The organism is Streptomyces sp. NPDC098789 (assembly GCF_044759975.1).
Lineage (GTDB): Bacteria > Actinomycetota > Actinomycetes > Streptomycetales > Streptomycetaceae > Streptomyces.
Genome location: NZ_JBIWAJ010000034.1, coordinates 1 through 57401 on the forward strand (window position 1 = coordinate 1; position 57401 = coordinate 57401).

At 71.9% G+C, this 57401-nt stretch carries 44 protein-coding genes and 2 pseudogenes; 24 read left to right on the plus strand and 22 right to left on the minus strand.

The window, feature by feature from the left end; all coding sequences use genetic code 11:
• Positions 1-354: pseudogene (locus tag ACIQWR_RS39440) on the plus strand (DNA topoisomerase IV subunit B); the annotation flags it as partial.
• An 87-nt stretch (positions 355-441) separates the two neighbouring features.
• Here ACIQWR_RS39440 and ACIQWR_RS39445 read toward each other — a convergent pair.
• Positions 442-4308 (minus strand): alpha/beta hydrolase, encoded by a 3867-nt coding sequence (locus ACIQWR_RS39445; protein ID WP_404020353.1) that lies wholly within the window; start codon positions 4306-4308, stop codon positions 442-444.
• Between the two features lie 579 nt (positions 4309-4887).
• On the opposite strand from ACIQWR_RS39445, the gene ACIQWR_RS39450 reads away from it, so the two are divergent.
• Positions 4888-12432, plus strand: a complete 7545-nt coding sequence (locus ACIQWR_RS39450) for an alpha/beta hydrolase (protein ID WP_404020356.1) — start codon at positions 4888-4890, stop codon at positions 12430-12432.
• 62 nt (positions 12433-12494) lie between these two features.
• On the opposite strand, the gene ACIQWR_RS39455 is transcribed toward ACIQWR_RS39450, so the two are convergent.
• On the minus strand, positions 12495-13508 hold the full coding sequence (locus tag ACIQWR_RS39455) for a L,D-transpeptidase (protein WP_404020357.1): 1014 nt from the start codon (positions 13506-13508) through the stop codon (positions 12495-12497).
• A gap of 299 nt (positions 13509-13807) precedes the next feature.
• On the opposite strand from ACIQWR_RS39455, the gene ACIQWR_RS39460 reads away from it, so the two are divergent.
• A complete protein-coding gene (locus ACIQWR_RS39460) occupies positions 13808-14200 on the plus strand; it encodes a hypothetical protein (RefSeq protein WP_404020360.1) in 393 nt (130 codons plus the stop codon).
• A 37-nt stretch (positions 14201-14237) separates the two neighbouring features.
• Here the strand turns inward: ACIQWR_RS39460 and ACIQWR_RS39465 are convergent, their stop codons facing one another.
• The 3 genes from ACIQWR_RS39465 to ACIQWR_RS39475 all read right to left on the minus strand — a co-directional run bounded on the left by ACIQWR_RS39465 (position 14238) and on the right by ACIQWR_RS39475 (position 15533).
• Positions 14238-14465, minus strand: a complete 228-nt coding sequence (locus ACIQWR_RS39465; protein WP_404020362.1) for a hypothetical protein — start codon at positions 14463-14465, stop codon at positions 14238-14240.
• A gap of 141 nt (positions 14466-14606) precedes the next feature.
• The gene (locus ACIQWR_RS39470; protein ID WP_404020365.1) at positions 14607-15110 is read right to left on the minus strand and encodes a hypothetical protein; all 504 of its coding nucleotides are present in this window, start codon (positions 15108-15110) and stop codon (positions 14607-14609) included.
• Between the two features lie 231 nt (positions 15111-15341).
• Entirely contained in the window at positions 15342-15533 is a 192-nt protein-coding gene (locus ACIQWR_RS39475) for a hypothetical protein (RefSeq protein ID WP_404020367.1), read from the minus strand.
• A gap of 245 nt (positions 15534-15778) precedes the next feature.
• Between ACIQWR_RS39475 and ACIQWR_RS39480 the strand changes: the two genes are divergently transcribed.
• The 3 genes from ACIQWR_RS39480 (at position 15779) to ACIQWR_RS39490 (ending at position 17929) form a co-directional block, all read left to right on the plus strand.
• Positions 15779-16741, plus strand: a complete 963-nt coding sequence (locus ACIQWR_RS39480) for a LuxR C-terminal-related transcriptional regulator (RefSeq protein WP_404020369.1) — start codon at positions 15779-15781, stop codon at positions 16739-16741.
• A gap of 172 nt (positions 16742-16913) precedes the next feature.
• Positions 16914-17402, plus strand: coding sequence for an RICIN domain-containing protein (locus ACIQWR_RS39485; RefSeq protein ID WP_404020372.1), 489 nt, complete (start codon positions 16914-16916; stop codon positions 17400-17402).
• Positions 17403-17449: 47 nt separating this feature from the next.
• The gene (locus tag ACIQWR_RS39490; RefSeq protein ID WP_404020375.1) at positions 17450-17929 is read left to right on the plus strand and encodes an RICIN domain-containing protein; all 480 of its coding nucleotides are present in this window, start codon (positions 17450-17452) and stop codon (positions 17927-17929) included.
• A 62-nt stretch (positions 17930-17991) separates the two neighbouring features.
• Here ACIQWR_RS39490 and ACIQWR_RS39495 read toward each other — a convergent pair whose 3' ends face one another.
• The 5 genes from ACIQWR_RS39495 to ACIQWR_RS39515 form a co-directional block, all read right to left on the minus strand.
• Positions 17992-18861: a DMT family transporter gene (locus ACIQWR_RS39495; RefSeq protein ID WP_404020377.1), complete on the minus strand. Its 870-nt coding sequence runs from the start codon at positions 18859-18861 to the stop codon at positions 17992-17994.
• A gap of 93 nt (positions 18862-18954) precedes the next feature.
• On the minus strand, positions 18955-21606 hold the full coding sequence (locus ACIQWR_RS39500) for a caspase family protein (protein WP_404020380.1): 2652 nt from the start codon (positions 21604-21606) through the stop codon (positions 18955-18957).
• A gap of 2 nt (positions 21607-21608) precedes the next feature.
• The gene (locus tag ACIQWR_RS39505; RefSeq protein ID WP_404020383.1) at positions 21609-22067 is read right to left on the minus strand and encodes a hypothetical protein; all 459 of its coding nucleotides are present in this window, start codon (positions 22065-22067) and stop codon (positions 21609-21611) included.
• 99 nt (positions 22068-22166) lie between these two features.
• Complete coding sequence (locus ACIQWR_RS39510) at positions 22167-22862, minus strand: response regulator (protein WP_404020479.1); 696 nt, start codon at positions 22860-22862, stop codon at positions 22167-22169.
• Positions 22850-24160, minus strand: coding sequence for a sensor histidine kinase (locus tag ACIQWR_RS39515; RefSeq protein WP_404020386.1), 1311 nt, complete (start codon positions 24158-24160; stop codon positions 22850-22852). Before ACIQWR_RS39515 ends, ACIQWR_RS39510 begins: the two co-directional genes overlap by 13 nt.
• A 190-nt stretch (positions 24161-24350) precedes the next feature.
• On the opposite strand from ACIQWR_RS39515, the gene ACIQWR_RS39520 reads away from it, so the two are divergent.
• Positions 24351-25190, plus strand: coding sequence for an ABC transporter ATP-binding protein (locus tag ACIQWR_RS39520; protein ID WP_404020389.1), 840 nt, complete (start codon positions 24351-24353; stop codon positions 25188-25190).
• Complete coding sequence (locus ACIQWR_RS39525; RefSeq protein ID WP_404020482.1) at positions 25190-26158, plus strand: ABC transporter permease subunit; 969 nt, start codon at positions 25190-25192, stop codon at positions 26156-26158. The genes ACIQWR_RS39520 and ACIQWR_RS39525 overlap by 1 nt, the downstream gene beginning before the upstream one ends.
• A 19-nt stretch (positions 26159-26177) precedes the next feature.
• Here ACIQWR_RS39525 and ACIQWR_RS39530 read toward each other — a convergent pair whose 3' ends face one another.
• Positions 26178-27842 carry a protein kinase gene (locus tag ACIQWR_RS39530; RefSeq protein WP_404020392.1) on the minus strand — a complete coding sequence of 555 codons (1665 nt, stop codon included), beginning with the start codon at positions 27840-27842 and terminating at the stop codon, positions 26178-26180.
• Between the two features lie 129 nt (positions 27843-27971).
• Here ACIQWR_RS39530 and ACIQWR_RS39535 point away from each other — a divergent pair, with 129 nt between their 5' ends.
• Complete coding sequence (locus ACIQWR_RS39535; protein WP_404020394.1) at positions 27972-28784, plus strand: DUF6042 family protein; 813 nt, start codon at positions 27972-27974, stop codon at positions 28782-28784.
• Between the two features lie 1145 nt (positions 28785-29929).
• Here ACIQWR_RS39535 and ACIQWR_RS39540 read toward each other — a convergent pair.
• A complete protein-coding gene (locus ACIQWR_RS39540; RefSeq protein ID WP_404020397.1) occupies positions 29930-30814 on the minus strand; it encodes a methyltransferase domain-containing protein in 885 nt (294 codons plus the stop codon).
• 253 nt (positions 30815-31067) lie between these two features.
• Here ACIQWR_RS39540 and ACIQWR_RS39545 point away from each other — a divergent pair, with 253 nt between their 5' ends.
• On the plus strand, positions 31068-31793 hold the full coding sequence (locus ACIQWR_RS39545; RefSeq protein ID WP_404020400.1) for a peptidylprolyl isomerase: 726 nt from the start codon (positions 31068-31070) through the stop codon (positions 31791-31793).
• Between the two features lie 4 nt (positions 31794-31797).
• On the opposite strand, the gene ACIQWR_RS39550 is transcribed toward ACIQWR_RS39545, so the two are convergent.
• Complete coding sequence (locus ACIQWR_RS39550; RefSeq protein WP_404020403.1) at positions 31798-32598, minus strand: hypothetical protein; 801 nt, start codon at positions 32596-32598, stop codon at positions 31798-31800.
• 370 nt (positions 32599-32968) lie between these two features.
• On the opposite strand from ACIQWR_RS39550, the gene ACIQWR_RS39555 reads away from it, so the two are divergent.
• Complete coding sequence (locus ACIQWR_RS39555) at positions 32969-33802, plus strand: serine hydrolase domain-containing protein (protein WP_404020406.1); 834 nt, start codon at positions 32969-32971, stop codon at positions 33800-33802.
• 29 nt (positions 33803-33831) lie between these two features.
• Here the strand turns inward: ACIQWR_RS39555 and ACIQWR_RS39560 are convergent, their stop codons facing one another.
• Positions 33832-34980: a sensor histidine kinase gene (locus ACIQWR_RS39560; RefSeq protein ID WP_404020409.1), complete on the minus strand. Its 1149-nt coding sequence runs from the start codon at positions 34978-34980 to the stop codon at positions 33832-33834.
• Positions 34977-35633 (minus strand): response regulator, encoded by a 657-nt coding sequence (locus tag ACIQWR_RS39565; RefSeq protein ID WP_404020485.1) that lies wholly within the window; start codon positions 35631-35633, stop codon positions 34977-34979. Before ACIQWR_RS39565 ends, ACIQWR_RS39560 begins: the two co-directional genes overlap by 4 nt.
• A gap of 346 nt (positions 35634-35979) precedes the next feature.
• Between ACIQWR_RS39565 and ACIQWR_RS39570 the strand changes: the two genes are divergently transcribed.
• The 3 genes and pseudogenes from ACIQWR_RS39570 to ACIQWR_RS39580 all read left to right on the plus strand — a co-directional run.
• The gene (locus ACIQWR_RS39570) at positions 35980-36285 is read left to right on the plus strand and encodes a hypothetical protein (RefSeq protein ID WP_404020412.1); all 306 of its coding nucleotides are present in this window, start codon (positions 35980-35982) and stop codon (positions 36283-36285) included.
• Positions 36286-36924: 639 nt separating this feature from the next.
• A complete protein-coding gene (locus tag ACIQWR_RS39575; RefSeq protein ID WP_404020413.1) occupies positions 36925-37953 on the plus strand; it encodes a hypothetical protein in 1029 nt (342 codons plus the stop codon).
• Between the two features lie 258 nt (positions 37954-38211).
• Positions 38212-38383: pseudogene (locus tag ACIQWR_RS39580) on the plus strand (MerR family DNA-binding transcriptional regulator); the annotation flags it as partial.
• A 125-nt stretch (positions 38384-38508) separates the two neighbouring features.
• Here the strand turns inward: ACIQWR_RS39580 and ACIQWR_RS39585 are convergent.
• Positions 38509-41349: a tetratricopeptide repeat protein gene (locus ACIQWR_RS39585; RefSeq protein ID WP_404020416.1), complete on the minus strand. Its 2841-nt coding sequence runs from the start codon at positions 41347-41349 to the stop codon at positions 38509-38511.
• A 125-nt stretch (positions 41350-41474) separates the two neighbouring features.
• Here ACIQWR_RS39585 and ACIQWR_RS39590 point away from each other — a divergent pair, with 125 nt between their 5' ends.
• Positions 41475-41675 carry a hypothetical protein gene (locus ACIQWR_RS39590; RefSeq protein WP_404020419.1) on the plus strand — a complete coding sequence of 67 codons (201 nt, stop codon included), beginning with the start codon at positions 41475-41477 and terminating at the stop codon, positions 41673-41675.
• Positions 41676-42292: 617 nt separating this feature from the next.
• Positions 42293-42820 carry a hypothetical protein gene (locus ACIQWR_RS39595; RefSeq protein WP_404020421.1) on the plus strand — a complete coding sequence of 176 codons (528 nt, stop codon included), beginning with the start codon at positions 42293-42295 and terminating at the stop codon, positions 42818-42820.
• 79 nt (positions 42821-42899) lie between these two features.
• Here ACIQWR_RS39595 and ACIQWR_RS39600 read toward each other — a convergent pair whose 3' ends face one another.
• Together ACIQWR_RS39600 and ACIQWR_RS39605 are read right to left on the minus strand one after the other, a co-directional pair.
• A complete protein-coding gene (locus tag ACIQWR_RS39600) occupies positions 42900-43787 on the minus strand; it encodes a PhzF family phenazine biosynthesis protein (RefSeq protein WP_404020423.1) in 888 nt (295 codons plus the stop codon).
• Between the two features lie 214 nt (positions 43788-44001).
• Entirely contained in the window at positions 44002-44298 is a 297-nt protein-coding gene (locus ACIQWR_RS39605; RefSeq protein ID WP_404020425.1) for a DUF1330 domain-containing protein, read from the minus strand.
• 453 nt (positions 44299-44751) lie between these two features.
• Here ACIQWR_RS39605 and ACIQWR_RS39610 point away from each other — a divergent pair, with 453 nt between their 5' ends.
• From ACIQWR_RS39610 to ACIQWR_RS39620, 3 genes are all read left to right on the plus strand, one after another.
• Positions 44752-45396: a phenylalanine--tRNA ligase beta subunit-related protein gene (locus ACIQWR_RS39610; protein WP_404020428.1), complete on the plus strand. Its 645-nt coding sequence runs from the start codon at positions 44752-44754 to the stop codon at positions 45394-45396.
• Positions 45393-46136 (plus strand): hypothetical protein, encoded by a 744-nt coding sequence (locus ACIQWR_RS39615; RefSeq protein WP_404020431.1) that lies wholly within the window; start codon positions 45393-45395, stop codon positions 46134-46136. Before ACIQWR_RS39610 ends, ACIQWR_RS39615 begins: the two co-directional genes overlap by 4 nt.
• A 119-nt stretch (positions 46137-46255) precedes the next feature.
• On the plus strand, positions 46256-47602 hold the full coding sequence (locus ACIQWR_RS39620; protein ID WP_404020434.1) for a hypothetical protein: 1347 nt from the start codon (positions 46256-46258) through the stop codon (positions 47600-47602).
• Here the strand turns inward: ACIQWR_RS39620 and ACIQWR_RS39625 are convergent.
• Complete coding sequence (locus ACIQWR_RS39625) at positions 47595-49019, minus strand: PLP-dependent aminotransferase family protein (RefSeq protein ID WP_404020437.1); 1425 nt, start codon at positions 49017-49019, stop codon at positions 47595-47597. The genes ACIQWR_RS39620 and ACIQWR_RS39625 overlap by 8 nt on opposite strands.
• Positions 49020-49174: 155 nt before the next feature.
• Between ACIQWR_RS39625 and ACIQWR_RS39630 the strand changes: the two genes are divergently transcribed.
• From ACIQWR_RS39630 to ACIQWR_RS39650, 5 genes are all read left to right on the plus strand, one after another.
• Positions 49175-50422 carry an acetyl-CoA carboxylase biotin carboxylase subunit family protein gene (locus ACIQWR_RS39630; RefSeq protein ID WP_404020440.1) on the plus strand — a complete coding sequence of 416 codons (1248 nt, stop codon included), beginning with the start codon at positions 49175-49177 and terminating at the stop codon, positions 50420-50422.
• Positions 50419-51672 carry an MFS transporter gene (locus ACIQWR_RS39635; RefSeq protein ID WP_404020443.1) on the plus strand — a complete coding sequence of 418 codons (1254 nt, stop codon included), beginning with the start codon at positions 50419-50421 and terminating at the stop codon, positions 51670-51672. Before ACIQWR_RS39630 ends, ACIQWR_RS39635 begins: the two co-directional genes overlap by 4 nt.
• 135 nt (positions 51673-51807) lie before the next feature.
• Positions 51808-52467: a hypothetical protein gene (locus tag ACIQWR_RS39640; RefSeq protein WP_404020446.1), complete on the plus strand. Its 660-nt coding sequence runs from the start codon at positions 51808-51810 to the stop codon at positions 52465-52467.
• A gap of 190 nt (positions 52468-52657) precedes the next feature.
• Entirely contained in the window at positions 52658-53542 is an 885-nt protein-coding gene (locus ACIQWR_RS39645) for a helix-turn-helix domain-containing protein (protein ID WP_404020449.1), read from the plus strand.
• Between the two features lie 67 nt (positions 53543-53609).
• Positions 53610-54575, plus strand: coding sequence for an SMP-30/gluconolactonase/LRE family protein (locus tag ACIQWR_RS39650; RefSeq protein ID WP_404020452.1), 966 nt, complete (start codon positions 53610-53612; stop codon positions 54573-54575).
• Between the two features lie 163 nt (positions 54576-54738).
• On the opposite strand, the gene ACIQWR_RS39655 is transcribed toward ACIQWR_RS39650, so the two are convergent.
• From ACIQWR_RS39655 to ACIQWR_RS39665, 3 genes are all read right to left on the minus strand, one after another.
• On the minus strand, positions 54739-54864 hold the full coding sequence (locus ACIQWR_RS39655) for a hypothetical protein (RefSeq protein ID WP_404020455.1): 126 nt from the start codon (positions 54862-54864) through the stop codon (positions 54739-54741).
• 279 nt (positions 54865-55143) lie between these two features.
• Entirely contained in the window at positions 55144-55833 is a 690-nt protein-coding gene (locus ACIQWR_RS39660) for a methyltransferase (RefSeq protein ID WP_404020458.1), read from the minus strand.
• Between the two features lie 162 nt (positions 55834-55995).
• A complete protein-coding gene (locus tag ACIQWR_RS39665; RefSeq protein WP_404020461.1) occupies positions 55996-57381 on the minus strand; it encodes an MFS transporter in 1386 nt (461 codons plus the stop codon).
• Positions 57382-57401: the final 20 nt, after the last annotated feature.

Sequence of the window (57401 nt, forward strand, 5' to 3'; positions counted from 1 at the left end):
GCCGGACACGTCTACCTCTCCCGCCCCCCGCTGTACAAGATCAAGTGGGGCCGCGACGACTTCGAGTACGCCTACTCGGACCGCGAGCGCGACGCCCTGGTCCGCCGCGGCGCCGACTCCGGCAAGCGCCTGCGCGACGACACCATCCAGCGCTTCAAGGGCCTGGGCGAGATGAACGCCGAGGAGCTGCGCGTCACCACCATGGACGTGGACCACCGCGTCCTCGGCCGGGTCACCCTGGCCGACGCCGCGATCGCCGACGAGATCTTCTCCGTCCTGATGGGCGAGGACGTCGAAGCCCGGCGCTCCTTCATCCAGCGCAACGCCAAGGACGTCCGCTTCCTCGACATCTGAGCCGCCGCGCCGCACCGCGGCGACCCACGCAGCCCGGTCCTCGCGCCGGGCGCTCGCCCGGCGTCAGGCCCGGCGTCAGGCCCGGCGTCAGGCCCGGGGGCGGGCCGGTATGCGCAGGACCTGACCGCCCAGGATGAGGTCGGGGTTGTCGCCGATCACCGCGCGGTTCGCCTGGTAGATCTCCGGCCATCGGCTGCCGTCGCCGAGTTCGGCGGCCGCGATGGACCACAGACCGTCACCGGTCCTCACCGTGTAGGTGCGCGGCTTCGGGTACACCACGGTGACCTTCAGCGGTGCTCCCGCGCGGTGGACGACGGCCAGGTCCGTCGTGATCGTGTCGACGCGTCCGTCCGCCTCGACCCGGGCTTCGACCCCGACGGGTGATCCGTCGGTCCCGCGGGGGAAGCTGAACCGGTACCTGACCTCGCTGCCCGCCTTCGCGGGCGTGATGGTGAGGGCCCGCTCCTCGGTGAGCGGGTTGTAGAGGGCGAGCGCCCCGGTGCCCCCGCCGCCCTCCGGCAGCACGCCCGTGAACACGGCCGCGTCGCCGCTCCTCATGCCGTGCTTGTGGAGCTTCGGGTGGACGTCCTGGTGCGCGAACCGGCTCGCTGCCCTGCCGTTGACGGACCAGGTGACCTCCTGGGCCGGAGCCTGCGCGTTGGGCACCAGCACCTGGGTCTCCTCGATCGCGGTGGTGGCCAGCTCGATGGTGACGCGGCGGCCCTCGCCCGCCGCCTCCTTCTCGGCCAGGTAGCGCTCGGTGTGCAGGGCGTACAGTTCGGCGAACTCGACCAGCCCGTGGTCCACGTACTCCTCCGCGAGGATGGCGGGGGTGAGGGACTTCAGGATCTCGTCCACGTCCGCGAGGTCACTCGGCGAGACGCCCGACCCGTCCTCGTCCTCCCTGATCTTCCGCGAGAAGTACTGCTTGATCGGCTCCAGGTTCTCGTCGGCCCAGACCCGGGCCGAGGAGTAGCGCAGCGCGTCCTCCACGTTCTTTACGTCGTCCTCACCGATCTCCGCGCCCTGCTGGACACGGGCGGAGAGGATGTGGCCGTAGAGGTTCGTGTTGCCCCGCACCTTCCAGAGCGACTTCTCCCACTCCGGGCGTTCCTTGGCGTAACGGCTGTTGGGGATGGCGTCGTACGCCTCGCGCGCCGCGCGGGCGCGGGCCAGGTCGGGCATGAGCGCGTCCTGGACGGTGCGCTGGGCCCGCGACCACTTGTCGTCGATCCACGAGCTGAGCGGGGCGAACACCTGCCGGAGCTCCGGGAAGATCTCGAAGAGCTTCTCGGCGATGAGGAGCGCCCCGCCCGCGGCCTTGGCGCCGGTACGGACCGATGCCGACGCGGGACGCCGATGGGCGGCCACGTCGCGCTGCCACACGGTGTACTTGTGCTTGATCCTGCTGGGCAGGTTCCTCGCCTGGACCCCCATCTGTGACCGTATCTGCGACCGCGGCTGCGAGGGCTCGACGTCGACGATCGCCTCGGGCGGCACGTAGTACATCGCCGCGACCTCGGCATTGCGCTGCACGGCCCCGTCGGCCGGCCGCCCCGTCAGCCCGCTCGACCCGTGGACGTTGAAGACGACTCCGAGCTTGTTCTTGTCGATCTTGTAGACCCACCCCGTGGGACCGGCGTAGGTGCGCGCCGTCTCCTTGCTCCAACTCATGGAGATATAAGCGGAGTTCCTCATGTCACCGCTCAAGTGCGTCCGTTCGGACACGTCGAAGCCGCGGGAGGAGAAGCCGTTGACCAGGACGCCGCTCTTCGGCGCCTGCTTGACGCCCCGGTAGAGGAACCGCTGGCCCTGCGGCCCGACGAGGTCCGGTCCGGGTGTGTAGCGCATCAGGCCGCCGGCGGCCGCCTTGGTGCCCGGCGCGGGCTTGCCGTACGGATGGGCGTTCGCCCGAGGGGCGACGCTCGGGTCGAAGCCCCGCAGCGCGGTGCCCGGGACCTTCACGTTCATCTGCGCGGGCCCGGCCACGGGAGCCCCGCGCCCCGTCGCCGGCCGGGACAACGGAGTCGCGCTCTTGATGTGGTCCGGCGGGATCCTGCCCGTGGACACCCACTCGCCCTGGGCCTGGGCGTGGTCCACGAGGCTGGGGTCGACCCCGCCCCTCGCCAACAGGCTGCTGCGCAGGTTGTAGAAGCTCCGGTTGGGGACCACCTCGTACAGGTACACCGTCTGCTGTCCCGCGAGCAGCTGCTCGCTGAACCTGAGCGCGAAGGCGCGGTTGGACGTGGTGGAGACGAAGCCGCTGGACCTCGCCTGGCTGGAGTTCCCGATGGTCGTGGCACCGCGTGCGTGCTTCTCCAGGTCCATGTCGTTGCCGTAGGCGGAGAAGCCGTCGCGGAAGCCCTCGGTCGGGGGCCGGGTGTCCACGCGGTAGAGGACCGTCGGGGGCTTCGGCGCGGCGGGCGCGTCCGCGCCCGCGATCGCCGGGGCCCGCGTGATCGGCCGCTTCACCAGGTCGGGCCGGGGCTTCTTCTTGCCCCCGGCCTGCTCCTCGATCACGGGATCCGGCACGCGCGTCTCCTGGTCGCCCAGGTCACGCTTCTTTCGCCCCTTGCCCTTGCCCTTGTCCTTCGCGCGGCCGGCCTCCGGGCCCTGGTCCGCGGCGAACGTGCCCTCCTCCGGGCCCGCGTACGCGGTGTCGGCCTCGCGGTGCCAGGTCGGTCGTCCCGGACCGTCGTCCGCCGCACCCCGGCTGATCCGGTCCTTCGGTCGGTTGGTGAAGGCACGCCCGATGGTGTTGCGGTAGCCGCCCAGGACGGGCCGGGTGCGCCGTTCCTCCCGGCTGATCTCCTCGGTCCGCCCGACGACGGCCCGGGCGATGTTGGCCAGGGATTCGGTGCCGCGGTCGTAGTAGCTCATGTGAGCCTTCGTCAGGTTGCCGACCAGGCCGGACTCCGCCGTCCACGCGTAGTCGGCGCGCATCCGGACGACCTTCTCGCCGTGGTTCTCGTGCGACGGGTCGATGCTGAACCAGTCCAGCATGCTGACGAGGTCGGTGTCGGTGGCCGCCACGAAGAGTTCGGCGTCGAGGTGCTCGGCCCGCAGCCCGCACCCCGGGCTGCCGAGCAGGACGACCCGGTCGACGAAGCGCTTGCCGGCCGTGTCCGTCCCGGCACCGATCGCGGTGTGACCCGCGACGACACTGCCGTAGCTCAGCCCGCTGATCGTCAGCGCGGGATACGCGGGCAGGTCGAGGGCCCCGCGGACCGCGCTCTTGCGCCAGTACGAGCGCCAGGTGTTGAGGTCGGCCCGCAGGAGCTCGGCGCCGGCCGCGGCGGGCTCCTCCCGGGCCGCCTCGGTGAAGCCGCGCGGCGCCTTGTAGCCGCTCCAGGCCACGACGGCGACCTTGGCCCCCGGACGCGTCCGAAGGCACTGCTTGTACAGGTCCTGCGCGTGACCGGTCAACTCGCCGAGCGACTCCAGCGAACTGCCCATGCCGGGGACGAGGACGGCGACGTACTCGGCCGTCTCCACCGCCCCCACGGCCACCGCCGCGCGGCCGAGCCCGCCCTCGAAATCCGGTTCGTAGACCAGCAGTGAGGTGTTCCGCACCCCCGCGAGCGCGGATCGGGTCACCAGGGCGGCGTTGTGCCGCGGCGTACCGGTGGCCGCCTCCAGGTCCTTCATGCAGCGCAGGTGGTTCCGGTCGGAGTCGTTCTTGAAACGGTCCTCCAGGGAGACGGTGTTCGGGAGAGAGGGGTCCAGGGCCAGCTTCTCCCGCGCGTCGCGGACGATGCCCTCGTCGATCTCCGCCACCAGTTGGTTACCGGCGTACACCAGCGCGGGAACCAGCGGCAGCCGCATGTCCGTGCGGTCCGACCACTTCTGCAGCGCACGGCGGGTCGCGGCCTCGGCCTGGTCGGCGAACAGCTGGTTCTGCCTCAACTGCTCCGGATCCAGGGTTACCTCCACTCCCTGGTTCCAGCGGTCCATGTCCGCGAAGTACGTGTCCTTGCCCGTGTTCGCCCGCCGCGGGCCACCGCCGGGAACCGGCGCCGATCCACGTGAGTGTCCTGTGGGCGCAGCCACGGGCTGGACGTCAGGCATGGTGGTCCCCAGTGATTCGGCTCGAGCGGTGGATCCTGTTTCCCGGGAAGCGCGATCGCGCACTCCCGTCTGCCACCGTAGGACCGCGGCAGAGTGGATCATGTAACGGATCGGCCAGACACCCGCGCCGAAGGTAGACGGATCGACCTCGCGGACCCGGCTCGGTGGCGGACCTGCTCACGCGGGACGGCACGTGGGAACGGCCCCGCCGGTGGACCGCCGCATCGCGGGGCCGAGGTACGGCCGAGTCGACTGTCCACCTTCGGCACGAGGGTGTCCCCGAAGGATGGGGCCGGTGCCCCGGCACCGCCCATAGCGTGGCGATGCCAGGCGGTCCGAGGTGCTGCGCCTCGTAGCGGCCCACCGGGAATCGCTTGTCGTTTCCCGGTCGGCCGAGATCCCACGCCCGAGTCTCCTCAGTCGCATGCGCACCCCCGCGTCCCGAGCACCTAGGACAGTCGCCCCATGCCCCAAGGCCAGTACGCCGATGCGCAGCCGTCCCACAGTCGGGGGCGCAGGTCCGTCCAGCAGCCCGTCGTGCCGTCCGCCCCGGACCTGTCCCTCGCGCCGGACGCCTCCCTCGAATGGGACGATCTGGTGCCGGTGGGAGCGACTGCGGCTCTGGGCGCCTGGGCAGGGCGGGGCCGGGAGCTGTCCGGGGCTCCCAGCGCACCGCCGGCCGATCTGATGCCGCAGACCGGTGGTGTGCTGTCCGGGGCTCCCAGCGCACCACCTGCCCATGTGATGCCGGGAGCGGCCGAGGACGCGGCTCCCGGGGGGTGCGGGCCCCGAACCTTCGACGCGGTGAACACGGCTCACCAGGGTGAAATGGAAGCGGACCTGGCACGGGCACGCGCTCAGGCCGACCCCACCGGAGTCCCCGCGGGGACCTCGCGGGGTCGGTTCGCGCAAGACGTGCTCGAAGTCGCCGGCGAGGTGGCATCCCTTGCCCTGGAGGCCTTCGGTGGCGAGGTCGGCCTGCCCCAGGACGCGTTCGGTGACGTGGCCTCCGTGATCAACGGGTCCTACGACGGGATCCATCCGTCCCGGTACCTTTCACGAGCCCTGCGCACGGGGACGAGCCCCATGGCTCAGAACCTGTGGCACGCTCTTGGCGACCCGGGGACCGCGGCGCTGACGAACGTCTTGCGCACCGGGGACAAAGCGGCACTCACGGACTTCCTGCGCACCAGGGGGAAGGCCGTACTCGCGGATCTCCTGCGCGTCGAGGAGAAGCCGGCGGTACAGGGGCTCCGCGAGAACAACGCGGCCAGTCTCAAGAAGGCCCTCGCCGTGGCAGAGGGGTTGCCGTGCCACGTCCTGGCCTACGAGCCCGAGTTCGAGGGTGTGGGCCGGATGGCCGTCGCCCTCGGCAACATCGAGACCGCGGCCCATGTCGCCATCCTGGTGCCCGGGATGGGCAGCTCGCCCACGGGCTTCGACGGACTCGTCGAGCGGGCCCGCGTCGTCTACGACGAATGCGGCAATGTCGGTCCCGGCGCCGATGTCGCCGTCATCGCCTGGCAGGGATACAAAGCACCTCGCGACATCCGCAAGGGCAAGTTCGAGGTCGGTGACGACGATCCGGCCAAGAGCGGCTCCAGGCTCCTCAACGCGGACCTCGCCGCCTGGCGCGGCCTCTGGAAGAGCAGCACCGCCCGCAAGGACTCCGGTCTCCCGGAGAATCCGCGGATCATCATCAACGGGTACAGCTACGGAAGCGTCGTCGCCGGCTACGCCCTCATGAGGCCCACCCTGCCCGGCGGCTTCACCGACGTCGCCAAGGGCGCCGTCAACGGCGTCGTGCGGGAGGTCGGCCGGACGGTGACCGGTGTCCTCGTCATCCCCGACATCGTGAAGTCACGCATGCAGGACGATCTCTGGAAGGACACCGTGCTGAAGTGCGTCAAGAACGTCTCGACCGTCGGCTCGGTGGCACTGGCCGCGGGGGGCGACGGCCAGTCGGCGCTGACGGCCGTGGGCAAGATCGGTAAACCGATCCTCAAACGCGCCGTCATGAAGGCTTACGACGCCTACCGGAGCGAGGCCCTCGGGGGCGGGAAGGCGGACGAAGTCGTCTTCTTCGGCAGCCCCGGCACGGGTCGTCGCGCCAAGCACCTCGACATCTCGCCCCAGCACATCTACGTCGCCGCCCACACGGACGACTGGGTCAGCAAGCTCGCCTACTTCAGCATCGACCCCGCCGCCACGAACTACGACCCCACCCACCAGGTCGTCCGCCTCAAGAGCAGCTATGTCAAGACGGCCACCAGCAGCTGGACCGACCCACACGAGAGCTACTACGACCCCGCCACGGACACCGAGCCCGCACGCGAATCCCTCACCAACCTCGCGCGCATCATCACCGGGAACAGCCACCAGGTCACCCGCCAGCCCAAGCGGCCCGGAGGATCGAAGAACCCCATCGCGCGCCTCGTGACCAATCCCCCCACCAACGCCCCGGTTCCCGGCCGCGAGCCGCAGTCCTCCGAGAAGTCGGCGGACGCGACCGGGAACGGGACGAAGAGCGGGCGCGGGCGGCGCGGGAAGCGCAGCCTGGGCGACGCGGGCGCGTCCGGCGGCACCGACGGGTTCGAGCCGGTCGCCACCACGGAGACGGACCCGTTCGCGGTGATCGATCCGCTGCTCAGGGAGATCGTCGTCTCCTCGGACGAGAAGGCGCGGTCCGTGGCGAAGATCGACCGTACGATCCGCACGGCTCTGGAGGCCGAGAGCGGCTCCGCCGATGCCCGGACCGTAAGCCTCGACACCCGGGTCACGGCCCTCTACCGGCGGACCCTGCAGATCGACAACCTGGTCGATCCGAGTGGGGGCGGGGGCCAGACCCGCACCTTCACCCTGCGCCAGGTGATGCTCGGCGAGATGGACCGGGAGAACGACCTGACCAGCAGCGGCTGGTCCCGTGTCCTCGTCACCCCGCCGAGTTCGCTGTCCGCGGGCCTCTGGCGGGCGGTGCGCAGCAAGACCACCCGCCAGCAGGTCGGCAACACGATCCTGGACGACGCGCTCGCGCTCGTCGACACCCCGGAGACCAAGGCCTCCTACCTGTCGTACGCGCGGGACCGGGTCACCGGCGCGCTCGCGAAACTGTTCACCTCGCTGGTGGACGGCAGCCGCGAGTCGGACGCGACCGGCGCGGCCATGGCGGGCGAGCACCCGCCGCAGCTCGTGATCTTCAACAAGGAGGTCGTGCCCAACCTCGTCGCCTTCCCCTGCGGCGAGGACAAGCTGATCGTCTCGGTCGCCACCGGCGAGGTGAAGGTGCTGGCGCCCATGTTCCATTCCACGGACTGGGAGCGGTTCGTCCGCGGGCACCTGTCCGCCTACGAGAGCGGCCGGGCCTCGTCCAGTGACTTCAGGCCGAAGACCGCACGACTGGGCGGCCTGGGCGGCGTGTCACGGGAGATCAGGTACGTCCCGTTCACCTTCCGCGAGTCGGGCTCGGTGTACGAGGACCTGTGGGGGGCGGGCCTGACCAAGGTCCGCAAGGAGGCGGACTCCCTCTCGTACACGCCCGAGGAACAGCGTCGGGACGAGGGCCTGCGGTTCAAGCGCGACCTGGCGACCGCCGTGAGCAACCTGGCAACGCTCGCCGCGGTCGGCCTGACGGGCGGCGCGGCGCTGGCGGTCAGCCTGCTGGCCGGTGGCGCCGGTATCGGCGCCACCGTCTTCCAGGACCAGCTGGGTGGGGTCGCCGACCGCGGGGACGTACGACGGCGGACGGAGGACGACGCCGCCCTCGGCAGGGTCTTCGCCATCGGCGGCACGCTGCTGGACCTGGCCGCCGCCGCGAAGTTCGTGCGCGCCGCGGCGCCGGGGGCGAAGACCGCTGCGACCAAGCAGCTCCGTTCGGTGATCGCCAAGGGCCAGGAGAAGATCCTGGCCCGCCGGATCGCCGGAAACATCGACGGCGGGCTGCGGGCGAAGGCGCCCATGGAGCGCACGTCCGCGTACGCCTCGGCCATCGCCGCGAACCAGGACCTGCCGACCGCCGCCTTCCGGCACGGCGACGAGTGCTGGGACGCGGCGATCCGGGTGGACGAGCTCGCCGGGGTCATCTCACCGGCGGAGGCGAAGCGGCTGCGCTCGGTGACCCGCGCGAAGGAGTTCGGCGCGTTCCTCGGCGGCAACGACATGAAGGCGGTGGCCAACCCGGAGAGCCTGGCCCGCATACCCGCCGGCGAGCGGGTGGCGATCGTCTCGGGCACGGGCCGGGACCGGACGATGCTGCACGCCATGACGTCGACCGGCAACGGCAAGGCGGCCGGTCTGAACAACGCGGGCATCAACTCGCGACTGGGCTCCGGCTACGCCGAGTTCGACCTGGCGGCCGATGCGGGCGTGACGTTCCGCGGTGACGGGGTGTGGGAGCTCGCCGACGGGCAGCGGGTGCGGGTGTACGTGCATGCGGACGCCCCGGAGTTCCGGATCGAGTCGCTGCGGCCCCGGACCGCGGTGCCGGAGCTGACGGAAGCCGACAAGCTGCTGTCCAACAGGCTGCTGAAGGCCTGCAACCGGGATGCCGGCATCAGCGAGATGATGGCCAGTCCCAAGGAGAAGTGCGCGGCGCTGATGGACAAGGCCGCGGCTCTCGCGACGCACAGGAAGTTCACCGACATCCGCTACGTGGGCATGGACATGTGGGCCAACGCCGGGCCCGAGACCTTCGCCTCCAACCACTTCGTGGTGATCGGCCGCAAGGGCGGCAAGGACTGGGTGTTCGACCTCTCGGCGGGCCAGTTCGCCGACAAGGGGATGCAGGGCATCGACGGACCGCTCGTCCTGCCCCTGGAGAACTGGCTGGAGAAGTACCGGCGGAGCACGACGACCAAGGTGATCAAGATGCGGGAGTTCAGCAACTCCCAGAGCGCCACCACGGAGTTCCATCCGGGCAAGTTCGACCTGGCGACGGACTACCGGGAGGGCTTGCAGCTGCTGACCCGCCCCGCCTGGTTCGACCGCGGCATCGCCTTGCGCGTCGCGGACCGTACCGTCCGGGTCTCGGTCACCGCTGCCAAGGTCCCGAAGGCCGCGGTGACCAGGGTGGTCGGTGGCGTCCCCACGGTGACACCGGTGGCGGACCAGCTGGCCGGGACGGTCGACGTGGTGTTCCCCGGCTTCGTGGGTGAGGTCGCAGAGCTCCTGTTGCACCCGAAGGTGCGCTTCCAGCTCAAGTACGCCGGCCGGGTCATCAAGTGCGTCCTCGCCCCGAAGCGGGACACGACGGTCGTCCTGCGCGGCTCCAACGGCACGGTCCTGGAGGTCGGCGGGGAACAGACGCGGAGCGTGGAGCTCCCGGCCAGGACCGGCATCTCCTTGGAGGTCTTCCCCACCCGCACCACGGCGATCGGGGACACCCTGCGGTCGGTCGCCCAGACCGAACTCGGTGACGGAGAGCGCTGGCGGGAGATCTACGAACTCAACAGGACCGCCATCGGCACGCTGTCTCCCGGGGGAGAAATGGCCCCGGCGACCGTGCGCCAGGTGTGGCGGATACCCGAGTCGGCCGCCGAGGCCAACCGCGCCAAGCTGCTGACGCAGATCCTGCCCCGCTTGAACGACCCGGCCTTCCACGACGAGGTGAACGAGGCCGGAGACTCCAGCTGGGCCGCCGTCGCCGGGCTCCAACACACCACCGGCATCATCGACGACACCGAGATGAACCGGCTCGTCCGCGCCACCTCCGCCCAGGACTTCACGGACTTCCTGGACGGGGAGGGGCGGGAGATCGCGACGGAGAACGACTTCGGCCGGTTGAAGAAGGGGTACCGCCTGGCCTTCATCCAGGTGGACGGCAACCGCCAGGAGATGATCCACGCCATGCTCAGTCTCGGCGGTGGTGAGCTGATCGGCGTGCACAACGGTGTGCTGAAGACCGGGCTGCCCGACCCGCTGGCGTGCGTGTACCCGATGGACGACGGAGGCGGGTCCCCGGGCGGAGCGCTGGAGTTCACCGACGAGGGAGCGCGGCTCTTCGACGGCCGCCAGGTGCTGGTCATGGCGGAGTCGGGCGCTCTGTTCGAAAGCAGGGCGGGAGGCCGGAACAGGAGGGCCGCGACGGACTCGGACAGTGCGCGGCTCGCCCGCGGCGACAGCGCGTCCCGCGGGCTCTTCACCCAGCTGACGCGGGGGGCGGACTCCCTGGAAGTGCGCAAGCTCAGGAGCCGGCAGTACTTCGACAACACCATCCGCGACGTCACCACGAAGGTGACGAAGGAGTCCGCCGCGGAGGCCATGCCGCTGGACGGCAAGTGGACGTGCAAGGTCAACGTGCCCGTGACCCACCAGACCGTGGCGACCAACGGCGGTGCCTCCTCGCACCAGTGGCAGGTGACCACGCGCGACCTGGCGCTCGGCGAGCCGCAGCGGAAGAACCCCACCATCTGGAGCCGGTCACGCATCGACCTGACCCCACCGGCCGGCCTGTCCCCGCGGATCGTCGACGCGCTCAAGGGCACCAGCGTCCGCGACGGGGTCGCCGCACGGCTCAAGGCCGATGCGACGGACGTCCTCGACGGCGATGCGTTCCAGAAGAGCTTCAAGGAGTTCACCGGTTCCCGCCTGCGCGGCACGCTCGCCCGGATCTTCGCCGCCCCCGGTACCGACCCGTCTTCGCGCATGTTCGCGCGGTCGTGGCTCGGCGGCCACCTGAAGGAGCGGCTGGTGGAGCTCAACGGCAAGGTGATACCGGGCATGGTGTCCCTCGGCGTCTTCAACGAACACCTCCTCGTCTCCCTGGAGACCGGGAAGCACCACTACTGGCGCTGGTCCGACTCGGGCGGCTCGTACGAGCCCTTCATCCGCGAGCACCTGTCGCGCTTCGAGAACGACGCGGCGAAGGCGAAGGACTTCCGACCGGGACGGACCGGAGGAGGCGAGGCGGTCGGAGCCCTCAAGATGCAGCCGACCGATGACTCGTCGACCGGCCTGTGGAGGGCGGCCCGGGACCGGATGCTGTCGGACCTCGACGGGCTCGTCTACACCTCGGGTGAGCACGCGGGAGAGGTCGCCGCACGGACCAAACGCGACCTCATGATGGCGTTGGCCCTGGTGACGCTCCCCCTCACGATCGGCACCGCCGGAGGCATCTCATCCGCCATCTCGCTCGGCACGGGGGTGGGCTTCGGCTTCGCGGAGGCGCACTACGAGGAACAGATCGCCGGGAACGCCGACCGCGGCAACGTCTACCGGGAAGCCATGGAGGACGCCGCACTGGGGCGGATCCTCGCCGGTGCGGGAGGCGTCCTCGACGCGCTCTTCATCCTGAAGGCCATGAAGGCGGCCAAGCTGAAGGTCGCCGCCCTGCGCGCCAAGCCGCGCCCGGCGGCAACCGCGGTCAACACCGCTGAGCAGGCCCTTGACGTGCGCAAGGCGGTGACCGAGCCCCGGCGCGCGAAGGTACCGCCCTCGGCCACGTCGGCGGGCGACCTGACGAAGGAGACCCAGGCACTCAACGACGTCGGCAACTTCCAGGCAGCGGCGGAGCGGGCACAGCAGCGAGCACTGGCGGGGGGCGCGGACGAACTGATGGGCAAGATGGTCTATGAAGACATGAGGTCGATGCTCCACAAGCTGTCCAACGCGGTCAAGAGCCCCCGTGCCAAGTGCTACGAAATCATGGGCCCGGTCAGGGAGTACATGTTCTCGCAGGGCTTCACGAACTTCCGGTACCGGGGTATGGGCATCTGGCAGAAGGGGGACAAGGTCCCCGCCAACAACCACTTCGTGGTCCTCGGCGATCTCGGCGACCAGACCTGGGCCGCGGACTTCACGGCACACCAGTTCCCCAATATCAGCGGACCGATCTTCAAGCCCGAGCCGGTGTGGGCCCGGACCTGGCAGGAGACCACCGATATGAAACTGATCAAGTACCGGGACTTCCAGTCCATGCCCGAAGCCGACCACATGTTCAACAGCACCGTCCCGCTCGGGCCGTTCGACACCATCGACGACGCCACCGTTCTCGTGACACCCCCGTGGGCCTCATGAGGCCCTCATGAGGGCCGGGAGCGGCTGGCTCGCCGCACTGTCGTCGACGGCCCGGGTGAGGTCTACTTCACCGCGCTCTTGGCCTTCCACTGGTCGTAGGTGATGCTCCAGTCGGCGTAGCCGTTGCCGACACCGCCGAGTTCGCCGTTGGCCTCCTCGCCCTTCACCGTGACCAGGTCGCCGAGCAGCGTGTTGTCGAAGAGCCACTTGGCGTCCTTGGGCGTCATGCCGATGCAGCCCGCGCTGTGGTTGGTGTTGCCGATGTACTGCTGGCTGTCGGGGGTGCCCTGGTGGAGGTAGCCGCCGGAGTCGCTGAAGCGCATGCCCCAGTTCACCCAGACGTCGTACGTCTTCGGACCGCCCACCGACGCGGAGGTCATGTGGACCTTCTCCTCCTGCGACTTGATGGCGAAGGTGCCGGGGCGGGAGGCGCGGCCGGACACCGGCTCGCCGCCGGACATCGGGATCGTCTTCACCTGCTGGCCGTCGCGCTTGACCACCAGGGTGTGGGTGTCCAGGTCCGCGACGAGCTGCTGGTCGCGGCCGATCTTGAAGGTGCGGTCCAGGTCCCGTTCGAAGTGGGCGCCACCGGGGTCCACGAGGGTGAGGGTTCCCTTGACGGCGACCTCGGTGTTCGCGCGCCACGGGTCCTTGGGGCGCCAGTCCAAGCGGTCCTTTCCGCCCTGGGTGGTCACCCATCCCCACGAGCCCTCGGTGGGGATCGACGCGGTGACGGTCAACGCCTTCTCCACCTCGGCCTTGTTCTGCACCGGCTTCTCGAACTCCAGCGACACGGGCTGCCCGGTGCCCACCGTCTTCCCGGCCCCCGGCGTCAGGTCGAAGTCCAGCAGCGGTCCGCCGGTCACCTTCTTCGGCGCCGGCGGTGCGGTCTGCGCCTGCTTGCCGTCCGCACCGGCGGACGCCCCCGTTCCGGCCGCGGCGTCCTTGGCGTCCCCGCTGCCGCACGCCGTGAGGAGGAGCAGCCCGGCGAAGACGGCGGTGGATATGCGCGCCGGCCGAAGACGGCGGTGGGCTGCGAGGGCGGTCGATACGGCCGTGGGCTGAACGCGAGACATGGCGCGACTCTTCTCCGAATGGTGTCGTTACCTTCGATAAGAGGTCCATGCCGTGTACATGGTTCTCCCCGTCTGATGACCGTTCTGCAACAGCCCTCCCAGCGGTGCGGGACGGGAAAGCGGGACGGGAACGCGGGACGGGGACTCCCGTCGTCGCACGTGCTGTGAGGCGATCGTTAGGGAAACGTCAGTGCCGTCTGCCAGGGTCACCGGCGTGTCCGGTCCCGGGCCCGCCTGCCGGGCGCGGGACGGCGCGGAACGTGCCGTGCTCGCGATCTGGTGAAGGTGGGGTCCTGCAGATGGACAAGAGGGTTCTCGGAATCTGTGCCGCGGTCTTGCTGTCGGTCGGCGTGGCCACCCCGGCCGGCGCCGCCTCGGCGGCGGAGCCGCCCTACGACATCCTGACCATGGGTCAGGGGACGAAGCTGCTCGGGATCGTCTACGAGCACGAGAACTTCACCGGGTCGCGGATCGAGTTCCGGGGCGAGTCGTGCACCGGCCGCGCGGACGGACTGCCCGACTACCAGTTCCCCCTGGGGGACAAGTGGCGGTGGCGGATCTCCTCCGTGGAGAACAAGCTCTGCAACCAGATGGGCCTGCGGGACCGGAACGGCACCAACCTCGCCATCGGCGGTTCGCAGAAGCGACTCGGCTGGTGGAACGACCAGACGGTGACCGTTCAGTTCAGCTGAGCCCGAGCCCTGTCGCCGCCCCGCGTCGGCCCCCACGTCAGCCCCCCCGGGTCCACCCGTGGAGCGCCGGTGCGGCCAGTGCCCGGTCGATCGCATGGGTGACGTCGCAGTCCGAAGTGCTCACGCGGAGGCCGAGGACGGCGTACCCGGTTCCGCATTCCAGGATTTCACTGGTCCAGTGGGACGGGAGCTGGGCAATGATGCGCAGGCACGCCAGCTCGGGGGTGGATTCGGGTGCCCCGGCGAGTCGAATGCGGTGCTCCACGGTGTCGTCTCCTGCGGATCGGGGGCCCGGGGGCGGCCCGGAGATGTACGCGGCATGGGCCGGTTTCCGAGAGGAGACCGGCCCATTTGCGTTGTTGGCGAGATTCACGTGAGAAGGAGGCGGTCGATGGGGGAGCCGGGATCAGCCGCGGAAGGTCACGCTGCCACCGTTGCGGTCGAACCAGCCGCCGAAGCCCCAGTTGGACCAGCCGCCGTCGCCGCGGTTGACGATCGTGCCCGACTTGAAGGCGAGGACCCGGTAGGTGGCGCTGCCCTGGGTGACGCGGGCGTTGGCGACCACGCCCTGGATGTCCAGGGAGTAGTTGAGGTTGTCGTTGATGATCATGACGTTGTGGTTCGGGTACGCCTTCATCGTGTCGTCCAGCTGACGGTGCACGAAGGCGGGCCGGTCCTTCTCCATCCGGATGTCGTTCAGGACGTTCCCGATGATCCCCCCGATCTGGCCCATCGCGTCGACGATGATCTCCGTCTTCCAGCCGGTGCCTATGGTCCCGGCCTGCTGGGCGGCGACCGTCGCCGACGGCGCGGGGGCGGTGGCGGCCTGGGCCGTGGCGGGCAGCAGCAGTCCGGTGACCGCGACGGCGCCGACGAGGGTGAGGGCGGCGCGCTTGAGGTGCTTCGACATGGTGTTCTCCTTCAAGGGTGGTCCGGGCAAAGGGATGCCCGGGACAGGGTGACGAGAGGTCGATCAGAAGGTTCCGGAGGTTCGGAAGGTGGTGGGGGACGGGCCGCGACGTTCCTTCGGAGGAGTCGGGCCGGCGTCCGGACGGCGGGGCCGGGGGCGGGGGTGGGGGTGGGGGTGGGGGTGGTGGCGGGGTCCGCTCCGGCGGGAGCGGGCGCGCTCACCCCGGTCCGCTCATCCCCAGTCGTTGGTGAGCGGGTTGATGGTGACGGGCGCCTGGTCAGCGGGGCCCGTGGTCGTGACGACGGTGACCGCTCCGGTCGAGGCCCCCGTGCCGGCGTCGTCGGCCTGGGCGATCCCGGCGCCGCCGAGGACCAGGAGGACGCTGATGACGCCGGACGCGATGCGGGAAGCGGAGCGGTTCACGGGGTACCTCCTGGAGTGCTGACGGGACCGGATCGAGGTGCGTTGTTCGGGCCCTCCCACCGTTTCCGTTCCGGTGGGCCGCCCTTACGAGAAGAACTCTGCCAGCGGGCACCCGTCCCGGACGGGCCGCGACCGTGCAGCAAACGGCCCGCTTCCCGTGCACTTTCCTGCACGCCCGGGACCGACCGGAACACCCCACCGAGGCCGCTGTGTTGCGGCCGGGACACATGGGAGAGGTGGGGCCGATGATGTCCCGCCACGACACGAACGAGCTGGCCTTCCTCGGTGTCCCCCTGGAAGAGGAGCAGTTCTACCGCGCCCTCCTGCGGGACCGCGACGACGCCGGCGAGCACCAGCCGGCCGTGGTCTCCCGGACGTTGGAGCTGGGCATCGTGGTGCGCACCCCGGCCGGCGGCCTGCGGCCGCTCTCCCCCCAGCGCGCCGTGGAGCGGTTGATCGAGCACCGGGTGGGCCAGACCCAGGACGACCTCCAGGAGACCGCCCGGCGCACCGGGCTGGTCGACTCGCTGAGCACGGAGACGCACGCCCCCCGCGCCACCACGTACGACAACCCGGCGGTCCGGTTGATCGAGGGCATGGAGGCCGTGCGCGCCGCCATCGACGAGGTGACCTTCTTCGCCCACTCGGAGAACCTGACGACCAACCCGTTCGGCGTGCTCACCGCGGAGTCCATCGAGGTCTCCCGGCCGATCGACCTGAGGATCCTGCGCCGCGGGGTGCGGATGCGGACCCTGATGGCCTCGGCCTGCCTCCAGGACGAGACGACCATGGCCTACCTGAGGGAGCTCGCGGCCCGCGGCGCGCAGATCCGGGTCTCCACCCACCCCCTCGACCGCATGATCATCTGCGACCGGGCGGTGGCCCTCACCCCCATCGACCCCGACAACACCGCCCGCGGCGCGCTGCTGACGCGCGAACCCGGACTGGTGAGCACCGTGGTCTCGCTCTTCGAGCGGATGTGGGCGGCCGCCCAGGAACTCCCCGAGGAGGACCTGCCCTCCCTCACCGAGACCGAGCGGCAGATCCTCAAGACCCTCTACCTCGTCGACAAGGACGAGACGGGAGCCCGCCAGCTGAACATCGCCCTGCGCACCTACCGCAAACACGTCGCCCGGCTCATGATCCGGCTCGACGCCGACAACCGCTTCCAAGCCGCGCTGCACGCCCGCGAACGCGGCTGGATCTGAATTCCCCGCGCGTTAGGAAAGCGTGAGGGAAACGTCAGTCGTGTCTGCCAAGGTCACGCGTGCCCCCGGTGCGGCGCCCGTTCACGGGCCCTTCATCCGCGGGGTGGCTCACCAGGAAATCCAGAACAGAGTTCCGTTCCACGGAAATGCGCTTGAGAAGGAAGAGGGCCTCATGCACATCCACAACAAGCTCGCCGGCGCCGCTGCCGTCATGGGGGCGAGCGTCCTGCTGGTGGCGGGGACGGCCACCAGCGCCAATGCCGCTGAAATCAAACAGTACCGCAACGCCCAGACCGGCCTCTGCCTCGACTCCGACGCCAAGGGGAACGTCTACACCAAGGGCTGCGGCGCCGACAACCCCTACCAGCAGTGGGAACGCAAGGTCGTGGACGGCCAGATCATGCTCCGCAACGTCGCCACCCGCCGGTGCCTCTCCCAGGAGACGGGCAGCCTGACCAACCCCTCGCCCCCCTACACCTCCCGGGTGGCCACCCGCACCTGCATCGGCTGGGAACTCGACCGCTGGTGGGAATTGACGGTGGACGGCAAGACCCGCCTCATCAACGTGAATGCGGACAACGCGCTGGATTCCAACGCCAAGGGCAACGCCTACCTGAAGAACTACACGGCGGACAACTCCTACCAGCAGTGGTACTCGTGAATTCCGGCCATCCCGCGCACAACTGACTCGGTAGGGAGATAGATCCGATGGGCCTTCGCATCAAATGGAGCGGAACCGCAGCCGTTTTCGGGGCGGGCGTCATGCTGGCGACGGGGCTGGCCACGCCCGCGCACGCCGCCGGGGAAGCCACCTGGTACCGCAACGTCCAGACCGGCCGCTGCCTCGACTCCAATCCCAGCGGGAAGGTGTACACCTCCCCCTGCGCGGACAAGTACAACACCTACCGGCAGTGGCAGCGCACGGTCGTGAACGGCAAGATCAGGCTCAAGAACGTGGCGACGAACCGCTGCCTGACCCTGAACGACTCGTGGTCCGAGATCGTCAGGACCGACCCGTGCGGCATCGACGACAACGAGCTCTGGTGGGAACTGCGCGTCAACGGCACCACCCGGATCGTCAACCCCGACAACAAGGCCCTGGACTCGGACAAGAAGGGCAACGCGTACGCGAAGGACTACGGCCCGGACAACCCGTACCAGCAGTGGAACGAGCTCACACCCCAGTGATGACCCGGCTCCGGCCCGGACCGCCCACGGGCGTCCGGGCCGGAGCGGCGCTCCCCGGGCGCTCAGGGAGCGGCCGGCTCGCCCGGCTCCGCACCGCGCCGGGCGAGGGCGAACACCCCGGCCGCGATCAGGCCGAGCCCCAGCAGCTGGGGCACCAACCACCACTGGGCCCGCAGGTGTTCCTCGTACAGCAGGACGCCCAGTGCCACGCTCACGCCCGCGTCGCCGAGCGTCAGTGCCGGCTGCGAGGCGACCAACGGGCCGCCCTGCATGGCGTGTTCGAGGAGCAGGAGGGCGCAGATGCCGCTCAGCGCGAAGGCGTAGGTCTGCCAGACGGTCAGGAAGCCGACGATCCCGTCCTCGTCGAGCACCCGCACGGCCGACTTCATCAGGGCGGCCGTGAGCGCGTAACCGACGGCCGTGGCCGCGCCGAGGCAGCCGGCCCGCATCCGGCCCGGGGGCCGGCGCAGTCCGACCGCGGCCGTCGCCGCCATCGCCGCCGCGCACGCCACCAGGGCCAGGACCCAGCGGTCGAAGGGCACGTGCGTGCGGTTCCCGGTCGGCGACGCGGCCACCAGGACGACCCCGAGCCCGACCACCACCCCCGCGACGGCGAGCCAGAGCGCCCCGGGCAGCCGGCTGCGCCCCACCAGCGAGGCGATCAGCAGCGCGAACGGCAGCTCCAGCACGAACAGGGGCTGTACGAGGGCCAGCGCACCCAGGGAGAGCGCCGCGGCCTGCCCCACACCGGCCGCGATCACCGCCAGGATCCCGCCGATCCACAGCGGCTGCCGCAGCAGGTCCAGGACCAGCCCGAAGCGGAAGCCGTCGCTCTGCGGCACGGTCAGCGCCGCCCGCCGCTGGAGCACGGTCGCGAGCGCGTTGCTGAGCGCCGCGAACAGCGCGAAGAGGACCGGCAGTGCGATGCCCATGCCCCGATCCTCACCGCACCCGCGTCGACCGCGCCCCCGCGACATCGCCCCGCGCCCACCCACCATCCCGCGTTCCCCCGTACGGTCCCGCGCTCAGCCGCGGCCGAACCAGCGCCGGGCCCCCGGGCGCTGCGGAGGAGCGTCCGGGGGCACCCAGGGGACCGCCACGCGCAGGAGCACGGCCAACTGCTTGCGGAGCGCCGGGCCCAGCGCGGCCGCGTTCTCCTGGAGGGCGTACACCGCGTCCTCCCTCAATTGCGCGTCGTGCAACGCGATCACGAAATCGCGGTACAGCTCGGGGAACATCCACACCCCGGCGCCCCGCACGACGAGGTGGGCCTCCTCGGTCAGCCCGTCGCCGCGCAGTGCCCGGAGCACCGCGACCACTTCCTCGACCGGATGGTGCCGGGTGAAACCCTCCAACGCCACTCCGACCTGGGAGCCGAGCCCGGCGGTGGTCAGCGCGTGAATGGCCGTCGCGGGCACGGTCGCGCCCTGCACAAGGGTCACGACGTCATCAGAGGACACCTCCGTGACCTCGTCCCGCACCGGGCTGTCGGCCGCGCGCAGCAGCCCCCGCAGCACCGCGGCGTCGAGCGTGGAGCCGTGTTCGAGGGAGCGCAGGCGGCGCAGCGCCGCCCGCGGATCGGTGCGCACCAGATGGCCGAGGACGTGGTGGGCCACGTCATCGGCGCCGACCGCCCGAAGCTGCCTCAGCGCCTCGGCGAAGGAGCCGTCCGGCAGGGAGGCCAGGGCTCCGCTCACCTCCCCGTGGTCCCGACCCGCCGCGTCCAGCGCCCGCACCACCTCGATGGGCCGGGCGCCGAAGTCCCAGGCCAGCGGATCATCGGGGCGGGCGAAGGGCCCCTCGGGCAGGGCTGCCAGCACCCGGGCCCAGTCCCTGCGGTTCCCGGTGTCCTCCAGCGCGATCAGCAGCTGCGCGATCTGCTCGCCGTGGCGGTGCGCGGCGTCGGTCAGGAGCCGGATCGCGTCGAGCGGCCTGCCCATCGACCGCAGCGCCTCGACCAGCGTGACGGTCCGGGCCGCCGGGTGCGCACCGGCCATCTCCCGCACCAGGTGCAGCATCGCCTCGTCGTGACCGTCGCCCCGCAGTACGTCGGCCAGCGCGACGGCGGTCTCCACCGACAGGACGGCGGCCGCCTGCCGCAGCAGCCCCAGGGCCCACTCCCGCAGCCCGGCCTCCCACAGCCCGTCGTACAGTCGCGTGATCGCCTCGGCCGTCGGGGCCTCCTCGACCGCCAGGCGCAGCAGCAGCCGCGCGTCGTCGGGCCGCTGCCGGGCGTCCATCGCCTTCAGCGCGCGCACCAGTTCGGTGGGGCGGCGCACGACGGCGGACGCGGCCCGGAGGTAGAGGCCGATGGCCTCGTCCTCGCGCCCGATGGCCAAGAGCGCCGCGGCCAGCCGGGTGGTCTCCTCGTCCGAGGACGTCGCCGACGCCTGGAGAACCCGTTCGGCCTCGGTGTCCAGCTCGGCCGACCAGAAGGCCCCGGCCAGCCCCAGGATGGTCTCGGTCGTGCGCAGGTGGTCGATCGCGGCCGTCACGAGAGCCTCCACCGTGCTGGTCTGACCGGCGGCGCGCAGGGCCTTGACGGTCCCCGCGACGTCCTGTGCGCCCCGCTCGCCCGCGAGCCGGGCCAGCCGTTCCGGGTCGTCGCCGTCGCCCGCGCTGTCCAGCGCGACGACGCAGTCCGCCAGTTCGTACGGCTCCCGCTCGCCCGCGACGGCGACCAGCACACCCCGCGCCTCCTCGTCGCGCCCCGCGGCGCGCAGCACCCAGACCAGCGAGGCCACTTCCTGCGCCGGGCGCAACACGGCGGCCAGGGAGAGCAGTTGATCCGCCTCGGCGGGATCCGACCCCCGCAGCCGGGCTGCGTGCTCGGCGATGGCCCGCGGCTGCTCGCGCAGCATCGGCAGCAGGGCCTTCGGCACGGGGTGGACGGGGGCCGGGTGCGGCTGCGCCGTCCGCTGGGCGAGGGCCCCGTAGCGGTTGCGGGCGAAGGCGATGCGGGCGGTGTCGCTCACCCGCTGGTGCGGGACCGGCCGCCGCATCGAGGTCAGTTGGGCGAGCAGGTGCTCGTAGATCCGGTCGACCTCGATGACCTGGCCGCCGCCCGGGAGGCCGTCTTCGAGCAGCCGGACGAGCTCGCCGGTGAAGGCCGTATAGGGCTCGTCCTCCAGCCACAACGCCTGGCGAGTGGGGGCGCACGCGGTCAGCAGGTACGAACCGGCGATCCGGCTGCGTTCCGCGAGCGTCACGGAGCTGGTGGCGGAGCCGCCCATGCCGCCGAGCATGGCCAGGCCGCTGAAGCAGCAATCCAGCACGACGACCTTGTGCGTCTTGTGGCCGGCATGGAGCACCTCCCGGCGCAGCGCCTCGTAACCGAGCGAGGAGTAGGGCCGGTCCGGGTCCGAGGTGGGCAGGGTCAGCAGCAGCTCGTCGGAGCCCGGGTCGGTCAGACCGTGCCCGGCGTAGTACACGAGGAGCATGTCGGTGGCCTTGCGGGCGGCCTCCCTGACCGCGTCCAGGACCTCCGCGGCGGAGGCCGGCTGGGGGAGTCGTACGCAGTGGCCCGGCGGCAACCCCCAGATGCTCGGGTCCTCCAGCAACTCGCCTAGTTTCTGCAGGTTGTTGGCCACCGGGGGGATGTCGTCGAGCTCCGCGCTGACATAGGTCGAGGTCCCGACGAGGACCGCGTACGAGGCCTGCGGGTCGGCGAGTTCCACGGTCAGCGCCCTCCCGATGCCGCCTCGCCCGACGGGGGATCGGCGGAGGTGGGATCGGAGGCGGCGGGCCCGACCGGATCGGGAGCGGGTGCCACGGCCGAGGGAGCCTCGTGCGCAGGGGCCTCGTTCGGATGGGTCTCGGACAGCGCCGCGATCAGCCCGCGCACGGCCTCGTCCGACCCGTTCTCCACCGTCACGGAGATTCCGTCGCCGGCCCGGGTGAAGGTGAGGGCGGCCCGGCTCCGCCGCGCACTGCGCCAACCGGCGTAGGCCAGGGCGAGGTTGGCGACGCCCATGGCATGGGTCACCACCACGTTGATGACCTCCAGCCCACCCATGGCGCCGGGCGCCGGCTCCGCGGACAGGCGGACCTCGTCCGGCCCGTCCTCGTCGGCGCGCAGCCACCGGTACAGGTCCCGCAGCTCCGCCGCCTCGTCGGCGTCGGCCACCCCGATCGTCAACCGCACTCCCGCGCCCCCGTTCCTCCGGCTTCCCCTCCGGCCGATCTTTCCACAACTCACCTCCCCCCGAAGGGAGTCGAGCAGGTCGGCCGCGCCCCGTCAGGTGCGCGGAGCGGCGCCCGGGGGAGGGGAGTCCGGGCCGGCGTCGTGGACGATCAGGGCGACCTGGACCCGGTTGGTGACGTCGAGCTTGGCCAGGATGCTCGATACATGGGCCTTGACCGTGGGCACGCTCATGTAGAGCCGGGCGGCGATCTCCGCGTTGGTCCGGCCCTGCCCCACGGCGAGCGCGACGTCGTACTCCCGCGGCGCGAGGCGCTCCAGCCGGGCCCGGGCCCTGGCCCGGGAGCCCGCGGCCGCGGACGGCGGGGCCAGGGCCCGGGAGATGAGCTGCTGGGTCACCGCGGGGGACAGGACGGGTTCCCCGGCGGCCACGCGCCGCACCGCGGCCACGATGTCCGTCGGCGGGGTGTCCTTGAGGAGGAACCCCGCGGCGCCGCGGGCCAGGGCCCGCAGGACGTACTCGTCCGGATTGAAGGTGGTCAGGATGATGATCGCCGGGGGTTCGGCCAGGGCGCGCAGGGGCACGGTGGCGGCCAGCCCGTCCATGACGGGCATCCGGATGTCGAGCAGGACCACGTCCGGGCGGTGCTCCGCGGCCCGGGCGAGAGCCTGTTCCCCGTCGGCGGCCTCCCCGACGATCGCGATGTCGTCGACGCCGGCGAACATCACCCGCAGGCCCATCCGCACGAGCGGGTCGTCGTCGGCGAGCAGGACCCGGATCACGCGGCCCACGGCAGCCACGCGTGGACGAGGTAGTCCCCGCCCGTCGGTCCGTGCCGCAGCTGGCCCCCGGCCAGCGACGTCCGCTCGGCCAGGCCGATCAGCCCCTGACCGGAGCCCGGGATGGCGGGGGCGCGGGCCGCCGTGCGCGCGGGCGTCGCGGGGACCGGGTTGCGCACGATGACGTCGACGCCGCCGCCGGGCTCCCCGCTCACCTCGACGCGCACGTCGGCGTCCGGGGCGTGCTTGCGGGCGTTGGTCAGCGCTTCCTGGACGATCCGGTAGACGGTCCGGCCGGCGAGGGCCGGCACCGCGTCGGGGTCCTCGACGTCCAGCTCCAGCCGCAGCCGCATGCCGGCGGCCCGGGATTCACGGGCGAGCCGGTCGAGGTCGCCCAGGACCGGTTGGGGCGCCTCGGGCGCCGCCGGCCCGGGCCGCCCGTCGGCTTCGGCCGCCTCCCCGGGGGCGGCGCCCCCGGCCGGCGCGGGCGCGCGCAGCACGCCGATGACGGTCCTGAGGTCTTCCAGCGCCTGGTGGGCGTTGTCCCGGATGACCCCGGCCACCTGCCCCACGTCGGCGGGGTGCGCGGACGGATTGAACTCCAGCGCCCCGGCGTGCACGCTCAGCAGCGACAGCCGGTGCGCCAGTACGTCGTGCATCTCGCGGGCGATGTCCTCGCGCACCCGCGCCTGGGCCTCCAGGGCCCGCCGGGCGGCGTCCTCCTCGGCCTGCCGCGCCCGCTCCGTCAGGGTCTCGACGAGCATCCGCCGCGAGCGCACGAAGAGTCCCCACCCGACCGCGAGGGCGACCAGCGTCCACGCGATCAGCAGGATGCCGAGGACGGAGAAGCCGTTCGCGGGCATCGCGCCGAACACCATGGTCAGCGGGACCGGCAGCGCCGCGGCCGCCGCGACCCGGGCGGTGACGCGCTGCGGGCGCAGCGCCGCGACGGTGAACAGCGCGATCATCGCCGACACGGTGACGGCCGGGGACATCAGGCCGAGCACGAGGGTGAGGACGGCCACGGCCACGGGAAAGCGCCGCCGCCACCCCAGCGCGAGGGCCGCGCACACCCCGGTGAGCGCACCGGCCCCGATGTACATCGGCAGCCCGCCGCTCCCCGTCGCGGCCGCGGCGAGGTGTTCCAACGGGTCGAGGACCACGGTGCCCACGGTCATCCGCGGGAACATCAGCAGCGGGTTGCTGCTCGTCGCGGCCAGCGCGACCGACAGTCCGGCGGCGAAGACCACGAGGGCGAGGTCGACGGACCGCTCGCGGGAGATCGCGCGGGGTGGGCGGGTGCGGGGCATGGGCCAGAAGCCTACGTGAACCAATAGGTACAAAACGCCCACTCATCGCTCCGCCCGCCCGGTACCTCCCTTCGTCGGGAGAACCCCATACTTTGGTCACCGTGGCCCGCCCGCGCCCCCTCCCAAGGTCCCGCCGGCCACCGACCTTGCTCCGATGCCCGGCCCCCGGCAGCCTGCCTAGCGTCGGGGCATGAACACCGAACCGAAGCCGCCGACCGGTGGACCCGACCCCCTGGGACCCGGCGCCCTCCCCGCGCTACGGGCCGCCGGGCTCGGCCGCCGCTACCGGCGGGGCTGGGCCCTGAAGGACTGTGACTTCCAGATCCCGGCCGGCCGGCGCTGCGCCCTCGTCGGACCCAACGGCGCGGGCAAGAGCACCCTGCTGTCCCTGGCCGCCGACCTCCTCACCCCCACCGAAGGCACGATCAGCGTCTTCGGCGCCCCGCCGCGGGCCCCGGCCGCACGCCGCGCCACGGCCCTGCTCAGCCAGGACAAACCGCTCTACCGGGGCTTTCGGGTCTCGGAGATCCTGCGCATGGGTAGGGAGATGAACCCCGACTGGGACCCGGCGACCGCCGAGCGCGTCATCGCCGGCGGCAACATCGCGCACCGGGCCCGGATCGGCTCGCTCTCCGGCGGCCAGCGCACCCGGGTGGCCCTCGCCCTCGCCTTCGGCAAACGCCCCCGGCTGCTGATGCTCGACGAGCCCATGGCCGACCTCGACCCGCTGGTGCGCCACGAGATGGCCCGGCTCCTGGTCACCGAGGCGGCCGTGCACGGCACGACCGTCCTGCTCTCCTCGCACGTCCTCGCCGAGCTGGAGGGCACCTGCGACTTCCTGGTCGTCCTCGATTCCGGCAAGGTCCGCCTCGCCGGCGACATCGAAGAACTCCGCGCCGTCCACCACCCCGGCGGCGCCGACCCCGCACCCTCACTGGAACAGCTCGTCATGACCTACCTGCGCGACCCCCACCTGCCGTCCGTGACGACGGCCGCCGCCCGCCCCGCACCCGCCCGGGAAGCGGCGTGATGGGCGTGATCGGCGTGCGCGGCGTGAGCTGGCTGGTGTGGCGCCAGCACCGGACCGCCCTGTGGGCCCTCCTCGCGACGACGGCCCTCGTCGGGGGCTACCTCGCGTACGGCGCCCTCGCCGCCCGCGCGGACCTCCCCCGCCTCGACGGCTGCACGGGAGCCGCCGCCGAGCACTCCCGGCGCTGCACGGACGCCCTGGTCGCCTTCCAACAGCAGCACCAGTACCCGCTGCGCACCGCCCTCCAGTGCCTGCTGCTGCTCCCGCTGCTCTTCGGCCTGTTCCTCGGCGGGCCGCTGTTCGCCCAGGAGTGGGAGAGCGGCACCCACCGCACCGCGCTGGCCCAGTCCGTGACGCGCACGCGCTGGTTCCTGGCGAAGCTCGCCGTGCCGGTGACCCTCACCGTCCTCTTCAGCGGGCTGATCACCGCCGCGGCGACCTGGTGGTGGCACACCGTCGCCGCCCCGCTCGGCAGCACGTTCCCCTGGTACGGCCCGATGCCGTACGACGCCATCGGCCCCGCCGCCACGGCGAAGGCCGTGCTGATGCTGCTCATCGGCATCACCCTGAGCCTGCTGGTCCGCCGTACGGTCGGGGCGATGGGCGCGACGGTGGCGGTCGGCGCCGTGGTCCTGTTCGCCCTGGAACAGGGGCGCGGCGCCCTGTGGCCCGTAGCGGAGGGGCGCGTGCACGACCTGGACGGCGACCCCGCACCGGCCGGAGCCTGGCACCTCGACGGAGGACTGCTCTCCGCCGGCGGCCGGCGCATGGCGGACCTCCCGGACTGCTTCACCGCCACGGACGAGGCACAATGCCTCACCGCACACGGCGCCACCGGCCGCTGGGCCGAGTACCACCCGAGCGCCCACCTGTGGCCGCTCCAGTGGACGGAAACGGCCCTCTGCCTCACGGCCGCGGCGGCCCTGGCCCTCTTCTGCCACTGGTGGACCCGCCGCCGACTCACCTGAGCGGAGGTCGAGCGCGCGGTCAGGAACGTCGGCAGCGGCCGCCGGGGGAGGAGGCCGGCGGGGTGCACTGGTACCCGTGATCGCCCGCGTCGTCACTGAGGTAGCGGCCGATGCACTCGTTGGCGGTGGTCCGGCCCTTGGCCGCGCAGAAGGTGACGGCCGCCCCGCCGTCGGTGAAGGGCCCGGGGGCGTAGACCACCCAGTACCCGGGATTGAGCGAGGCGTATTCCCGGCTGCGCAGCAACCGGGCCTCGGGGACCGTGACGCGGATCGCCGCCAGCCGCTGGTCGCGTACGGCGATGCCGGTGCTCTCCGGCTCGGAATAGAGCTGGGCGATCCAGCGGCCGGCGCCGGGAGCCGGCCCGTCACCATCGGGCACGACGGCCGCCGGGGCGCTCTCGGTCGCCCGCGGCGCGCTCTTCGTCGCCGCGGGCGCGCTGGAGGTGACGGCGGGAGCGGAGCCCGGACCCGCGGAGCGCCCGGAAACCGCCGGCGAGGCCGCGCCCTTGGCGTCCGTACGGTCGCCCGCGCCCGGCCCGAACAGGGCGTACCCACCGAAGCCGAGCAGCGCCAGGGCCACCACGGCGGCCGCCGCGGTGAGCGGGGCGGCCTTGCGCCGACGGTCCGCTCCGCCGGACGGCGGCGCCCCGTGCGGGCCACCACCGTTGAACGGGCCGATGGTCGGCAGCGCGCTGTGGGGCGTGGCCGCGTACGGCGGGAAGGGCACGGGCGTGGGCGGCGGCGGGCCGAACCGCTCGACGGACGGCGGCCGCCCGGCCGCGGGGGAGACCTCGGGAGGTGGGGCGGGCGCCCGATCGAGCCGGGTGGGCTCCGGCCCGACGCCACCGCCCGCGTCCCCCGCACTCCCCGCGCCCCCGACGACGACGGCCAACAGCCGGTCCAGCCGCTCGGCGGAGGGTCGCGCTGCCGGATCGCGGACCAGCAGCTCGGCCAGTACGGACGCCAGCGGACCGGCCCGGTGCGGCGGGGGAACCGGCTCGTCGAGGACCGCGGCCAAGGTGGCCAAGGTGGTGGCCCGGCGCATCGGACTGACGCCTTCCACGCACACGTACAACATCATGCCCAGCGACCACAGATCGGAGGCGGCCAGGTCGGCGCCGCGGATCCGCTCGGGCGCCAGGTACTCGGGGGTCCCGATGACCTCCCCGGTCACCGTGAGCGAGGCGGCGTCCTGGAGCGCGGCGATGCCGAAGTCGGTGAGCACGGCCGAACCGTCCACCCGCAGCAGCACGTTGGCGGGCTTCACGTCCCGGTGCCGGATGCCGACCGCGTGCGCGGCCCGCAGCCCGGCGAGCACCTCGCGACCGGTCCGGGCGGCCTCGGCGGGCGACAACGGCCCCTGCTCCAGCCTCCGATCGAGGGAATGGCCGGGCAGCAGCTCCATCACCAACCAGGGGTGCTCGCCCTCGTCGACGATGTGGTGGATGGTGACCACGTTCGGATGGTTGATCCGGGCTTGGGCGCGCGCCTCGCGCAGCACCCGCTCCCGCAGCACCCGCCGCAGTTCCGGATCGTCCCGCCCGATCTCCGCCCGCACTTCCTTCACGGCCACTTCACGATGGAGCGCACGGTCCAGCGCCCGCCAGACCGTCCCCATCCCCCCGCTGCCGAGCCGATCCACCAGCTCGAACCGTCCGCCGATCACGTCCCCTGCCGCGCTCATGGCGCAAGGCTAGGGCAGCGCCGGACACCCTGCCCGGCTCTTCGCGTTATGCCCGCGCATGGGCAAGGCGGTCCCACCCACGGGCATACCATGCGAGCGTCTGACCGCCTTTCGAGGAGGACCTCACGGATGCCTGTGAACCCGTCTGTGCCCGGACCGCGCCGGGACATCGCCATGCACAACGACTGGTGGGCCTCGGGCTGGGAGCACGTCCTGCCCCGTCAGGGCCTGCCGCTGACGATGCTGATCGGGACGGCGTGCCAGCCGCCGGACTTCACCGGTTCCCTGGACGACGTCCTGCGGGAGGTGTTCGGAGGCCACTGGCGCATGCTCGCCGACGGCCTCGACGGCCCGCTCACGTTCTCCTGGCCCGACGAGGAGTGGGACTTCGACGAGGCGCCCGAGGGGCGCGAGGCCTCCGAGGCGAAGCGCTGGAAGCGCTTCGGCGCCCTGCTCACCGCCGCCGGCTTCCCGGTGCCCGGCACCGTGCGGGAGCTGTCCGAGCTCTACCTGACGTGGGGTCTGGCGAGCCGCGAGGAGACGCCGGACGGCACCCGATGGTCGATGCCCGCGGTACTGCCGCTGCCCGGCGACCTGCTGACCCTGGACGCCGAACTCACCGAGCGGCTCGACTCGATCCGCTGGACGATGGGCACCGGCCCGCTCGTCAACGACTTCATCACGCACCTGATCGACGATCTGGGTGAACCGCAGGAGGTGCTCACCTCCCTGGACCGGCTGGCGGCCGGCACCGGTCTGGACGCCGCCGACGTCCGCCTCGCGATCGTGGAGCTCGTGCTGTCCGGCGACGCCCAGGTGCACCGCGGGCAGGAGCTCGCCGACGCGGAACGACTGGCGGCCCACCAGCGCTTCCGCCTGGTCATGGACTGGGACCACTTCCACGAGAACAGGATCCAGCTGAGCCTCGCCGACGACGCCTGACATCGAACGCCCGCCCACCGCGCCGGAGTTGGCTCCCCCGGCCGGGGGAGGGGCATCGTCCCGGCGGCCGACGCCACCTCGCCGCGGTCGGTGCGAGGTTTCAGGGCATGACCGGTACTGAACGGACGGCGAAGGTGCTCTGGAGGGCTTGGCGGGCCTGGTCGCGGCGATGGCCGTGCTGGGTGGCCCGGGCCACGGCGCTGTGGGCGGTGCTGTACGCCGGCTTCGGCCTGGCCTGCGCGCTGAGCGGGACTTCCTTGCTCCCCCGCGGTGGCGACTCGGCGGCCTCCGTGCTGGGTTGGGCGGTGGTGGCGGTGGGGGTGCTGGGGGCCTCGGTCGGCGTGGCGGTGGTGCGGTACGGGCCGAGGCCCGCGCTACGGGTGCTGCTCCGGGTCCTGTGCGGGCTGGCCGGGGCCATCGCGTTCAGCCTGCTGATGGACGTGATCACGCTGGTGCTCGGTCAGGGAGTGGACAGCGGGGCCGCCGCCGCGAACAAGGCCCTGGCGGCGGTCGGGGCGGTTCTGCTCGCGGCCACGGCCCGCTCCGAGCGGCTGCCCGCGGGTACCGCCGTACGAGAGCCCTCCACCGCACCGCTGCCCGTCCAACTCGGCTCCCTGGCAGGGACGCTGGCCTTCGTCCCGTACGCGGGGATGAAGCTGGTCTGGGCAACGGGCGGTACGTTCGCCGGGATCACCGGTGAGGAGGTGCTCGCGCTCTCGCAGCGCAACGGCGCCTCGGGGACCTTCCTCACCCTGGAGTCCTGGGGCCTGGACCCCACCGCGCTGCTGGCCGTGCTCGGCGTCTTCCTGCTCTGGGGCCTGGTCCGCCCGTGGGGGCAGGTCTTCCCGCGCTGGACTCCGTACCTGCGCGGTCGACGGGTGCCGCGCTGGCTCCCGCTCGCCCCGGCTCTGCTCGGCGCCGCCACGCTCGCCCCCTACGGCGTCGTGGGGGTCGGATACCTGACCCTGGCCACGGCCGACGTGGTGACGATGCGGCCCGGCGACTTCCACTCCTCGGGCGACGCGCTGCTGGTCGCCTGGATCGGGATCGTCGCCTTCGCCGTCCACGGCATCGCCCTGGCGATCGCGGCCCGCTCGTACTGGCTCCGGACGGCCGGAGCCGCCGGTGCCGGTCGGTACGTCGGGTCACGTCTGCCGGGGAAGGCCCGCGGCTGGTTTGACGGCGTGGGCCTTGAAGAAGGTGAGGTAGAAGGTGCCGCCGTCCCTGGCCGTCGCCCGGAGGTCGGCGAGTCCCTGGTCCCACTGTTGCGGTGTGCCCAGACCGGCGGCGAGGGCTTCGCCGCGGACGGCGGCGACCATCGGCAGGTAGCTGTCCAGGATGAAGTGACGTGCCAGGTCGGGCCGGGTGCCGTCGGCGTACACCGTCCTGGGCTCGACCTGGATCCGGGTGAAGCCGGCTTCCGCGAGCGCGGGCTGTAACTGGCGCGCGAACAGGCCGTTCCCACCGGCCAGCCCCTGGAGCAGGATCAACTGCCCGATGAGCGACCGGGTATCCGGGCTGTCGGGGTGGAGGCCGACCGAGTCGTTGTCCCCCTCGACCACCGTCAGGCTGCCGCCGGGCCGCAGGACCCGCCGGAGCTGCGCGAGGATGACCTGCGGATCGCTCTGGTGCTCCAGGACGAAGCTGACGAAGACGTGGTCGAAGGTGTCGTCGGGAAACGGCAGCGCCACCAGGTCCGCCTGGCACCAGTGGACCTCCTCCGCTCCCGGTTCGTCGCGGACCCGGCTCCGTGCGCTGGCCAGCGACCGCGCGGAGCGGTCCACGGCCACGAGCCGCACCCCCGGGCTCGTCCTGAGCAGGTGCACGCTCTGCCCGCCCGACCCGCAGCCCGCCTCCAACACCAGGCTCCCCGCGGGGTACGCCGTCCCCGCGTGGACCGTGTGGGCCAGGGCATCGGCCTGCGAGGTCAGGCGGGACGTTTCTTCCGGTGAGTACCCGTGTACGTACCCGGTCCCATGCCCCATCCGCTGCTGCGGTGCGCGCAGCACCTGAACACCCTCATCCACCATGAACCGTCCTCGATCATCCGTACCGTGGTCCGGGCCCGGGGCGACTGCCCACCCGGACACGTCCCGATCTCCGGCCCTGGGAAACGATCAACGCCGCCGAAGGATGCGCTGCTCCCGCGCCGATCCGGACCGACGGGCCGCACCCGCCCGGCGGGCTGCCCGGCGGCAGCCGGTCGCCCCATTCCCGCCGACCACATCACGCCCTAGACTGCGACCGCTCCAAGACCTGGCGATCATCAGGAGAGTGCGGAAGATGAACCGAGCACTGATCAGCGGACTCGCGGCCGTGGCGTTAGTCGTGTCCGGGGGAAGTGCCGCCACCGCTTCCGACGGCGCTCCGCCGCGCACCACGCACGGCCCGTGCCAGTACGCGCAGACCCCGGACGAACCGCCCGCGCGCCCCGTTCCGCTGCCGCCCGACCCCCGGCGCACCCCCAGCCGCGGCGTCGTCGATGTGGCCGCTGCGACCAGCCAGGGCCCGCTCCCGCTGCACCTGGACCGGGCCAAGGCGCCGTGCACGGTCCAGAGCTTCCTGCACCTGGCACGGCACGGCTTCTACGACCGCACGGTGTGCCACCGTCTGACGGCGTATCCGACGCTGAAGGTCCTGCAGTGCGGCGACCCGACCGGTACCGGTGAGGGCGGGCCCGGCTACAAGTACAAGGACGAGCTGCCGGTGGACCTGCCGCCCGCACCCACCGATCCGACCGGCGCGCGCCGCCTCTACGGGCGCGGCCTGCTGGCGATGGCCAACGCCGGCCCGAACACGAACGGTTCACAGTTCTTCGTCGTCTACGGCGACTCCGCACTGCGACCGAACTACACGGTGTTCGGCACGGTCGGCCCCGACGGCCTGGCGACGCTCGACAAGGTCGCCGCCGGAGGGATCCAGCCGACCGCGGAGAACCCCGCACCGGTCGACGGCGCCCCCGTGCTGCGGACCGAGCTGCGCTGCGTCCGGCCGTCCGACCGGCACTGATCGGTCAGGCGGCCCGCCGGTCGCCGTCGGAGTCGCAGGGCAGGTCGGCGGCCGTGTGGTGGGCGAGGAAGTCGCGGGTGGCCTGGCGTTCGATCTCGGCGATGGCGGTCGGCTGGACCTTGATGACGCCGCTGAAGGGCCGGTCGACGTCGCGGATGATGCACAGCGTGGTCGTGAGCAGGGCGGTGATCACGGTGAGGGTGATCAGCTGCCCGCGGCGGTTCCTGCGGGGAATGCAGACGCCCAGGGCGATCACGGTGATGACGAGGGTGGCGAGGAGGAACCAGAGGATGACGCCCGGGATGCTCGCGGTCGCCTGGGTGAGGCGTTCCTCGCGTTCCTCGGAGCGCTTGTTGTCGGCGGCGATCAGCATGCCGAAGACCGACTTGCCCTCCAGGGAGCGGAAGGTCTGCCGGAAGTCGGTGGACCACACGCTGGGCGCCGCGGAGCCGTTGCCGTCGGCCATGGCGGGCCATTCCTGGGTGCGCACGGCGCGGGCGTAGCAGACGGCGGCGGACTGGATCTGTGCCCGCTGGGTCTCGGGCGCGTACTCGGCGGTCTCCACGAGCTGGTCCAGGGCGCGGGCTTCGCCGCGGGAGGAGACCTCGGCCTTGCCGTAGGAGCCGTTGGCGGTGACCAGTACGAAGGCCAGGAGCAGGACGGTGAGGGTGAGCAGCGGGCCGACGAGGTCCTTGACGGCCATGCCGCTGTCGTCGTCCTCGCTGAGCAGCCGGGGCCGCAGGAATCGGTTGGCCGCGAGTCCCGCGAGCAGGGCGAGAACGGCGACGATGACGAAGAGGACCACAGGGGCGCACCTCCAAGGGCGGGCGGGGACGTCCGGTGCTGCGAGCGCGCCGTGATCCTGCCGCGACCGCGGCCCGACTCGAACAGCGGAATCGTTCACTCGCCCCCGCACGGAGTACGCGCCATGAGCCATTGAGCGGCGCACTCCCCCCGCTGCTGCCCCCTTCGCCTGATGCGGCCGGAGTTCGTCCGGGCGTCCCTGGGCGGCCTGGCCGCGGTGCATCGGCCTGCCCGGTCGGCGGGGGGTGACTCCTGCCGACCGGGTGGTCCGGAGCGGTCGGTCGATGGGTGTCCCGGCGTCGGCGGCCCGACAAAAATGATCTTCGTCGGAACGTTTCCGGTCATGGGAACCACAAGATGAGGATGGCCTGATGCCGATGCTCCCCACCCCCATGGTGGTACTGGCGAGCGGAGCCGCCACCGTGAGCGCACACGGCCACGACCCCACCCGCCACGTCCAGATCGGCTCACTGACCAAGGTCGTCACCGGCACCGCCCTCATGCGCCTGGCAGCAGCCGGAATCCTCGGCCTCGACGACCCCGTCCGCCGCTGGTTGCCCCGGACGTCCCACAGCGGCATGACCCTGCGCCACCTGGCCGAGCACACCTCGGGTCTGCCCCGGTTGCCACCCGGCACGGGCCGCGGGGACCCCTACCGACACTTCGACCGGGCAGCCCTGGACACCCTCTTGCACGACGCCGACCGGCTGGTCGATTCCCCGCCGGGAGCCGCCCGCGCCTACTCCAACCTCGGGTACGCCGTCCTCGGCGCGGCGTTGGAAGCCGCCTGCGCCGCCCCGTACGAAGAGCTGATCCGCGACCACGTGCTGGAGCCGCTCGGTGTCGACGGCATGAGCGCGGACCCGCCGCCCGGCGCCCGCCTCCTCGCCCGCGGCATCCTGGGACGCCCGCGCCGGCCGTGGACCATGAACGGAGCCATCCTCCCCGCGGGCGGACTATGGGCCACCTGCGAGGCCGCGGCCCGCCTGCTCACCAAGACCGTGGTCGAAGGCGCTCTCGGCGAGCTGGCGCCCACCTGGCAACGTGCGGGCGATGTCGCCTGGCACAACGGACACACCCGCGGAGCATGCGTGTTCGCCGCCGCGCGCCCGGGCGGCGACTGGATCCTGGTCCACCGCCTGGGCGGCACGCCGCGGGCGGCCGAGAACATCGCCGCCGGCCACCTCGCCGGGGGCCGACCCTGACCGCACGGGGACCGGAGGGTCTGCCGTGCTCAGAGCGTGCGTTCGGGGAACCGGGCCCGGAGGCGATATCCGCCTTCGACCACGGCACCGTGGTCGAAGGCGCCGCCGAGGGCCTCGGCCCGCTCCCGCAGGCCGACCAGCCCCAGCCCTGATCCGGGCAGCACGGGCAGCGCGGCCGGTACGAGCTGGGGCAGTCGGGCGGCGGTGTTCGTGACGGTCACCACGAGCCCCGTACCCGAGAGGTCGAGCACGATCTCGACGATGGACCCGGGCGCGTGCTTGCGGACGTTGGTCAACGCCTCCTGCACCGTCCGGTAGACCGCGTGGCGGACCGCGGGACCCGCATCCTCGGGCACGTCACCCACCAGACGGGCGTCGAGTCGGCTAAGGGCGATCAGCTCGTCGAGATGCTGCTGGCTGGAGTACGGAGACAGCTCCGCATCGTGGGCCCCAGGAGTGCGCAGGAGGGCGACCATCTGCCGCAACTCGTCCATGGTGGCGGCGCTCAGGGTGCGGATGGTCCGGGCGGCTTCCCTTGTCTCCGGCTCGTCGGCGGACACCTGCAGGGCTCCGGCGCACACCGCGATGAGACTGACCTGGTGGGAGACCACGTCGTGCATCTCCCGTGCCAGTCGGGCGCGTTCCCCGGCCAGGACCGTCCGGGCGTGCAGCTCGCGGCGTTCGTGCTCGGAGGCGTGGAGTTCGTCCACGTGGCGGGCGAGGGCGCGGCGGGTCTGGAGCAGCCGCCCGCTGGCGGCGACCGCTGCGGCCGTCACGAGGGAGTACCCGAGTTCCACCCCGAACTCCGCCAGGGTGCGGACCTCGGCGAAGCCGTCGACCTTCGGCACGTTGGCGCAGATCGCGTACGACATGCCGCACATCGCCAGCGCCGAGCGGCTGCGGTGGAGCTCCGCCAGGGTGAACAGGCAGACCAGGGCGGGTAACACGTTCTCCGTGAACAGCACGCTGTTCAGGGCGAGGGCGAACACGACCACCGGCCACCGTCTGCGGACCAGCAGGGCCACGGCCGCCGCCGACGCCACGGCGAGGTCCGGCCAGAGGTACTGGATGTCCAAGGCGGCGATGTCGAGGAACGCGAGCACGCTGAACCCGATGTCGATCGCGAGGGGCGAACGGAAACGGCGGGCGGGTCGCACGGCCGTGTCGACGACGCTCACGGGCCGCTCCGGTCGAGCAGGCCGGCGCGCTGCGCCCACAAGGCGGCCTGGACTCGGTTGCGGACGTCGAGCTTGGCCAGCAGGGAGCCGACGTGCTCCTTGACGGTTCCCATGCTCAGGTGCAGCCGGCGCCCGATGTCGGCGTTGGAAAGGCCCTCGGAGAGCAGCAGCAGGACGTCCCGCTCGCGGCTGCTCATCCGGTCCAACCCCTGCGTGGCGACGTCCCGTACCGCCCGATGGCTGAGGTAGCCGGCGACGACGTGGGAGGCGACGCGCGGTGCGAGGACGGGATGGCCGGCCACCAGACGACGGACCAGGCCCGGGAGGACCTCGGGGTCCGTGTCCTTGACCAGGTAGCCAAGGGCCCCCGTCCGCAGGGCCGCCGCGACGTACTCGTCCGCCTCGAACGTCGTCAGCATCGCGACGACCGGCGGGTCCGCCCGCTCCATCACGGCGCGCAGAACGCTCAGCCCGTCGACATCGGGCATCCGGATGTCCAGCAGCACCACATCGGGCCCCAGCTCGGCCACGGCCCGGACGGCGTCCCGACCCCCGACCGCACCGACCACCTCGATGTCATCAGCCGCGTTCAGGATCAATGTCAACCCCGACCGCACCAGCGCCTCGTCGTCCACCACCAGCACCCGGATCATGCCGGCTCCCCCCATCATGTCGTTTCGCTCCTCTGCTCCCGCGTCCCCAGCAGGACGCACAAACCACCGGAAAGAGTCGGATTATCGCACTCCGTTTCCCTGGTGTCGGGCCCGCCCGCGGCGGCCGGATCCGATCAGCAGCAGCAGTGACGGCAGCCGTCCGGACGGCCCGACCCCGGCCGGACGGCCGACCGCTCCGGCCGGTCGGCGGGTTCCCGTCGCCCGCGCCCCGGCGCAGGATCATGCGGTACGGCACGGCAGGAGCCGACAGCCCCTCCCCCCGCAGCCGTTCGCCCGTGGAGCCGAGGAAATGAAGAAATGCAGCGTAGGTACCCCGACCCCGCCGGTGACCTCCTCCACGGCGGAGGTCGACGAGATCCAGGCCGTCCTCGACCACCACCCGCAGATCACTCGGAGCGCGGTGGTGCCCGCTCCCGACGGGGAACAGCACACCCTTGTCGTCTTCTACGTCGGCACCACGGACTGGCCCGAGCCCCACGCCGTCCTGGAACTCCTGAGACGGACCCTGCCCGCGGGGACCTGCCCGGACCTCTGTTACGCCCTGCACCGACTGCCCCTCGACCACGACGGCAGGCCGGACACGAGGCTCCTCGCCCATTGGGCCGGAACCTGGCACCACACCCACCCTTGAACGCTGACGCTCGGTCACGGAGACTCCAGGCCACACCAGGGGTCCGGCATCTGCGCCGACTACTCCTGACACCGGCCGGCAAGCGACCCCCGAGACCTCGGCCGGCACCCCCCGCACCTCGGGAGCCCTCCCACCTGCAAGATCATCATCGCTCTCTACAACGCCCGCGGAGCCCCCCGTGTGGATGGAATCCCCCGGCCGACCGGACGGTTGACCCCTGCCCGACCAGCACCGAGCCGGTGCCGAGCCGGTGCCGAGCCAGCGAATGTCCGGTGAGGCCGTCGGGGCGCCGATGGAGGCAGGGCTACAGGCCGCCGGTGCGAGGGTGCGCCCACGACAAGGGGTTTGCACGTGACGTAGCGGCATGTGGTCCAGTAGGCGGCGAGCACGACATCGAGAGGTACCCGCATGCCCCTTCCTGCTTTCCCCCGCCTGGTTGGCTGCGTAGGTCATATCCGGAAGCGGTTGTTTGCGGCGTTCAGGAACGTTCTGGGGTCGCTGATATCCCGGATGTCGTTGAGAAGTAGGAACATCTCCCTGTTGTCCGGCACCGAGCAGAGCATCATCGGGGCCGGACCCGTAGGCCCGACGCCCGGTCGGCTGAGGGCCGGGACGGCCGAGGCCTTAGGGTTCGGGATCATGACGAGGACCACGCCACCGCGCCCGCTCGACGTCGAGGTGCTCTTTCCCGGGCTCGCCGCCCACCGCGGCACGACCACCCGGCTGCACCCGCGGCCGGGCAGCCCCGACGCGTCGGTGAGTTCCGTGGGCGGACCGATGCTCTGGCCGGCGGACGAGCCGTGGCCGGTGTGCACCGATCCGCACCCCCATCGGCGCGGCCGGCGCCCCGCGGACATCCACCGGGAGCGTCAGCTGTCGGCCGCCGCGTGGGCCCGGCACCCGGCCTCCGGCCTCACGGACGAGGAGCGTCGGCTCCTGGAGGAGCTCAGGCGCAGGTACCGGGCGGCGGGAGGGGGCGAGGAGACGGATCCGCTTCCGATGATCGGTCTGGCCCAGCTGTACCGCCGGGACGTGCCCGACCTGCTTGCGGGGCCGCAGGACTGTGATCTGCTCCAGGTGTTCTGGTGCCCCTTCGACGCGCACGGCGAGAACCGGACCGGCATGCTCCTGGACCTGCGCTGGCGCAGGTCGTGGGAGGTCGTCGAGGTGATGGCGCAGCCGCCCGTGCCGGAGGTCGTGGGCTTCGAGGGCTACGTACCCGAGCCGTGCGTGCTGCACCCCGAGCAGGTGGTCACGTACCCCTTCGCCGGGCTGCTGCCCGAAGAACTGTGCGCCCGGATCGAGGCCAGGGAAGAGGCCCTCGAAGAGCAGGCCGAGGAAGCGGACGCGGAGGAGGACTGGCCGACCTACCAGTTCGACCTGTCTATCCCGCCCGGCTGGCGCGCCGGGGGCTACGCCTCCTGGAACTTGACCGACGCCGCCGCCACGGACTGCCCGGCCTGCGCCACCCCGATGGAACTGCTGCTGACCATCGACAGCTCGGAGTGGGATGCCGGCAACGCTAGCTGGATGCCGCTGGAGGAACGGGACCCGGCCGTCCGCAGGGGCGGGACAGACACCGGGGTCGCGGTCGGCCGCTGGGGCAAGCTGAACGTCTTCTCCTGCCCCGCCGACCCGGGACATCCACACCTCAAAAGCATCCAGTAGCTGCCGCACGAACCACCGCACGAGGACGCCCGGAGGCCGACCCCTGAGCCGGCGGCAGAATATCGGGGCGTACCGGACAGTTGGCACCTGGCCGACCAGGTCATCGTCTGTTCCGAGTTAACCAGCACACGAGAAGGGCTTCGAGCAACTACCGGCGCGCTTCCAGAACTCGAACACACATCTCCTGCCCCGTCAGGCCGTTCCCACGGCGCACCGACAAACGTTGCTGGCTCCCGGCGACAAAGCCGCCGGGTCACGATCGGAGATGCCGCCGCGTTCGCCGGGACGACACCACGCGCCATCCGCCACTACCACGCCATCGGGCTCCTCCCCGAACCGGAACGCGGCAGCGACGACCGCCGCCGCTACGGATACGACGACATGATCCGCCCTGCTGTGGATCCGCAGGATGGCCGATGCGAGCGTCTCCCAGGAACGTGTCATCGAACTGCTTCACTCGCCCGATCAGGACGGCGACACGGACCCACGGACCCACGGACCTGCTGACCGGCGTCGGCGCCGAGAGCGAGGACCTGCACGTCGTCCGCACCGGTGTTATGGAGCCGGCTCGTTCCCCAGACGGGCAGCGTCGTGGTGCCGTCCGAGCTGGTGGTAGGCGGCGGCGAGGTTGCCGCGGGCGCTGACGGTGCTGGGGTGGTCGGGCCCGAGGATGCGTTTGTAGTCGGTGTGCACCGCCTCCATGAGGCTGAGCGCGTCGTGGTGGCGCCCGAGCTGGTGGTAGGTGACGGCGAGGTTGGCGCGGGCGTGGAGGGTGTCGGGGTGGTCGGGCCCGAGGATGCGTTCGGAGCCGGCGTGTACGGCTTCGAGGAGGTTGAGCGCAACGTGGTGGCGTCCGAGCTGGTGGTAGGTGGCGGCGAGGTTGGCGCGGGCGTGGAGGGTGTCGGGGTGGTCGGGCCCGAGGATGCGTTCGGAGCCGGCGTGTACGGCTTCGAGGAGGGTGAGTGCGTCGTGGTGGCGCCCGAGTTCGCTGTGGGTGACGGCGAGGTTGGCGCGGGCGGTGATGGTGTGGGGGTGGTCGGGTCCGAGGACACGCTCGGAGTCGGTGAGGACGGCCTGTTGGAGGGTGAGTGCGTCGTGGTGGTGGCCGAGTCTGCCGTGGGTGACGGCGAGGTTGGCGCGGGCGTGGAGGGTGGTGGGGTGGTCGGGTCCGAGGAGGCGTTCGCGGACGGCGTGGACGGCCTGTTGGAGGGTGAGCGCGTCGTGGTGGCGGCCGAGTCTGCCGTAGGTGGCGGCGAGGTTGGCGCGGGCGTGGAGGGTATCGGTGTGCTCGTGCCCGGAGAGGCGTTCGAAGTCGCTGTGGACGGCTTCTTCGAGGATGAGCGCGTCGTGGTGGCGCCCGAGGTTGCGGTAGGTGTCGGCGAGGTTGGCGCGGGCGTGGATGGTGTCGGTGTGGTCGGGCTCCAGGAGGCGTTCGCAGTCGGTGAGGACGGCTTCTTGGAGGGCGAGTGCGTCGTGGTGGCGGCCGAGCTGGTGGTAGGTGACGGCGAGGTTGGCGCGGGCGCGGAGGGTATCGGGGTCCTCGTGCCCGAGGAGGCGTTCGAGGTCGCTGTGGACGGCTTCTTGGACGGTGAGTGCGTCGTGGTGGCGGCCGAGGTTGCGGTAGGCGGCGGCGAGGTTCGCGCGGGCGGTGATGGTGTCGGGGTGGTCCGACCCGAGGGCTCGCACGGCCCGCTCCGTGATCGAGGCCCAGTAGCTGTGCGCGTCATGGTGCAGGCCGCCGGCTCTGAGGCTGAGCCCGTTGAGGACGATCACCGGGTGGACGCCGTCCCGCCAGAGCTGTTCTTCGGCGTACTGGCGCAGCATGGTGGTGTTGGCCCGCAGTGCTTGTGCGAGCTCCCGCGGTAGATCGGTGGGTGGCCAGATCGACCCCAGTGCGTCGGCGACAGTGGCGGCGAGGCCGGGTTGCCGGCTGGCGGGGGTGGTTTCGCGGATGGCACGGGCGGTGAGGGCGTGCATGCGGATCTGACGGTGCGGGGTGTGCGGGTCGGTAGTGATCAGTGCGTACCGGCGGAGGACTCGCAGCGCGTGCACCACCTCGCCCGTGGTGACAACGGGCTCGGCGCCCTCGTCCCGGGCCGTGGTGAGGAACGCGGCGACGGATGCGGTGGTCCAGAGAGCTTCGGGGTGGCCGTCCGGGTCGAGGAGCGAGAGCAGCCGCACGAGGGGTGTGATGACGCCCTTGGGGCCCGCCTGTTCGGCTGCGTCCAGGGAGAGGAGCAGGGCGGCGGTGACCTGCCGTTGATAGCCCTCGGTGTCCGCCCACTCCGGGAGGACGTCATCCAGCCGCAGCGCCTTGTCGGCCAGGCGGGCCAGGTAGTCGGCGCAGGTGAGTTCCTCGGCGAGGAGGTAGGCGGCCGCGTGGCCCAGCGCGAGCGGGAGGTGGCCGAGCACGCGGGCGACCTCGACCTCCCGCCCGTCCAGAAGGTGCCCTCCACCGTCACCGGTGACCCGATCCTGGAGGTAGTCGACGGCCTCCCGGGGGGTGTAGACGTCGATCTCGATGCGGGTGCGGCCGCCCCCGGTCAGGCGCGGGTCGTGCAGGCGGGTCGTGGCCATGGTCCATCCGGTGCCGGGACGGGCCGGTGGCCACCACGGGCCGACGACGCCCGGGTCGCTGACGTCGTCCAGCACCACGAGCCAGGACCGCTCGGTGGTGGCCAGCCACTCCAGGAACGCCCGCGCGTCCTGCTCGGGATCCTCCCCGCTCGCACCGAGTGCCCCGACCCGCACGGCGGCCTGCGCGTAGAGGGTGATGACCTGCGCGCTCCCGCCGGCCGGGACCCACACCACCAGCCCGGTCCCCTCGGCCACGGCCTGGTGGGCGTACTGCGCGGCGAGCTGGGACTTGCCGACCCCGCCCATCCCCGACAGCACCCCCGCCGACGCCCGCCTGGCCTGCGTCAACACCACCGAGCCCCCGGCCCGAGCCGCGTCGATCCGCTCCCGGAGCTCCTCGCGCGGCTGGAACGCCGATGCCGCCAGCGGCGGCGCCCCCACCAACAGGCCCGGCTGCCGCACCACTTGACCCGCGTCACCCGCCGAAGCCCTGCCCGACGAGGCCCCAACGACCGGAACCGGCCCGCCGGACCCGCGCTCCTCGCCCTCCCCGGCTCCCTTCGCCTGCCGCCGCAGCTCCAGCAGCTCCTTCTCATCGAGCCGTAGTACCCGCGCCATCGCGGCCACGGTCCGCGCGCTCGGGACGGTCGGCATGTTCAGGGCTCCGCTCACCACCGTACGCCCCAGCTTGGCCTGCCCCGCCAGCCAGGTCACCGACTGGCCCGTCGACGCCAACGCGTCCGCGAACCGAGCCTGTAACCGGGACAGGGCCTCCCCACGCCCGTCGGCGGCGGGTTGTTCCTCATCTGCGGTGCTCATGGTTCCCCCGACCGGAGTGCACGCCACTGTTCAGCATTGTTCATCTTCGCCCGGCCGAACCCCGTCGCACACCCGATTCGAGACGGTTGGCCCATCAACCGATCCGCACCTCCCGGGAGTTCGACATGTCCGCTCTGACCGTGGCGCTGTTCGCCATCTGCCTGATCCTGATCACCGCCCTCATCGTCGCCGCGGTGGCCGGGAAGCTCGCCCGCCTCGACGACGCCACCTACCCCGCCGCCTGCCTGCGCGCCGCCGCCGCGTTCGCGGCGTTCCTGACCCTGGCCGCCGTCATCACCGGCGCCCTCGCCGCGGTCCTGACGTGACGGCAGCGGCCCCGGCGCCGGTCAGGATTGCCGGGCGGCACGAGATCCTGGCTGCTGGCGGGGCCGGCCCGGCCGCAGCAGGCACGTCAACTCGTAGGTCTCCAGCGGGCCGGAGTTCTGCCCGGAGTTCTACCCGGAGCCGTGCCAGGTGGATCTCCGTGCGCGAAGATGCTCGGCATGACGACTTGAAGAGCACCGGCCGGGCGGCAGCATTGGCGAAAGGTCGTGATCTGGGACACGGTCCCCGACGGCGATCGACGCGTCTGCGACACCTGCGGAATACCCGTCTGCTCGTACCAGTACCGCTTCTATCCGCCCGAGTCCTCGATGTTCGAGCGGTGCATCGGACTTGCCTGGTGTTCCACTTGCCGGATCTACTCCGGCAACATGGTGTACGTCCCGCGAAAGCGAGTACTGGTCGACCTCCTCATGTCTCTCACCCCCGAGCAGCGCGAACGGGTTCTCCGTTCGGAGACGCGCCTGATCGAGTTCCTGGACCGCCAGACCCGAGGCGCCAGAGGTTAGGGTCGGCGGCCGGCCGCGATCAGGAGGAGCCGCTTGCGCAGGAGCGGAGGATTAGCTCCGCCGAACATGCTGCGCTTGAGGGGGTCTGAGCGGTGGTCAGTGAACTGGTACGCGCAGAGTTGCGACGGGTCGACTGGGCTTCGTTGGAGTGCGGCTGCGGCGGCTCTGCGGAGCATGTGCCTCTTCTGATCGAGGCGATCGTCACGGCTGAGACGCCCCGGGACATGATCGGATACACCCTCGATGGTCACGTCGAGGAGAGCACGATCATCTTCGAGTGCACTCCGCCGGCTGTCGGCGTGATCATGGCCGCGCTGGCGGGTGACCTCTCGACACTGGCCCGGAAGGTGCTGCTGCAGACCTTGTGGTTCGTGGCTGCGGGCTCCGGCGACGATCAGCAGACCTCGCCAGGCCCGGGCCTGGGCGAGAGGTGCGGGCAGCAGGTTCGGGAGGGGTTCTGGCGCCTTCTCCACATCGGGCTCACGGGCACTGCGGAAGACGCCGAAACCGTGGCGGAGATCTGCGAGTCCTCAGGGCTGGGCGGTGACAAGGCCGCCTTCTACCAGGCCGAGCTCCGCGACCGCGTGCGGGCGAAGACCAAGCCCGGGCGACGCGGCTGATGCTGGGAAAAGCAGGGTCGCCATCAAGGCTCGCCGCCCTGGTCCGCGACGGCCCGATGGCCGAAGGACACCTCGTCTGCTACGCATCGAGGACGGTCCGGTCGCCGTCCCAGTGTCCGTCGCGGACCACCGCCAACCCGCCGACCCGGGTCGTGATGCCGGCCGGCCCGCGTCGGGCCGAAGCGAGCACGCTGGCCGGTCGACCGAGGGTGTCGCCCTGCTCCACCTCGATCGCGACCGTCCGCGCCCCTGTCGTGTCGAGCAGGTGGGCGGCCAGGCAGCCGGTGCTGTTGGCATTGGCGACGTCCTCGTCGACGCCGATCGCCGGCGCGAACATCCGGGCCGCACCCGGTCGGTCGCCCACCGGCGGTACGTACACGAAACAGCCGAGGAGTCCGTACCGCTGGCATGCCGCTGTCCGCCTGCCGAGGTGTGGGCGGACTCGGAGCAGCGCCGACCGGTCGCGGACGGGCACGAGCATGCGTGGCGCGCCGGGCGCGGCGATCCGTGGCGCGTCGGTCGGATGCGGATCGTCGGCGGTGAGCCCGGGCGCGGCGCGCTCGTCCGGCGCCGGGTGGCGCAGCGCGACGAGGCCTTGGTCGAACCACACCTCGATTCCGGCGGGGCGGCGGATCGCGGCGGTCTCGAAGGTGCGCCCGCCGGTGTGTTGGCGGTCGTTCAGCTCGCCCCGCGCGGTGCGGGTCAGCCGGACGGCCTGCGCGGCAACGGTCCCGTGGCCGCAGCCGGACAGTTCGCCGGTGGCGGTGAAGAACCGCACCGGCCAGCCACCGTCCGGCGTCCGCCCCGGGCCGAGGAACACCACGTGCGAGGTGCCGGCCGCGGCGGCGACCGCACGCCGGTCCGCGTCCGTCGCCGCCGGGTCGTCGTCGGTGACGGCCGTGGGACTACCGCCCCGGCCGTCGCGCCGCACGCACGCATCGACCACCGTGACATCCGGCCAGGACATCGGCCCACCTTTCACGCTCGACCCACGCTCGACTCACGCTCGACTCGCGCTCGACGAACCGGCGATCGCGAACGGCATCAGCCGATAGCGGGGCTGGGCCGCAACGCCATCAGCGCGGCGATCCGTCCCGGACATCGGCGAGAGTCGTCGTTCGACACCGTGTACGTATGCAGGTGACGGATGCTCAGCGATGGCCGAGCCTTGAGCCCGTCGGTCAGCCGATGCCTTCGATGATGCGGAAGTCGCGCTCGGCGCCGTCGGCGAGGACCACCAGCGCCTTCTGGTACGCCTCGCTCTCATACGCCGCGACAGCCTGTTCGAGGCTGTCGAACTCGATCAGAATGACGCGTTGCGTGTTTCCGGCTTCGTGGGCGACGACTCGACTGTCACGGGACGACAGGAGCCGCCCGCCTCCAGCTCGGACGGCCGGACCGGCCAGCTCGTCGTAGGCAGTCAGCTTCTCCGGATCGGAAATGGTGCGGTAGACACTGACCCAGTAGCCCTTGGCCATGGAAACCCCCTGTGTTCGGCCGGACATGTCCGACTTCGAAATCGATGCCCGGATCGCTCCAACCCGGCGACGGAGCACCGGGCATGTGTGAGGACGCACTGACCCGGCCCGGCCCGGCTCGACTCTGCCACCCGCGGCGGCCGGTTCGCGTCCCGGCGAAGTCTATGAGCATCACCTCCGCCGCCACCTTGGCCACCCCGCACAGGACCGGCCCGCGACGCATCACCTCGTCCGGACCGCCTTCGAACTGCGCGGCAATACCCCCCTGATCGATGTACGGGCGGTACGGGTCGGCAACCTGACAGCGCACCTTCAGGAACCTGATGGATGCCGTCGTCCACATAGTGGGAATGGTCTGGACCGCACCCTCTCCGGTGGACTTGGGGGGACCGCTTCTGGCTGTTCGAATGATCAAGCGAGATGCGCCCAGCAAGCGAAACGGGAGTACCCCCTTTGAAAGCCCCAGCACTGAGCGCAGGCAAGAGGCCGTCCGGAGGGGCCGGGCCGACCCGGTTCGCCGCCGTCGTGGCGGCGGTGGACACCGCGGCTCTCGGTACCCTGCTCGAACTGCGGCGCCAGGAACTGGCGTCACGGTCCGACGACGTCTTCGAGCGCGCGTCGGCGGTCGCCGAGGTCTACGCCCGGTGGTTCGACGCCCACGGCGTGACCTGCCCGCTGCCCGGCCAGATCGCCACGGCCCGCCGCAAGGGACTGCCCGTGATCGGGCCGGCCGTCGATGCCCTGCTGTACGCCGAGCTGACCAGCGGCGTACTGATGGGCGTCCAGGACGCCGACGCCATCGAAGGCGACCTGCACTTCGACTGGGCGGTGCGGGGCGAGACCTTCGCCGGCTTCCGCTCCACCATCACCTGTGCCCAGGACGAGCCCGTCGTCCGGGACGGGGCCGCGATCGTCGCCTCCGTCCTCCAGGGACCCGACCGCCGGACCAGCGTCACCAAGGACTCCCGGCACCTGGTCTTCACCGTGTACGACGCACCCGGACTGGACGCCGAGGACTTCGACGGCGCCGTAGGGCTGCTGCGCGATCTCCTTGAGGACGCCGGAGCCGCCCCCGACGTGCTGCAGGTGAGACTGTGACCGGCGCGCCCGGATTCTCGGCCGCCGGTTACGAAGAACTCGCGCAGGAACCCCTGCCCAGTCGGCACCAGCGGCGCATCCTGATCTGCGTCGGCGAGCCGGAGGCGGGCGGGCATCCGGACGTCTGCGCGGCCGCGGCCCGCTGGCAGCGCCAGTACGTCGGCGGGGTTTACGTCCGCGTCCCGGGCGCCCCCGAGCAACAGCGGTCCGTCGTGGCCCGGTTCACCGCAGCGGGGTGCACCCTGCAGGCCACCCACTTCTACCGGCCCGCGGATGTCGGGGCACTGGCCTCGCTGGCCCATCAGCTCGAAGCCGTAGCCACCGCGTACCCGTCGGCATTCCCGTCGACGCACGGCGAGTTCGACTCCGTGCGGGTCGCCGAGCTGCTGATGGTGGGCGCGACCGACGTCGTCGGCCCCTACCCGCAGCGGCACATGGCCGCCGCACGGGCCGCGGCCTCGTTCGTCAACGACCGGCTCGGCGAGGCCTGGCTGGCACTGCCCATGGTGACGCGGGCCGAGGGGACGTCGTGTGCGGCCGGGGGACCGCACGCGCGAGGGAGCCACCAAGGGAGTCACCAGGGGAGCCGTCCGGCCTGCACCCCGGACGAGCTGGAAGACCACTTCGCCGACACGGCGAGGGCACTGGCGGCCGAGACCGAGAGCCGCCTGGAGGTCCTGGACCGGCTCCCGACGTGCGGAGAGAACGTTCCGTGTTCGGCGGCGGCCCTCTCCGAGTGACCCGCGGGACCGCCGGACCGCGGGACCGCAGCCCCGCGACTCCACGACTCCGCAGCCCCGCGACTCCGCCGCACCATGCAACTCATCAGCGCCACCAGCGATCTGGGGGGAACTGCGCGATGCGCACCACCGCTACTCTGCGCGCCGTACTCGATTTCGACCTGACCGACTACATCGGCAACGCCCGCGCCGTGGGGCGTGACCAGCTCGACCCCGCGTTGCGCGCCTGGATGGCCGAGGCGTACGAGGACGTGGCCGTCCTCCTCGCCCTCGACCGGGGCCGGCTCAACCGCAGCGAATACACGATGCTCCGCTTCGCCGAACTCGTCTTCCAGGCCGAGTGGAAGCTGGCCCTCCCCGAGGGCGAGGCGCCCCAGGAGGTCGCCTCGCGCGGCGGCGGCCCGCTGGACCGGCGCGGCAAGCGCTACCAGCCCTACGGCAACGTACGCCTCCTCAACCACCTGCTCGGCACCCGCAGCCACGCTCCGGACGGGGCCGTCGAGCGGGCCTGCTGGCAGACGATCCGCGCCACCGCCGAGAGCTGGCGCGCGTACGAACAGCGCACCCTCGACGGAACGGAGAAGTGGGCACAGGACGCCCTGCCCTCCGACGCGCAGCTGACCGAGCGCATCGCACGGCTCGGGTCGCTGGTCTCCCTGACCAACGGCCGCGCGCCCGCGCTGCGCGCCGCCGCGCCCGAACCGCCGCGCCACTGGCGGGACTACGTGCTCACGCCGCAGGGCCCCGCCAACGTCCTGGAGCACCTGGCCGTGCTGCCGCAGACCACGCAGCACGACGAGATCACCTTCCTGCGGGTGATCCACCTCGTCGAGGCCACCACGTGGGGGGTGCTCGCCCGGGTGATGTCCGCCGCGGAGTGGCTGCGCGGCGGGCGGTGGGAGTACGCCGCCGAGTGCCTGGGGCGCGCGGCGGACCTGGCCGCGGCCCAGACCGAGGCCCTGCTCGTCATGCGCAGGACGATGCCGGTGGAGCACTTCCAGGGTTTCCGAGAGGCGACGGGCGACGCCAGCGCCGTCCAGGCCTTCCCCACCCAGCTGCTGCACATCCACCTGCTCGGGGTCCACCCGGAGAAGACCGAAGCGCTCGCCGAGGCCACGGAGAACGCCTACGTCCTGATGCACCAGAACCCGGACTTCGAACCACTGCGGGAGCTGCTGCGGTGGGTGCCGGAGCAGGAGGAGGGGCGGCGGGTGCTGGATGCGGCCCACCGCCTCGACCAAGAACTGTTCGCCTGGCGGAAGATCCACTACGGGGTCGCGCTGCGCTACCTGCCCACGGAGACCACGGGTTCGGGCGGCACCTCGGGAGCCCCGTACCTGCGGAGCTTCTACCAGGACCGGTTGTTCGACGCGGACCGGTCGCTGCTTCCGCAGCACCGCTTCGGACAGAGCACCGTCCTCAGCCCCTGGATCCGGTCCCGTCCGGCGCTCTCCCCCTTCAACTGACGGGGGCCGTCGGGCGCGTCCCGTCGGACTGCCCCGCGTACACCTCCCCGAGGCGCCGGACCGCCTCGGAGATGCCCGACCGGCCCAGGGCCGTGTACCCCAGTACCAGCCCGGGCCGGGCCGTCGCCGGATCGTCGTAGTACGCCCCGCTGCCCTTGACCAGGACGGACTGCCGGAGCGCCTCGGCGACCAGGCGCGCCTCGTCGGTCCTGGGCGGCAGCGAGGCGACGACGTGCAGTCCGGCGACGGGTCCGACCAGGGTCGCGGCCGGCAGGTACCGCTCCACGGCCTGCGTCAGCATGCCGTGCTGGGCCCGGTAGCGCGTGCGCATCTTGCGCAGGTGCCCGTCGAGCAGGCCGCTGCGCAGGAAGTCCGCGAACGCCAGCTGCATGAGGCCGTCGCCGCCCAGGTCGCGCCGGACCCGGATCGTCTCCATCATCGAGGTCAGCGCCGGTGGCAGCACCAGCCAGCCCAACCGCAGTCCGGGAGCCAGGAGTTTGCTCGCCGTGCCGGCGTAGATGACCCGCTCGGGGTCGGCGGGCTGGAGCGCCAGATGACGGCCGCGGTGCTCCAGCCACAGCCCGCCGTCGTAGTCGTCCTCGATGATCCAGCCGTCGGTGTCCCGTGCCCACCGCACGAGCTCCTGCCGGCGGTTGGGCGACATGGGTACGCCGAGCGGGAACTGGTGCGAGGGCGTGACCAGGACGGCCCGCACCCGGCTGGCGTAGAGCTGCTCGATCTCCACCCCCTCCGGCCCCACCGGCACCGCCAGCGTCCGGATCCCGTTCTCCTCGACGAACTGGCGCTGCCGGTCATGGCTCGGGTCCTCGACCGCCAGCCTGTCGATGCCCAGCGCGCTCAGCGCCGCGCAGATCAGGCCCAGTGCGTGGGCGAACCCGCCCGTCACCATGGTGTTGTCCGGGTGCCCCAGCACACCGCGGACCCTGCCGAGATACGCGACCAGCTCCGTACGCAGCGGTTCGACGCCGAGCAGCGGCGGATAGCCGAGTCCCTGGTAGCGGGCGGTGGTCACGGCCCGCTGGTAGGAAGCCATCCATTCGCGATGCGGGAAGGTGGCCGGATTGGGCGTGCCCGGCAGCAGGTTGAACCGCACCGACGGGATCGCCCGGTCGACCAGCACCACGGGCTTCCTGATCCGGGTGTCGGCGTGGGCCGCCACCCGCGTGCCGGAACCGCGGACCGACTCCAGCAGACCCTCTCCGGTGAGCTTTTCGTACACCTCCACCACGACACTGCGCGATACGTCCAGGTCCTGGGCGAGCTGGCGGCTGGAGGGCAGTCTGGAGCGGGGCGTCAGCTGGCCCTGCTCCACCTGTCTGCGCAGCTGGTCGGCGATCTGGGAGCCGAGTGGCTCCGGGCTGTCGCGGCGTACTTCCAGTATGACGTGCCACGTCATGTTGTCCCCCCAATATTACTGTTTGTAGCGGTCATGGCGAATTTACAGCCGGATCCGGATTGGTCCGGTGGCGAGCCGGTCAACTGGCCTGGCGGGCAACGTGCCTGATCAGCAGACTGACCAGCCGATACACCCCGCCGAAAGGTCTACGTGCCATGCCCTCGTCGTCCCCGTCCTCGTCCCCGCTGCTGGTGCTGATCAGCCCCATGGACCAGGAGACCCGTGGTCACCTGCTGGAGTCCGTGGCACGGGACCACCGGATCTGGCTCTTCTCCGACCGCGAGGTCGGCTGGGAGGCGCCGTTCATCACCGGGCACACGCGCGTCGACACCCTGGACGCCGACGGCATGATCGAGGCGACCCGGCCCGTGGCCCCGGACGCGATCCTGTGCTGGGACGAGACCCGGATCCTTCCGGCGGCCAAGGTGGCCGCCGCGCTGGGGCTCCCGGGGCTGAGCCCGCAGGCCGTACTGACCTGCCGCGACAAGCACCTGACCCGCCTCGCGGTGGCCGGGGTCGACGGCCCGCAGGCCCGCTCCACCCCCGTGTCCACCCTCACCGAGGCGTACGGGGCGGCCGCGGAGACGGGATACCCGGTCGTGGTCAAGCCCCGGGCGCTCGTGGGCAGTACGGGCACGCGCATGGCCCGCACCCCCGACGAGCTGGCCGCGGTCTTCCCCGCCATCCGGGGGACGACCATGGTCGAGGTGCGCGAGCGCTTCGACCGGCCCGTGCTCATCGAGGAGTACCTGGACGGCCCGGAGATCAGCGTCGACGCCCTGATCTGGGACGGTGAGGTGACCCCGCTCTTCGTCGCCCGCAAGGAACTGAGCCCGCCGCCCAACTTCGAGGAAGTGGGTCACTGCGTCGACGCCGCCGACCCGCTGCTGGCCGACCAGGAGCTGCTGCGCGCCCTGACCACGGTGCACGCCGCCGTCGGCATCACCCGCGGCTGGACCCACTCGGAGTGGCGCCTGACCGCGCGCGGCCCCGCCCTGGTGGAGGTCAACGCCCGCAGCGGCGGCGACTTCATCTCCTACCTCGGGTTGCTGGCCACCGGCTGGGACGCGGGCCTGGCGGCCGCCCGCCTCTCGCTCGGCGAGCGCCCCGAGCAGGGCTCCGCGCGCAGTGGCGCCGCCGCCGTGCGCTTCCTCTACCCCGAGGTGGAGACCGTCGTCGGCCGCGTCACCATCGACCGCGACCGGCTGCCCGAGGGCATCGGGATCGCCCGCGTGGTCGCACAGCCCGGGCACGTCCTCGAACTCCCGCCCGCCTCGCACACCGGCCGGTACGCCATGCTCGTGGCCTGCGCCGACACCGCCGAGGGCTGCCTGGCGACCCTCGACGCCGCCGAGGACGCGGTGCTTCTGGAAGCGGCCGAGCCGGTCCTGGCCCCGCGATGAGCGTGGAGGGGGCGACCCGTACGGGCGATGCCGAAGCGGCCGGCGTCGTACTCACCTGGCGCGAGGCGCCCCTGCCGGTGAAGGCGGCGATCGCCGGCATCATGGTGAACCGGCTCGGTGGCTTCCTCCAGGTGTTCCTGGTGCTCTACCTGGTCGCCGGTGGATTCCCCGAGGTGCGGGCGGGGTTCGCGCTCGCCGCGCACGGAGCGGGCGCGGTGGCGGGGATCCTCCTCGGCGGCTGGCTGGTCGGACGGATCGGCGTCCGGGCCTCGATCGTCTCCTCGATGACGGCCAACGCGGCCCTCACGGCGGCCTTCCTGTACGCCGGGTCGTACCCGGTGATGCTGCTGCTCGCCGCGGGCACCGGCGCGGCGAGCCAGGTCTACCGGCCCGCCTCGGCGGAGCTGGTCAGCCGATTCACCAGCGAGGAGCGGCGCGTCATGGTCTTCGCCATGTACCGCCTCGCCACCAACATCGGGACCACCGCGGCGCCGCTCATCGGCGCCGCCCTGGTCGCCCACTCGTACACCCTGCTGTTCTGGGCGGAGGCGGCCGCCGCCCTGGGCGTCGCCGTACTGGGCGCCCGGCTCCTGCCGCGCGACCGGCCCCGGCCCGCGGCCGCCGGCCCGGCCGGGGCGAAGGCGGCCCCGGAGCGGGGGGCGCACGAGGGGCCGGGCGGCTACCGGGCCGTGCTGGGCGACCGGAGCTTCGTACTGTTCCTGCTCGCCATCCTCGGCTTCTCCGCGGTCTACACCCAGTACCTGTCGACGCTCCCGCTCGCGGTGCGGGAGCGCGGACTCGACATCTTCGTCTACGGCGTCCTCGTCGCCGTCAACGGCCTGATCGTCATCGTGTGCGAGCTGGTGGTGACCCGGAAGGTGCAGCACTGGCCCGCCAGGATCGCCACCATCACCGGAATCCTCGCCGTAGGCGGCGGCCTCGCCGCCTACGCGCTGCCGTGGGGCGTCGCCGGTCTCGTGGCCGCCACGGTGGTGTGGTCGGTCGGCGAGATCATCGGTTCCCCGACCATGACCGCCTACCCCGCGCTGGCCGCGGCGCCCGAGAACCGGAGCCGGTACCTCGGCGCCTCCCAGGCGATGTTCGGTGTCGGCTCCGCCGTGGGCCCCGCGGCGGGCGTCGCCGCGTGGGCCCTGATGGGCGACACCGTATGGCTCGCCTGCGGGGCCGTGGCCGCCCTCGCCGCCCTCGCCGCCTTCATCGGCATGCCGCCCTCCCCGGAGCGAAGCTAGGGCCACGCCGTGCGGATTCGGCCGCTTGCGAGACGGTGTCGGTCGTCCCGGGGTCTTCACGCTCCGCTCCTTCGTCGGTACGCTCCGTGCGTCATGGTGGGGTCCAAGTGGAGCCCGGACTCGGGGGGATGCTTCGTGATCGAGCAGGCGTACGTTCAGGCCGGCGACAAGCCCACGCCGGCGCTCAAGGACATCAGGGACCGCATCGCGAAGGCGATTGACGAGACGGCGGGCAGCACCGGCCTTGAGCGCCTCAGGTGCTGGCTGCAGATGCCGGTCGACTCCGCGTTCGGAAAGATGATGGACAGTAACTGCCAAGGCCGCGCCAAGGAGGTCGGCGCTCTGCTGAGCCCCGGGAAGGACGGGCTCTTCACGCCCGGCGACCTCGGCTCGGTCCTCAGCGCCTCGGCCGCGTGGGCCGGCATCGACACGGCCCTGAAGTCCGAGCGCGCCGTGTACGTGAACGGTCCGGCCGACCACGTGGGCGGGGCCAAGAGCAAGTTCACCACCGGATTCCACGTGATCGTCTTCCTGGCCGTCGGGAAGGACGCCGACGAACGCGTCTACTACCTGGGCCTCGACCCGGACGTCAGCGCCACGCCGGAGTCCCGGGCGGCGTGGAAGGCGCTGGTCGCGGGGGAGTCCGAGACGAAGCCGGAGGATTTCACCGCGGTGAAGAGCCTGGGGGTCGTCACGTCGATGATCCTCGGCGAGGAGAGCGGCTTCGGCCCGCTGGTCCGTAAGTACTACGTCGACACCACCGCGAAGTTCCCCAAGATCAAGCGCTTCGTCTGAGCACCTCCGGCGCCGCCGAACACGCCCTGACCGGGACGGGGTGAGAGCGCGGCTTCGATGCGGCGGTTCGACGCGGCACGCGCACGGCTCGCGGGGTCTGCGCGCGGCCGGACCACGGGAGCCGGACCCTCTGGTGCCTCTCCACGGCAGGGAGAGGCTGCGCGCCGCGCGTCGACTCATACTCGGAGCCATGAACGGGACATCACAGCTGGGGGACTTCCTCCGTACGCGACGCTCCCAGCTGCGCCCTGACGAGGTCGGGGTGGCGACCTACGGGGAACGGCGGCGCGTGCCGGGGCTGCGGCGCGAGGAGCTGGCGCTGCTGGCGGGGGTGAGCGCCTCCTATTACGCCCGACTGGAACAGGGGCACTCACTGAACGCCTCGCCGGAGGTGCTGGAGGCGATCGCCCGGGCACTGCGGCTGGATGACGCCGAGCGCCTGCACCTGCACGACCTGGCCCGGCCGACCACCTCCCGAAGCCGGCGGCGCCCAGCTCCGGAGCGCGTGACGGAGCCGACCGCCCAGCTGCTGGACGCCCTCGCGGGCGTTCCCGCGATCGTGCTCGGCCGGCGTAGCGACGTCCTGGCGTGGAACCGGCTGGGTCACGCGCTGTTCGCCGGACACCTCGACCCCGCCGCACCGGACGAACCGGCGGAACGCCCCAACATGGCCAGGCTGGTATTCCTCGACGCCCATACCCGTGACCTGTATGCGGACTGGCCGAGCAAGGCCAGGGCGGTCGTCGGGAACCTGCGCCTGGTGGCGGGCCGACATCCGCACGACACCGCACTGCACACCCTGCTGGGTGAGCTCAGCGCGAAGAGCGAGGACTTCGCCTCGATGTGGGCCGACCACAGGGTCAAGACCTGTACGGTCGCCGACTACGAGATGTGCCATCCGCTGGTCGGTTCACTGACGGCCACTCAGCAGACCCTGAGCCAGGGGCCGGGCCCCAGCGTCGTGGTGGCCACCACGACGGCCGGTTCCCCCTCGCGGGCCGCGCTGGATCTCCTCACCCAGGCCATCACCCGCCCCACCCCGGCCCCCTCGGACAGCCGGTTCAACGCCAGCTGACTCACCCCACCCACCCTCTTGCGTCGGCGTGTCGCTGCCGCATGCCCGAAAACAGTGAAGGAACCCCGTGTTCACCAAACTCTCCAAGGCCGCCGTGACGGCCGCCGTCGTTGCCGCCGCCGCGTTCGCGATGGCCGCTCCGGCCCCCGCCTCAGCCGCCTCCGCCCCGCTCGGCTACACGCGGACCGCCGTGCACTTCGACCTGGCCAAGGGCCAGACACCGGAGAACCTGGCCTTGGCCCCCGACGGCACCGCGTACGTCACCTTCGCCAAGGCCCGCCAAATCGCCGCGGTCTCCCGCGACGGTGCCGTACGGATCCTGGCCACCCTGCCCGCGCCCGCCGACGGCGGCGTCCACACCCCGGCACTGGGCTTCCCCCTCACCACCGGCATCGTCCGCGCCCACGACGGCACCCTGTACTTCCTGTACGCCACCGGCACCGACGACCTGACCGGCGTGTGGCGCCTGCCCCCGGGCGGCCGACCGCGGCGCATCGCCGCGCTGCCCGCGGCCGGGCTGCCCAACGGCCTGGCCCTGGACGCCCGCAGCCGCACCCTGTACGTCACAGACTCCGCCCTCGGCACCATCTGGCGCGTGCCGGCCGGCGGCGGCGCCGCGACCGCCTGGTCCACCGACCCGGCCCTGGCGCCGGCCGGCTTTCTCGGTGCCAACGGCCTGAAGCTCCACAACGGGGCGGTGTGGGCCACCAACCTCGACAAGGGCACCATCGTCCGCATCCCGATCCGCGCCGACGGTCGCCCCGGCATCGCCCGGATCACCGCTACGGGCCTGGCCGGCATCGACGACTTCGCCTTCACCGGCCGCGGCGACCAGATCATCGCCGCCCTCAACACCGTCAACGAGGTCGCCCTCGTCCAGCACGACGGCACCCACACCACCGTCCTGACCGCCGCCGACGGCCTCCAAGGCCCGACCTCCATCGCGCTGCACGCCCACACCGCCTACGTCCCGAGCGCCGCCTACCTCACCGCCAAGGACCCCAACCTCCTCCTCACCGACCTGAGGAACTGAGGCCCCGCCTCCCTCGTTCGGCGCGCGTGGACGCATCAGCGAATCTGACCGAGCCGTGCCGGGAGGCCCTGGTGTCCTTGCTGTACGCGTCCGAGCCCGTCCAGTTCATCTCGGCCGCACCATCGTGTGTTTGCCTCGCGCATGAGCACGGCAACGCGGCTGATCATCCCGACCGGATGGGCCGGTATCCGTCGGACAGGACGGACACGGAGTGGGCAGCCGCGCGGTCGCTGCTGCCGGTGCCGGCCTGGCTGAACGGGCGGGGCGGACGCTCGGTGCGGCGGTTCATGTGCCCAGTGTCTCGGGTGGGTTGAGCGGTGTGGTCGTGGGGGGTCGGGCACACTGCTGGGTATGACGGTGCCGTGTCCGGACGCAGTTCCAGACGTCGCGCCGTTGTGCGCGATCCCGTGGGGCATCTGCCCTGACCATGGTCCGACCATCGTCAGCAGCGGCGGGGTGAGCTGGTTCCACTTCCCTGCGTGCGGCCGTTGTTGGCCGTACGACCTCTTGGATCAGCCGTGCGCGGAGCTGATCACGCATCGAGTCACGGATCGGGCGGGTGGCGTGATCACGGCATGTCCCGCGCACGCGGCCGAGGCTGGCCGGCGCATCGACGGAGCCACGGTCGACCCGCTCGCCCGGTAGGACCGGCCCGCGGGGAGTCGGCCGGTTCTCCCACGGTTCCAAGTGCACTCGACCAGCCAGCGGGCCGCTCCCTGACGGCCTGCGCACGCATCGCCGACCTCGGCCCCCAGCGGGCCAGATCTTCGAGCTGATCGAAGCTGCGTTCGCGGCCGCCGACGTTGCACCGCATGTGGAGGTCCCAGCCCGTGGTCAGAGAGGAGGAGGAGCCGTCGGTGGGCAGGAGCCGCTCGACGATCAGCAGATCGGCGTGTGCGGGCATCGCGCGGGCGCGGTGCCGCAGGATCTCGCGGCACCGCTCGTCGTCCCAGTCGTGCAGGACGCGGGACAGGACGTAGACGTCATCGCCGTGGGGCACGTCGGCGAAATGGCCGCTGTGGCAGTCGCAGCGGTCCGCGCAGCCCATTGCCTCCCGTGAACGGCGGGCCGCCGCGACGGCGTGGGGGCGCTCCCGGAGCGTGCCGCGCAGCGCGGGGTGCGCGCTGTGGAGGTGGCCGAGGAGTTCGCCGTTGCCGCCGGCCACGTCCACGATGGTCCCGGGGGCGGGCGCCCGGGCCGCCTCGGTGATCACGGGGTGGTCGGGGAGCGGCCCGAACATGCGTGAACTCGCCGCCATGGAGCGGTCGAAGAATGCGGGAATAGAAGGACGATCATTTCTTTGCCTCGAAATGGGGGCCCGCGCTCCAGTTGTTCACGTCGGCGCACCCCCCCCCACGATCAGACAGGTCCGGCACCCGTCCATGAACCGATCGCGCCGTACTGGGGTCCCGGTGCGCAGTCAGGCGTCCCCGCCGCGCGCGGCACGCGCCGCCGCGACGAGATCCATGTTGGTGGTCTCGGGCGCCAGCATCTGCGACACGAGCCCGCCGGCGGCGAGGACCCCCGCTCCGACCAGCAGCACGAACTCCACGCCGAAGCGGGCCAGGCCCATCGGCAGCAGGAAGGTGCCGACGGCCGCGCCCACGCGGCTCATCGCCGTGGCGAAGCCGACGCCCGTACTGCGCAGTGACGTCGGGAAGACCTCCAGGGGGTAGACGGCGGTCAGTGAACTGGAGGCGGCGTTCAGGAAGATGAAGAAGAGGAAGCCGCCGACGACGACCGGGGTGCACGTGGGCCATACGGCCACGAGCGCGAGGCAGCCCGCCGTGATCCAGAACGGCGGTATGAGCAGCTTGCGGCGCCCGATGCGGTCCACGACCAGGCAGCCCGCGGTGACACCCGCCACCGCGGTGAAGGCGTAGACGAGCGCCGCCGCGACCGCGTTGCCGCCCATGTCCAATGCCGCGAACACCTGGGTCCAGAAGGTCCCGATGGCGAAGTACGGCAGTACCAGGGCCGCCCAGAAGAAGCTCGCGAACACCGTGCTCCGGACGTGCCGGCGGCTGAACAGGGCCCGGAAGCCGGCCCGGTGCGAGCCGGCGCGGTCGTCCAACTCCGCGGACACGTCGATCTCGATGCCGTACTTCTCGATCAGCGCCTCGGCCTCCTCCCGGTGTCCCCGGCTCAGCAGCCAGCGGGCGGACTCCGGGATTCCACCCCGCAGGGCGAGGCAGACCACGGCGATCACGGCACTGCTGGAGAGCGACCAGCGCCAGCCCTCGTCGACCTCCGAGAACAGCGCTCCCACGACCGTCGCCAGCGCGTAGCCGCCGTACCAGCTGATTTCGAGGCTGGCCAGCAGCCGACCGCGTCCTCGGCGCGGCGCGTACTCCGACAGCAGCGGTGCGCCGATCGCGTACTCGCAGCCGATCGCCACGCCCATCACCAGACGGATCAGGAACAGCTGGAGGCCGTCCGCGACGAAGAACTGGAGCACCGACCCGACCAGGAAGATCAGCATGTCCACGAGGAAGACCGGGCGGCGTCCGAACCGGTCGGCGAGCCGCCCGAAGACGGGGCCGCCGAGGAAGATGCCGATGAGCGGAGAGGCCCCGACGAGCCCCTCCGTCAACGGCGACAGGTGCAGGTCAGCGGTGATCGCCCCCATCGCCATCCCCATGCCACCGATGACGTAGCCGTCGATGCCCTGGCCCATTTGGGTGGCCAGCTTCAGCCTCGTGTTCAGCCGTCGCCGCTCACGGGTGCGGTCCGGGCCGACGGCGGGCGGGCCGACGGCGGGCGGGCCGATCGTCGGGACGTGTTCGGTCGTGGGTGACGGAGTCATCTGCGGTACCTGTCCTTCGG

What these genes read in the sequence shown, in the direction of transcription:
- ACIQWR_RS39535 (WP_404020394.1), top strand. Translation starts at nt 27,972, where the DNA reads ATGCCTGTGAACCCGTCTGTGCCCGGACCGCGCCGGGACATCGCCATG.
- ACIQWR_RS39585 (WP_404020416.1), bottom strand. Translation starts at nt 41,349, where the DNA reads ATGAGCACCGCAGATGAGGAACAACCCGCCGCCGACGGGCGTGGGGAG.
- ACIQWR_RS39495 (WP_404020377.1), bottom strand. Translation starts at nt 18,861, where the DNA reads ATGGGCATCGCACTGCCGGTCCTCTTCGCGCTGTTCGCGGCGCTCAGC.
- ACIQWR_RS39645 (WP_404020449.1), top strand. Translation starts at nt 52,658, where the DNA reads ATGAACGGGACATCACAGCTGGGGGACTTCCTCCGTACGCGACGCTCC.
- ACIQWR_RS39575 (WP_404020413.1), top strand. Translation starts at nt 36,925, where the DNA reads ATGACGAGGACCACGCCACCGCGCCCGCTCGACGTCGAGGTGCTCTTT.
- ACIQWR_RS39490 (WP_404020375.1), top strand. Translation starts at nt 17,450, where the DNA reads ATGGGCCTTCGCATCAAATGGAGCGGAACCGCAGCCGTTTTCGGGGCG.
- ACIQWR_RS39480 (WP_404020369.1), top strand. Translation starts at nt 15,779, where the DNA reads ATGATGTCCCGCCACGACACGAACGAGCTGGCCTTCCTCGGTGTCCCC.
- ACIQWR_RS39530 (WP_404020392.1), bottom strand. Translation starts at nt 27,842, where the DNA reads ATGAGCGCGGCAGGGGACGTGATCGGCGGACGGTTCGAGCTGGTGGAT.
- ACIQWR_RS39655 (WP_404020455.1), bottom strand. Translation starts at nt 54,864, where the DNA reads ATGAACCGCCGCACCGAGCGTCCGCCCCGCCCGTTCAGCCAGGCCGGC.
- ACIQWR_RS39565 (WP_404020485.1), bottom strand. Translation starts at nt 35,633, where the DNA reads ATGATCCGGGTGCTGGTGGTGGACGACGAGGCGCTGGTGCGGTCGGGG.
- ACIQWR_RS39515 (WP_404020386.1), bottom strand. Translation starts at nt 24,160, where the DNA reads ATGCCCCGCACCCGCCCACCCCGCGCGATCTCCCGCGAGCGGTCCGTC.
- ACIQWR_RS39460 (WP_404020360.1), top strand. Translation starts at nt 13,808, where the DNA reads ATGGACAAGAGGGTTCTCGGAATCTGTGCCGCGGTCTTGCTGTCGGTC.
- ACIQWR_RS39665 (WP_404020461.1), bottom strand. Translation starts at nt 57,381, where the DNA reads ATGACTCCGTCACCCACGACCGAACACGTCCCGACGATCGGCCCGCCC.
- ACIQWR_RS39625 (WP_404020437.1), bottom strand. Translation starts at nt 49,019, where the DNA reads ATGACGTGGCACGTCATACTGGAAGTACGCCGCGACAGCCCGGAGCCA.
- ACIQWR_RS39600 (WP_404020423.1), bottom strand. Translation starts at nt 43,787, where the DNA reads ATGTCCTGGCCGGATGTCACGGTGGTCGATGCGTGCGTGCGGCGCGAC.
- ACIQWR_RS39590 (WP_404020419.1), top strand. Translation starts at nt 41,475, where the DNA reads ATGTCCGCTCTGACCGTGGCGCTGTTCGCCATCTGCCTGATCCTGATC.
- ACIQWR_RS39630 (WP_404020440.1), top strand. Translation starts at nt 49,175, where the DNA reads ATGCCCTCGTCGTCCCCGTCCTCGTCCCCGCTGCTGGTGCTGATCAGC.
- ACIQWR_RS39635 (WP_404020443.1), top strand. Translation starts at nt 50,419, where the DNA reads ATGAGCGTGGAGGGGGCGACCCGTACGGGCGATGCCGAAGCGGCCGGC.
- ACIQWR_RS39545 (WP_404020400.1), top strand. Translation starts at nt 31,068, where the DNA reads ATGAACCGAGCACTGATCAGCGGACTCGCGGCCGTGGCGTTAGTCGTG.
- ACIQWR_RS39445 (WP_404020353.1), bottom strand. Translation starts at nt 4,308, where the DNA reads ATGGACCGCTGGAACCAGGGAGTGGAGGTAACCCTGGATCCGGAGCAG.
- ACIQWR_RS39525 (WP_404020482.1), top strand. Translation starts at nt 25,190, where the DNA reads ATGGGCGTGATCGGCGTGCGCGGCGTGAGCTGGCTGGTGTGGCGCCAG.
- ACIQWR_RS39520 (WP_404020389.1), top strand. Translation starts at nt 24,351, where the DNA reads ATGAACACCGAACCGAAGCCGCCGACCGGTGGACCCGACCCCCTGGGA.
- ACIQWR_RS39470 (WP_404020365.1), bottom strand. Translation starts at nt 15,110, where the DNA reads ATGTCGAAGCACCTCAAGCGCGCCGCCCTCACCCTCGTCGGCGCCGTC.
- ACIQWR_RS39660 (WP_404020458.1), bottom strand. Translation starts at nt 55,833, where the DNA reads ATGGCGGCGAGTTCACGCATGTTCGGGCCGCTCCCCGACCACCCCGTG.
- ACIQWR_RS39555 (WP_404020406.1), top strand. Translation starts at nt 32,969, where the DNA reads ATGCCGATGCTCCCCACCCCCATGGTGGTACTGGCGAGCGGAGCCGCC.
- ACIQWR_RS39605 (WP_404020425.1), bottom strand. Translation starts at nt 44,298, where the DNA reads ATGGCCAAGGGCTACTGGGTCAGTGTCTACCGCACCATTTCCGATCCG.
- ACIQWR_RS39485 (WP_404020372.1), top strand. Translation starts at nt 16,914, where the DNA reads ATGCACATCCACAACAAGCTCGCCGGCGCCGCTGCCGTCATGGGGGCG.
- ACIQWR_RS39540 (WP_404020397.1), bottom strand. Translation starts at nt 30,814, where the DNA reads ATGGTGGATGAGGGTGTTCAGGTGCTGCGCGCACCGCAGCAGCGGATG.
- ACIQWR_RS39455 (WP_404020357.1), bottom strand. Translation starts at nt 13,508, where the DNA reads ATGTCTCGCGTTCAGCCCACGGCCGTATCGACCGCCCTCGCAGCCCAC.
- ACIQWR_RS39450 (WP_404020356.1), top strand. Translation starts at nt 4,888, where the DNA reads ATGCCCCAAGGCCAGTACGCCGATGCGCAGCCGTCCCACAGTCGGGGG.
- ACIQWR_RS39620 (WP_404020434.1), top strand. Translation starts at nt 46,256, where the DNA reads ATGCGCACCACCGCTACTCTGCGCGCCGTACTCGATTTCGACCTGACC.